This is a genomic window from Pseudomonas sp. ok272 (genome assembly GCF_900109995.1).
Taxonomy (GTDB): Bacteria; Pseudomonadota; Gammaproteobacteria; order Pseudomonadales; family Pseudomonadaceae; genus Aquipseudomonas.
Genome location: NZ_FOCB01000001.1, coordinates 167,251 through 224,921 on the forward strand (window position 1 = coordinate 167,251; position 57,671 = coordinate 224,921).

46 protein-coding genes (2 of these 46 only partly in view) are annotated in these 57,671 nt (G+C 62.6%); 25 read left to right on the plus strand and 21 right to left on the minus strand.

The features are described 5' to 3' along the window. The 4 genes from rnc to pdxJ form a co-directional block, all read left to right on the plus strand. Positions 1–505 carry the 3' portion of a ribonuclease III gene (gene rnc, locus BMW74_RS00815; RefSeq protein ID WP_093412184.1) on the plus strand. 185 nt of this gene lie to the left of the window's left edge, so only the last 505 of its 690 coding nucleotides appear in the window; its start codon lies beyond the left edge, outside the window; its stop codon occupies positions 503–505. After that, positions 498–1,400: a GTPase Era gene (gene era, locus BMW74_RS00820; protein WP_093412186.1), complete on the plus strand. Its 903-nt coding sequence runs from the start codon at positions 498–500 to the stop codon at positions 1,398–1,400. Before rnc ends, era begins: the two co-directional genes overlap by 8 nt. Positions 1,401–1,570: 170 nt before the next feature. Beyond that, the gene (gene recO, locus BMW74_RS00825) at positions 1,571–2,254 is read left to right on the plus strand and encodes a DNA repair protein RecO (protein ID WP_093412188.1); all 684 of its coding nucleotides are present in this window, start codon (positions 1,571–1,573) and stop codon (positions 2,252–2,254) included. A 50-nt stretch (positions 2,255–2,304) separates the two neighbouring features. After that, positions 2,305–3,051, plus strand: coding sequence for a pyridoxine 5'-phosphate synthase (gene pdxJ / locus BMW74_RS00830; protein WP_093412191.1), 747 nt, complete (start codon positions 2,305–2,307; stop codon positions 3,049–3,051). Between the two features lie 118 nt (positions 3,052–3,169). On the opposite strand, the gene mltF is transcribed toward pdxJ, so the two are convergent. Beyond that, a complete protein-coding gene (gene mltF / locus BMW74_RS00835; RefSeq protein ID WP_093412193.1) occupies positions 3,170–4,630 on the minus strand; it encodes a membrane-bound lytic murein transglycosylase MltF in 1,461 nt (486 codons plus the stop codon). Between the two features lie 287 nt (positions 4,631–4,917). Between mltF and purL the strand changes: the two genes are divergently transcribed. Both purL and BMW74_RS00845 read left to right on the plus strand, forming a co-directional pair. Then, entirely contained in the window at positions 4,918–8,814 is a 3,897-nt protein-coding gene (gene purL / locus BMW74_RS00840; RefSeq protein WP_093412197.1) for a phosphoribosylformylglycinamidine synthase, read from the plus strand. 5 nt (positions 8,815–8,819) lie between these two features. After that, complete coding sequence (locus BMW74_RS00845) at positions 8,820–9,131, plus strand: YqfO family protein (protein ID WP_093412199.1); 312 nt, start codon at positions 8,820–8,822, stop codon at positions 9,129–9,131. Positions 9,132–9,231: 100 nt separating this feature from the next. On the opposite strand, the gene BMW74_RS00850 is transcribed toward BMW74_RS00845, so the two are convergent. From BMW74_RS00850 to BMW74_RS00860, 3 genes are all read right to left on the minus strand, one after another. Continuing rightward, positions 9,232–14,964, minus strand: coding sequence for a membrane-targeted effector domain-containing toxin (locus tag BMW74_RS00850; RefSeq protein ID WP_256562498.1), 5,733 nt, complete (start codon positions 14,962–14,964; stop codon positions 9,232–9,234). A 113-nt stretch (positions 14,965–15,077) separates the two neighbouring features. Beyond that, on the minus strand, positions 15,078–15,581 hold the full coding sequence (locus tag BMW74_RS00855; RefSeq protein ID WP_093412204.1) for a L,D-transpeptidase family protein: 504 nt from the start codon (positions 15,579–15,581) through the stop codon (positions 15,078–15,080). A gap of 32 nt (positions 15,582–15,613) precedes the next feature. Continuing rightward, the gene (locus BMW74_RS00860) at positions 15,614–16,165 is read right to left on the minus strand and encodes an NUDIX hydrolase (RefSeq protein ID WP_093412207.1); all 552 of its coding nucleotides are present in this window, start codon (positions 16,163–16,165) and stop codon (positions 15,614–15,616) included. Between the two features lie 148 nt (positions 16,166–16,313). Here BMW74_RS00860 and BMW74_RS00865 point away from each other — a divergent pair, with 148 nt between their 5' ends. The 5 genes from BMW74_RS00865 to purT all read left to right on the plus strand — a co-directional run bounded on the left by BMW74_RS00865 (position 16,314) and on the right by purT (position 19,706). After that, positions 16,314–16,913, plus strand: a complete 600-nt coding sequence (locus BMW74_RS00865) for a CoA pyrophosphatase (RefSeq protein WP_093412210.1) — start codon at positions 16,314–16,316, stop codon at positions 16,911–16,913. Between the two features lie 59 nt (positions 16,914–16,972). Beyond that, positions 16,973–17,497 carry a gamma carbonic anhydrase family protein gene (locus BMW74_RS00870; protein ID WP_093412213.1) on the plus strand — a complete coding sequence of 175 codons (525 nt, stop codon included), beginning with the start codon at positions 16,973–16,975 and terminating at the stop codon, positions 17,495–17,497. Then, on the plus strand, positions 17,494–17,709 hold the full coding sequence (locus BMW74_RS00875; RefSeq protein WP_093412215.1) for a DUF1289 domain-containing protein: 216 nt from the start codon (positions 17,494–17,496) through the stop codon (positions 17,707–17,709). Before BMW74_RS00870 ends, BMW74_RS00875 begins: the two co-directional genes overlap by 4 nt. A gap of 247 nt (positions 17,710–17,956) precedes the next feature. Beyond that, a complete protein-coding gene (locus tag BMW74_RS00880) occupies positions 17,957–18,424 on the plus strand; it encodes a VUT family protein (RefSeq protein ID WP_093412218.1) in 468 nt (155 codons plus the stop codon). Between the two features lie 100 nt (positions 18,425–18,524). Next, positions 18,525–19,706, plus strand: coding sequence for a formate-dependent phosphoribosylglycinamide formyltransferase (purT, locus tag BMW74_RS00885; RefSeq protein ID WP_093412221.1), 1,182 nt, complete (start codon positions 18,525–18,527; stop codon positions 19,704–19,706). A 107-nt stretch (positions 19,707–19,813) separates the two neighbouring features. Here purT and BMW74_RS00890 read toward each other — a convergent pair whose 3' ends face one another. The 3 genes from BMW74_RS00890 to BMW74_RS00900 all read right to left on the minus strand — a co-directional run bounded on the left by BMW74_RS00890 (position 19,814) and on the right by BMW74_RS00900 (position 23,417). Beyond that, positions 19,814–21,130, minus strand: coding sequence for an MFS transporter (locus tag BMW74_RS00890; RefSeq protein ID WP_093412224.1), 1,317 nt, complete (start codon positions 21,128–21,130; stop codon positions 19,814–19,816). Between the two features lie 229 nt (positions 21,131–21,359). After that, positions 21,360–22,592 (minus strand): transporter associated domain-containing protein, encoded by a 1,233-nt coding sequence (locus BMW74_RS00895; RefSeq protein WP_093412227.1) that lies wholly within the window; start codon positions 22,590–22,592, stop codon positions 21,360–21,362. Positions 22,593–22,604: 12 nt separating this feature from the next. Next, on the minus strand, positions 22,605–23,417 hold the full coding sequence (locus BMW74_RS00900) for a cytochrome C assembly family protein (protein ID WP_093412229.1): 813 nt from the start codon (positions 23,415–23,417) through the stop codon (positions 22,605–22,607). Between the two features lie 208 nt (positions 23,418–23,625). Here BMW74_RS00900 and ffh point away from each other — a divergent pair, with 208 nt between their 5' ends. From ffh to rplS, 5 genes are all read left to right on the plus strand, one after another. Beyond that, the gene (ffh, locus tag BMW74_RS00905; RefSeq protein WP_093412232.1) at positions 23,626–25,002 is read left to right on the plus strand and encodes a signal recognition particle protein; all 1,377 of its coding nucleotides are present in this window, start codon (positions 23,626–23,628) and stop codon (positions 25,000–25,002) included. A gap of 248 nt (positions 25,003–25,250) precedes the next feature. After that, positions 25,251–25,502 carry a 30S ribosomal protein S16 gene (rpsP, locus tag BMW74_RS00910; protein ID WP_007944872.1) on the plus strand — a complete coding sequence of 84 codons (252 nt, stop codon included), beginning with the start codon at positions 25,251–25,253 and terminating at the stop codon, positions 25,500–25,502. A gap of 5 nt (positions 25,503–25,507) precedes the next feature. Continuing rightward, a complete protein-coding gene (gene rimM, locus BMW74_RS00915; protein ID WP_010565276.1) occupies positions 25,508–26,044 on the plus strand; it encodes a ribosome maturation factor RimM in 537 nt (178 codons plus the stop codon). Next, positions 26,026–26,799 carry a tRNA (guanosine(37)-N1)-methyltransferase TrmD gene (gene trmD / locus BMW74_RS00920; RefSeq protein ID WP_175479133.1) on the plus strand — a complete coding sequence of 258 codons (774 nt, stop codon included), beginning with the start codon at positions 26,026–26,028 and terminating at the stop codon, positions 26,797–26,799. The genes rimM and trmD overlap by 19 nt, the downstream gene beginning before the upstream one ends. Positions 26,800–26,844: 45 nt before the next feature. Beyond that, entirely contained in the window at positions 26,845–27,195 is a 351-nt protein-coding gene (gene rplS / locus BMW74_RS00925; RefSeq protein ID WP_003175895.1) for a 50S ribosomal protein L19, read from the plus strand. 86 nt (positions 27,196–27,281) lie between these two features. Here rplS and BMW74_RS00930 read toward each other — a convergent pair whose 3' ends face one another. Continuing rightward, entirely contained in the window at positions 27,282–29,090 is a 1,809-nt protein-coding gene (locus BMW74_RS00930) for a cation:proton antiporter (protein ID WP_093412235.1), read from the minus strand. A gap of 106 nt (positions 29,091–29,196) precedes the next feature. Between BMW74_RS00930 and xerD the strand changes: the two genes are divergently transcribed. The 5 genes from xerD (at position 29,197) to BMW74_RS00955 (ending at position 35,838) form a co-directional block, all read left to right on the plus strand. Further along, the gene (xerD, locus tag BMW74_RS00935) at positions 29,197–30,093 is read left to right on the plus strand and encodes a site-specific tyrosine recombinase XerD (RefSeq protein WP_093412238.1); all 897 of its coding nucleotides are present in this window, start codon (positions 29,197–29,199) and stop codon (positions 30,091–30,093) included. A gap of 622 nt (positions 30,094–30,715) precedes the next feature. Next, on the plus strand, positions 30,716–31,447 hold the full coding sequence (locus BMW74_RS00940; RefSeq protein ID WP_093412241.1) for a DsbC family protein: 732 nt from the start codon (positions 30,716–30,718) through the stop codon (positions 31,445–31,447). A 132-nt stretch (positions 31,448–31,579) separates the two neighbouring features. After that, on the plus strand, positions 31,580–32,884 hold the full coding sequence (locus BMW74_RS00945; RefSeq protein ID WP_093412244.1) for a homoserine dehydrogenase: 1,305 nt from the start codon (positions 31,580–31,582) through the stop codon (positions 32,882–32,884). Positions 32,885–32,947: 63 nt separating this feature from the next. Next, positions 32,948–34,357 (plus strand): threonine synthase, encoded by a 1,410-nt coding sequence (gene thrC, locus BMW74_RS00950; RefSeq protein ID WP_093412246.1) that lies wholly within the window; start codon positions 32,948–32,950, stop codon positions 34,355–34,357. A 119-nt stretch (positions 34,358–34,476) separates the two neighbouring features. Next, entirely contained in the window at positions 34,477–35,838 is a 1,362-nt protein-coding gene (locus BMW74_RS00955) for a transporter substrate-binding domain-containing protein (RefSeq protein ID WP_093412249.1), read from the plus strand. 216 nt (positions 35,839–36,054) lie between these two features. Here BMW74_RS00955 and BMW74_RS00960 read toward each other — a convergent pair whose 3' ends face one another. Next, a complete protein-coding gene (locus tag BMW74_RS00960) occupies positions 36,055–37,005 on the minus strand; it encodes a TIGR02285 family protein (protein WP_093412253.1) in 951 nt (316 codons plus the stop codon). Further along, the gene (locus BMW74_RS00965) at positions 36,959–38,158 is read right to left on the minus strand and encodes a CaiB/BaiF CoA transferase family protein (RefSeq protein WP_093412256.1); all 1,200 of its coding nucleotides are present in this window, start codon (positions 38,156–38,158) and stop codon (positions 36,959–36,961) included. The genes BMW74_RS00960 and BMW74_RS00965 overlap by 47 nt, the downstream gene beginning before the upstream one ends. A gap of 149 nt (positions 38,159–38,307) precedes the next feature. Between BMW74_RS00965 and BMW74_RS00970 the strand changes: the two genes are divergently transcribed. The 3 genes from BMW74_RS00970 (at position 38,308) to BMW74_RS00985 (ending at position 42,494) form a co-directional block, all read left to right on the plus strand. Beyond that, on the plus strand, positions 38,308–38,850 hold the full coding sequence (locus BMW74_RS00970) for a YaeQ family protein (protein WP_093412260.1): 543 nt from the start codon (positions 38,308–38,310) through the stop codon (positions 38,848–38,850). A gap of 54 nt (positions 38,851–38,904) precedes the next feature. Beyond that, complete coding sequence (recJ, locus tag BMW74_RS00975; RefSeq protein ID WP_093412263.1) at positions 38,905–40,614, plus strand: single-stranded-DNA-specific exonuclease RecJ; 1,710 nt, start codon at positions 38,905–38,907, stop codon at positions 40,612–40,614. 773 nt (positions 40,615–41,387) lie between these two features. Continuing rightward, the gene (locus tag BMW74_RS00985) at positions 41,388–42,494 is read left to right on the plus strand and encodes an NADH:flavin oxidoreductase/NADH oxidase (RefSeq protein WP_093412267.1); all 1,107 of its coding nucleotides are present in this window, start codon (positions 41,388–41,390) and stop codon (positions 42,492–42,494) included. A gap of 169 nt (positions 42,495–42,663) precedes the next feature. On the opposite strand, the gene BMW74_RS00990 is transcribed toward BMW74_RS00985, so the two are convergent. Further along, a complete protein-coding gene (locus tag BMW74_RS00990) occupies positions 42,664–44,298 on the minus strand; it encodes a glucan biosynthesis protein D (protein WP_093412269.1) in 1,635 nt (544 codons plus the stop codon). A 454-nt stretch (positions 44,299–44,752) separates the two neighbouring features. Between BMW74_RS00990 and BMW74_RS00995 the strand changes: the two genes are divergently transcribed. Then, positions 44,753–44,938 (plus strand): hypothetical protein, encoded by a 186-nt coding sequence (locus tag BMW74_RS00995; RefSeq protein WP_093412271.1) that lies wholly within the window; start codon positions 44,753–44,755, stop codon positions 44,936–44,938. 49 nt (positions 44,939–44,987) lie between these two features. Here BMW74_RS00995 and BMW74_RS01000 read toward each other — a convergent pair whose 3' ends face one another. The 10 genes from BMW74_RS01000 to BMW74_RS24515 all read right to left on the minus strand — a co-directional run. Beyond that, positions 44,988–46,850 carry an NAD(P)-binding protein gene (locus tag BMW74_RS01000; RefSeq protein WP_093412273.1) on the minus strand — a complete coding sequence of 621 codons (1,863 nt, stop codon included), beginning with the start codon at positions 46,848–46,850 and terminating at the stop codon, positions 44,988–44,990. A gap of 62 nt (positions 46,851–46,912) precedes the next feature. Next, positions 46,913–48,397, minus strand: a complete 1,485-nt coding sequence (locus BMW74_RS01005) for an APC family permease (RefSeq protein WP_093412275.1) — start codon at positions 48,395–48,397, stop codon at positions 46,913–46,915. A gap of 672 nt (positions 48,398–49,069) precedes the next feature. Continuing rightward, positions 49,070–50,494 (minus strand): gamma-aminobutyraldehyde dehydrogenase, encoded by a 1,425-nt coding sequence (locus BMW74_RS01010; protein ID WP_093412277.1) that lies wholly within the window; start codon positions 50,492–50,494, stop codon positions 49,070–49,072. Positions 50,495–50,655: 161 nt separating this feature from the next. Further along, positions 50,656–51,465: an ABC transporter permease gene (locus BMW74_RS01015; RefSeq protein ID WP_093412279.1), complete on the minus strand. Its 810-nt coding sequence runs from the start codon at positions 51,463–51,465 to the stop codon at positions 50,656–50,658. Beyond that, the gene (locus BMW74_RS01020; protein ID WP_093412281.1) at positions 51,455–52,402 is read right to left on the minus strand and encodes an ABC transporter permease; all 948 of its coding nucleotides are present in this window, start codon (positions 52,400–52,402) and stop codon (positions 51,455–51,457) included. The genes BMW74_RS01015 and BMW74_RS01020 overlap by 11 nt, the downstream gene beginning before the upstream one ends. Position 52,403: 1 nt before the next feature. Then, on the minus strand, positions 52,404–53,441 hold the full coding sequence (locus tag BMW74_RS01025) for an ABC transporter ATP-binding protein (protein WP_093412283.1): 1,038 nt from the start codon (positions 53,439–53,441) through the stop codon (positions 52,404–52,406). A 216-nt stretch (positions 53,442–53,657) separates the two neighbouring features. Continuing rightward, positions 53,658–54,809, minus strand: a complete 1,152-nt coding sequence (ydcS, locus tag BMW74_RS01030) for a putative ABC transporter substrate-binding protein YdcS (RefSeq protein ID WP_093412285.1) — start codon at positions 54,807–54,809, stop codon at positions 53,658–53,660. Positions 54,810–54,906: 97 nt separating this feature from the next. After that, entirely contained in the window at positions 54,907–56,397 is a 1,491-nt protein-coding gene (locus BMW74_RS01035) for a gamma-aminobutyraldehyde dehydrogenase (protein ID WP_093412287.1), read from the minus strand. 103 nt (positions 56,398–56,500) lie between these two features. Then, positions 56,501–57,415 (minus strand): LysR family transcriptional regulator, encoded by a 915-nt coding sequence (locus BMW74_RS01040; RefSeq protein ID WP_093412289.1) that lies wholly within the window; start codon positions 57,413–57,415, stop codon positions 56,501–56,503. A 245-nt stretch (positions 57,416–57,660) separates the two neighbouring features. Next, positions 57,661–57,671, minus strand: the end of a protein-coding gene (locus BMW74_RS24515; protein ID WP_139208351.1) for a WG repeat-containing protein. The gene runs 2,143 nt beyond the window's last position; 11 of the gene's 2,154 nt are visible here — the last part of the coding sequence; its start codon lies off the right edge, out of view — the gene reads right to left on this strand; the stop codon is at positions 57,661–57,663.

Here is a 57,671-nt window from a genome sequence, read left to right on the forward strand (position 1 = left end):
CCGCGAAGGCCAACTGTCGCGTCTGCGTGCGCGCTTGGTAAAAGGTGAGACGCTGGCGGTACTGGCCCGTGGTTTTGACCTGGGTGAGTACCTGCGCCTGGGCTCTGGTGAATTGAAGAGCGGCGGCTTTCGTCGCGAGTCGATCCTGGCCGACGCCCTTGAAGCGCTGATCGGTGCGATCTACCTGGATGCAGGCATGGACATGGCGCGTGAGCGCGTATTGGCCTGGCTGGCGTCCGAGTTCGAGAGCCTGACCCTGGTCGATACCAACAAAGATCCAAAGACCCGACTGCAGGAGTTCCTGCAGTCGCGTGCCTGTGAGCTGCCGCGTTACGAAGTGGTGGATATCCAGGGTGAGCCCCATTGCCGGACGTTCTTCGTCGAATGCGAAATCACCCTACTGAACGAAAAAAGCCGAGGTCAGGGTGTGAGTCGTCGTATTGCCGAACAGGTAGCGGCCGCCGCAGCACTGATAGCCCTGGGCGTGGAGAATGGCCATGACTGATTCAACTGCAACTCGCTGTGGCTATGTCGCCATCGTCGGCCGTCCGAACGTGGGCAAGTCCACGTTGCTGAACCACATCCTCGGCCAGAAGCTGGCCATCACCTCGCGCAAGCCGCAAACCACCCGCCACAACATGCTCGGGATCAAGACCGAGGGCGCCGTGCAGGCGGTCTACGTCGACACCCCCGGCATGCACAAAGGTGGCGAGAAGGCCCTGAACCGCTACATGAACAAGACCGCTTCGGCGGCGTTGAAAGACGTCGACGTGGTGATCTTCGTGGTCGACCGCACCAAGTGGACCGACGAAGACCAGATGGTTCTCGAACGCGTCCAGTACGTCACGGGCCCCTTGATCGTCGCGTTGAACAAGACCGACCGTATCGAAGACAAGGCCGAGTTGATGCCGCACCTGAGCTGGTTGCAGGAGCAGTTGCCGAACGCGCAGATCATCCCGATCTCTGCCCAGCACGGCCACAACCTCGATGCCTTGGAGCGGGTGATCGCCGAGCACCTGCCGGAAAACGAACACTTTTTCCCGGAAGACCAGATCACCGACCGCAGCAGTCGTTTCCTGGCTGCCGAGCTGGTGCGCGAGAAAATCATGCGCCAGATGGGTGCCGAGCTGCCGTACCAGATCACCGTCGAAATCGAAGAGTTCAAGCAGCAAGGCAAGACCTTGCACATCCATGCCTTGATCCTCGTCGAGCGTGACGGCCAGAAGAAAATCATCATTGGCGACAAGGGCGAGCGCATCAAGCGCATCGGCACCGAAGCGCGCAAGGACATGGAGCTGTTGTTCGACTCCAAGGTCATGCTCAACCTGTGGGTCAAGGTGAAGGGCGGCTGGTCCGATGACGAGCGCGCCTTGCGTTCGCTGGGTTATGGCGATTTGTAGTACCGATTTTGGCCACATTGTAGAACCTTGTGGGAGCGGGCTTGCTCGCGAAGGCAGAGTGTCAGGCGCTATCCATGCCGACTGAGACTCCCTCTTCGCGAGCAAGCCCGCTCCCACATTGGTTTGAGGTCGTTAGTAAAACTGCATTCCCACACTAAGATGCGATTTCTATGTCCCAACCCCTCGCCCAACCCGCCTACGTTCTCCACTCTCGCGCCTACCGTGAGACCAGCGCGTTGGTCGACTTCCTCACGCCGCAAGGGCGGCTGCGGGCGGTGTTGCGCAGTGCGCGGGGCAAGGCCGGGACACTGGCTCGGCCTTTTGTACCGCTGGAGGTCGAGTTCCGGGGGCGCGGCGAGTTGAAAAACGTCGGGCGCATGGAGAGTGCGGGCGTCTCTACCTGGCTCAGCGGTGAAGCGCTGTTCAGCGGCCTGTACCTCAATGAGTTGCTGATTCGCCTGCTGCCTGCCGAAGATCCCCATCCCGCGGTGTTTGAGCACTACGCCGCCACGTTGCTGGCCTTGGCGGAAGGTCGCGCGCTGGAGCCCTTGCTGCGTTCCTTCGAATGGCGCCTGCTGGATGACCTGGGTTACGGCTTTGCGTTGACCGCAGACGTGCAGGGCGAACCCATTGCCGTTGATGGCCTGTATCGCTTGCAGGTCGATGCTGGACTCGAGCGGGTCTACCTGCTGCAACCTGGCCTGTTCAACGGCGCCGAGTTGCTGGCGATGGCGAGCACCGACTGGAGCGCCCCCGGCGCGTTGTCGGCGGCCAAGCGGCTGATGCGCCAGGCGCTGGCCGTTCATCTGGGTGGCCGGCCATTGGTCAGTCGCGAGTTGTTTCGCAAGCCCTGATCAATCCGTATGCTGTGCACCGAACTTTCTCTTCTTCTGGAGCGCTTGCCGTGACCACCAGCACCCGTATTCTTCTTGGCGTGAACATCGACCACGTTGCCACCCTGCGTCAGGCCCGGGGCACGCGTTATCCTGATCCGGTGAAGGCGGCGCTGGATGCGGAAGAAGCGGGCGCCGATGGCATCACCGTGCATTTGCGCGAAGATCGCCGGCACATCCAGGAGCGCGACGTGCTGTTGCTCAAGGACGTGCTGCAAACCCGCATGAACTTCGAAATGGGCGTCACCGAAGAAATGATGCTGTTCGCCGAGCGCATCCGCCCGGCACACATCTGCCTGGTGCCGGAAACCCGCCAGGAGCTGACCACCGAGGGCGGCCTGGACGTGGCGGGGCAGGAGGCGCGGATCAAGGCCGCGGTGGAGCGCCTGGCGAAGATTGGCTGCGAAGTGTCGCTGTTCATCGATGCCGACGAGCGCCAGATCGCCGCCTCCAAGCGCGTCGGCGCACCGGCGATTGAATTGCACACCGGGCGCTACGCCGATGCGCAGACACCGACGTCGGTGGCCGAGGAGTTGAAGCGCGTGGCCGATGGCGTGGCGTTTGGTCTGGCCCAGGGCTTGATCGTCAACGCCGGCCATGGCCTGCACTACCACAACGTCGAAGCCGTGGCCGCCATCAAGGGGATCAACGAGCTGAACATCGGCCACGCGCTAGTGGCGCATGCGCTGTTCGTCGGGTTCAAGTCGGCGGTGTCGGAGATGAAGGCACTGATCCTGGCGGCGGCCGCCAAGGCCTGAACCTTGCTCAATCCCCTGTGGGAGCGGGCAAGCCTCGCTCCTACAAGGGTCCTGGGTGACCACAAAACATGTGGCCAGCACAAATCCCCTGTGGGAGCGAGGCTTGCCCGCGAAGCTTTTAGAGCGGCGGGTTTTCTTCTGGCGGTTTGCTCTTGTCGATGCCCGGTACGTGCAGGTTGCCTTCGGCGATCTGGTCGCCTTCCAGTTGCGGCTGCGTGACCCACGTCAGGATGTCGTAGTAGCGGCGGATGTTCGCCACGAAGTGCACCGGCTCGCCGCCACGGGCGTAGCCGTAGCGGGTCTTGCTGTACCACTGTTTCTGCGAGAGGCGGGGCAGGATCTTCTTCACATCCAGCCATTTGTTGGGGTTCAGTCCTTCCTTGGCGGTCAGCTTGCGGGCGTCATCGAGGTGGCCGGTGCCTACGTTGTAGGCGGCCAGTGCAAACCACGTGCGGTCTGGCTCCTTGATCGAGTCGGGCAGTTGTTCCTTTATGTAAGCCAGGTACTTGGCGCCGCCCATGATGCTTTGCTTGGGGTCCAGGCGATTGGACACGCCCATGGCCTGGGCAGTGTTCTGGGTCAGCATCATCAGGCCACGCACGCCCGTCTTGGAGGTCACCGTCGGCTGCCACAGGGACTCTTGATAGCCGATGGCCGCCAACAGGCGCCAGTCGACTTTCTCTTTCTTGGCGTAGGTCTTGAAGTGTTGTTCGTACTTGGGCAAGCGCTGCTGCAAGTGCTGGGCAAAGGTGGTGGCGCCCATGTAGCCAAGGACGTCGACGTGCCCGTAGTAGCGATCCTTGAGGCGTTGCAGGGTGCCGTTCTTTTGCACCTTGTCCAGGTAGGCGTTGATCTCGTTGAGCAGGCTGTTGTCATCGCCAGCGGCCACTGCCCAGCGCTGCTCGCTGGTGTCGCCCAGGTCGAAGGCGACGCGGATGTTGGTGAAGTACACCTGGTTCATGGCCACTTCGTTGGAGTCGACCAGTGTGAGGTCAATCTGCCCCTCGTCCACCATGCGCAGTAGGTCAACCACCTCAACAGCGTCAGATTCTTCGTATTCTATTCTGGGATCTTTCTGCTTTAGCGCGGCCAACTGTTCGGCGTGGGTGCTGCCCTTGAGCACCATGATCTTCTTGCCCACCAGGCCTGCGGCACTGGTGGGCCGCGGCTGGCCGTTACGGTAGATGACCTGCGGGGTCACTTCCAGGTACGGGTGGGAGAACCTGACCTGGGCCTTGCGCAGATCGCTGCTGACCAGGCCGGCAGCAGCCAATACCGGGCCACCTGGCTTGCCGATCTGATTGAACAGGTCATCCAGGTTGTCGGCGGTTTCAATCTTGAGCGTGACCCCCAAATCGTCGGCAAAGCGCTTCACCAGCTCGTATTCGAAGCCGGTTTCACCGTTGCGATCCTGGAAGTAGGTGGCCGGGCTGTTGCGTGTCACCACGCGCAGTACGCCATCCTCCTTTATGCGCTCCAGGGTGTTGGGTTTATCAACACAGCCGCTGAGCACCAGGAAGAGTCCGGTTGCGAGGAGCCATTTGGCCCATCGGGGACGCAAAACCATTGGGAGAAACATCTGCGCAGTATACGCAAAGGACCGTGGCCGCCATATCTCGACAGCAAGGGGCTTGTCTGCTAGAGGCCGTCGATCCCGGTCCGGACCCGGTGGAATGGGCCTTGCGGGTAGATTTTGAGTACCAAAATAATCACCTTGGGGTTTCTTAATGAGCATTGGTTATAGGCTGCGGACCGCTGGCCGACGTTCGGGCAATGGCCGGTGCAGCGTTTCGGGTGCCGTCGCGGGCGGTTTAGGCTAGAATGCACGGCCTCAAAGCACACCCCCTTCCCGAGGCTGTCCCGAAGATGTTGATCCTGCGCGGCGCTCCTGCCCTTTCTGCCTTTCGCCACAGCAAACTCCTTGAGCAACTGAGCCAAAAAGTCCCGGCTGTCAGTGGCTTGTATGCTGAATTCGCTCACTTCGCCGAAGTCACGGGCGTCCTGACCGGCGACGAACAGCAGGTGCTTGCGCGCCTTCTGAAGTACGGTCCTAGTGTTCCGGTACAGGAACCTGCCGGTCGTCTGTTCCTGGTGTTGCCACGTTTTGGCACCATCTCGCCCTGGTCGAGCAAGGCCAGCGACATCGCCCGCAACTGCGGCCTGGCGAAGATCCAGCGCCTGGAGCGCGGCATCGCGTTCTACGTGGCGGGTGAGTTCACCGACGCCCAGGCCCAACTCGTGGCCGACGCGCTGCACGACCGCATGACCCAGATCGTGCTGGATAACCTGGAACAGGCCGCCGGCCTGTTCAGCCACGCCGAACCCAAGCCGCTGACCGCGATTGACGTGCTCGGTGGCGGTCGCGCCGCCCTGGAACGCGCCAACGTCGAGCTGGGCCTGGCCCTGGCGGAAGACGAGATCGACTATCTGGTCGACGCCTTCATCGGTTTGAAGCGCAACCCCCATGACATCGAACTGATGATGTTCGCCCAGGCGAACTCCGAGCACTGCCGTCACAAGATCTTCAACGCCAGTTGGGACATCGACGGCCAGAGCCAGGAAAAAAGCCTGTTCGGCATGATCAAGAACACCTACGTGATGCACAGCGAAGGCGTCCTGTCGGCCTACAAGGACAACGCCTCGGTGATCGTCGGCAACGTCGCCGGCCGCTTCTTCCCGGACCCCGAGACCCGCCAGTACGGCGCGGTGCAGGAGCCGGTGCACATCCTGATGAAGGTCGAGACCCACAACCACCCGACTGCGATTGCCCCGTTCCCGGGCGCATCCACCGGCTCCGGTGGTGAGATTCGCGACGAAGGCGCCACCGGTCGCGGTGCCAAGCCCAAGGCTGGCCTGACCGGCTTCACCGTGTCCAACCTGCAGATCCCCGGCTTCGAACAGCCGTGGGAAGTGCCCTACGGCAAGCCCGAGCGCATCGTTACCGCGCTGGACATCATGATCGAAGGCCCCTTGGGCGGCGCGGCGTTCAACAACGAATTCGGCCGTCCGGCACTGACCGGTTACTTCCGTACCTTCGAGCAGTCCATCACCACCCCGCACGGCGATGAAGTGCGCGGTTACCACAAGCCGATCATGTTGGCCGGCGGCATGGGCAACATCCGCGCCGAACACGTGCAGAAGGCCGAGATCCTCGTCGGCTCCAAGCTGATCGTCCTCGGCGGCCCGGCGATGCTGATCGGCCTGGGTGGCGGTGCGGCGTCCTCGATGGCCACCGGCACCAGCTCGGCGGACCTGGACTTCGCTTCCGTGCAGCGCGAGAACCCGGAGATGGAGCGCCGTTGCCAGGAGGTCATCGACCGTTGCTGGCAGTTGGGCGACAAGAACCCGATCAGCTTCATCCACGACGTCGGCGCCGGTGGCTTGTCCAACGCCTTCCCGGAACTGGTCAACGACGGCGACCGTGGTGGCCGTTTCGAACTGCGCAACATTCCAAACGACGAGCCGGGCATGGCCCCGCACGAAATCTGGAGCAACGAATCCCAGGAGCGTTACGTCCTGGCCGTTGGCCCGGCGGACTTCGAGATCTTCAAGGCGATCTGCGAGCGCGAGCGTTGCCCGTTCGCCGTGGTTGGCGAAGCGACTGCCGAGCCGCAGCTTACTGTCACGGATAGCCACTTCGGCAACAGCCCGGTGGACATGCCGCTGGAAGTGTTGCTGGGCAAGGCACCGCGCATGCACCGTTCGGTGGTGCGTGAAAGCGAGATGGGCGACGATTTCGATCCGTCGACCCTGAACATCGCCGACTGCGTCGAGCGCGTCCTGCATCACCCGGCCGTGGCCAGCAAAAGCTTTCTGATCACCATCGGCGACCGTACCATCACCGGCCTTGTGGCCCGTGACCAAATGGTCGGCCCATGGCAGGTGCCGGTGGCCGACGTTGCCGTCACCGCGACCAGCTTCGACGTCTACACCGGCGAAGCCATGGCCATGGGCGAGCGTACGCCGCTGGCCTTGCTGGACGCCCCGGCGTCGGGCCGCATGGCCATCGGTGAAACCCTGACCAACATCTGCGCCTCGCGTATCGGCAAGCTCTCCGACATCAAGCTGTCCGCCAACTGGATGTCCGCTGCCGGCCACCCCGGCGAAGACGCGCGTCTGTACGACACCGTCAAGGCTGTCGGCATGGAGTTGTGCCCGGAACTGGGCATCACCATTCCGGTGGGCAAGGACTCGATGTCCATGGCCACGCGCTGGAACGATGATGGCGTGGACAAGACCGTCACCTCGCCGATGTCGTTGATCGTCACCGGCTTCGCCCCAGTGACGGACATCCGCCAGACCCTGACCCCGCAACTGCGCATGGACAAGGGCACCACCGACCTGATCCTGGTCGACCTGGGCCGTGGCCAGAACCGCATGGGCGCCTCGATCCTTGCCCAGGTTCACGGCAAGCTCGGCAGCCAGGCCCCGGACGTCGATGACGCCGAAGACCTGAAAGCCTTCTTCGCCGTGATCCAGGGCCTGAACGCCGACGGTCACTTGCTGGCCTACCACGACCGTTCCGACGGTGGTTTGCTGACCAGCGCTGTGGAAATGGCCTTCGCCGGTCATTGCGGCCTGAGCCTGAACCTCGATGGCCTGGCGGAAACCTCGGCCGATATCGCCGCGATCCTGTTCAACGAAGAGTTGGGCGCCGTGATCCAGGTCCGCCAGGACGCCACCCCGGACATCCTCGCGCAGTTCAGCGCGGCGGGCCTGGGCGACTGCGTGGCGGTGATCGGCCAGCCGATCAACAACAGCGAAATCAGCATCACCTTCAACGGCGAGACCGTGTTCGAAGGTCAGCGTCGGGTGATGCAACGCCAGTGGGCCGAGACCAGCTACCAGATCCAGCGCCTGCGCGACAACGCCGACTGTGCCGATCAAGAGTTCGACGTGATCCTGGAAGAAGACAACCCGGGCCTGAGCGCCAAGCTCAGCTTCGACGTCAACCAGGACATCGCCGCGCCCTACATCAAGAAAGGCATTCGCCCACAGGTTGCCGTGCTGCGTGAGCAGGGCGTCAACGGCCAGGTGGAAATGGCAGCGGCGTTCGACCGCGCCGGCTTCAGTGCGATCGACGTGCACATGAGCGACATCCTCGCCGGTCGCGTTGACCTCAACGAGTTCAAGGGCCTGGTGGCCTGCGGTGGTTTCTCCTACGGCGACGTGCTGGGTGCCGGTGAAGGCTGGGCCAAGTCGGCCTTGTTCAACAGCCGTGCCCGCGATGCGTTCCAGGGCTTCTTCGAACGCAACGACAGCTTCACCCTGGGTGTGTGCAACGGTTGCCAGATGATGTCCAACCTGCATGAACTGATCCCGGGCAGCGAGTTCTGGCCGCACTTCGTGCGCAACCGTTCCGAGCAGTTCGAGGCCCGCGTGGCGATGGTCCAGGTCCAGGAGTCGAACTCGATCTTCCTGCAGGGCATGGCCGGTTCGCGCATGCCGATCGCCATCGCCCACGGTGAAGGCCATGCCGAGTTCGAAAGCGAAGAAGCGTTGCTCGAAGCCGACCTGTCCGGTTGCGTGGCGATGCGTTTCGTCGACAACCACGGCAAGGTCACTGAACGCTACCCGGCCAACCCGAACGGCTCGCCGCGGGGGATCACCGGGCTGACCAGCCGTGACGGTCGCGTGACCATCATGATGCCGCACCCGGAGCGGGTGTTCCGTGCCGTGCAGAACTCGTGGCGCTCGGAAGAGTGGAACGAAGACGCACCGTGGATGCGCATGTTCCGTAACGCTCGCGTGTGGGTGAACTAAGCGCCGTGTACAAGCTCGCTTTCTTCGTCCCGCCCAGCCACGTCGACGTGGTCAAGAACGCCGTATTCGCTGCCGGTGGCGGACGAGTCGGCGCCTATGACCGCTGTTCGTGGCAGGTGCTCGGGCTTGGTCAGTTTCGCCCATTGGACGGCAGTCAGCCGTTCCTTGGGCAAACCGGTCTGCTCGAGCAGGTCGAAGAGTGGCGGGTCGAGTTGGTGGTGGCCGATGAGTTGATCACGGCCGTGGTGGCTGCGCTCAAACTCAGTCACCCCTACGAAACACCGGCGTATGAGGTGTGGTTGCTGGCGGATTATTGATCCGCTTGTCCACGACATAAAAAACCCGCTGGGCCAGGTTGGCCAGCGGGTTTTTTGTGCGCGCCGGGTTATGGCGCCACCGGGGACGAACCCTCCGTGGTTACGGAGCCGGCCTCAGCCTGACTTTACTCTTGAGGGCATCGAGCAAGGTGTTCTGGTACTCGAAACGTTCTTGTTCCATGCCCCAGCGATGGATAAAGAACCTTCCGTTGTCGTCCACCTGTATGGGGGTGGAGACAATCTCCCCGCTGTTGGAGTGATGCAACAAGTTGGTCTCGGCGGCCGTAGGGCGTTCGACCAGGAAGTGGCCCGGCTGGCTCAGCCTTGAGCGGTCGACCGGCACGAAGGGGGCTGGTGCGCGCTGGCCGGCGATGGCGACCTCCAGCTTGAAGTCACTGCGGACCGCGGTCCAATAGACGCCAAGCATATCGGTTTCCCAGTAGCCAGGGTGAATGCTCCTGGCCAGTGCCGGGGCGCTGTCGCGTACGTGCAGGCCAATCGTGCCTTGCAGCTCGGCCAGCCCCGGAGTGCCCAGGTAGGTATTGGTGTGGGCGCTGCCCACGAAGGCAATCCATTTATGGGGGCCCTGCGCGGCCTGGTCGGCCTGGATGATTTGGTTGGCAAAGTAGCTGAACATCTGGGGGCGTGTAATGTGCTCGTCACCCAGGCCCTTGACGTGATAGCTGGAGGTACAGTCGAGCGCCCGCACGCGGATGCCGTGTTTGCCCGCGGCCTGGATCACCTCGGTGTAGGTGTCGGAGCCGCGGTAGAACGGCATGTGGCCGTTGTCCTGGTACTTGAGGTAGGTCTTGAGAGTGTCCGGCAGGCGCTGGGTACGATGGAACACATCCAGGTCCGCCTGGTGCAGGTCGGTGAACAGGTGTTCGACGTACAGGGTTTTGTACCCGGCGTCCTTGAGGGTTTTCATCTGGTTGCGCAGCAGTGCCTTGCTCGACTGCGCCATGTGGGCTTCGCCGATCACCAATCCCGGCAAGTCGCTTTGGCCGACCTGCTTGATGAATGACTCGGGCGTGGTGCTCGCGGTGATCGTCGGCAGCGTCGGCCTGGGCGGGGGGACGTGGTCGGCGAGGTACGCTTGGGCCTTGTCCAGGAGCTTGCGGCGCAGGTCCATAACGGTATTGAGCGCTTTGATGCTACGCGGATTGGACGAGGCGAACCGTGGGTCCAGGCCTCGGTATTCTTGCGCCAGGTGCGCGACGGTGTCCCGCATCTCGGTGGGGACATCGAACTCGGCGAAATGCTCGACCGGGGCAGCGGCTGCGGCGGCTGGTGGAACGACGGGTTCAGGGGCCTTGTACGCCGTGTGCAGGGTCATGCGGTAGTCGGCCCTGGCCAATGGATCACCGGCGATCGCGCCGGCGCGGTCCGGCCAGATACCCACGGGTTGATCCAGGCCGACATCCTCGACGCGCAGGGCAACGGCAGGTTGCAGGTCCGCCAGGCCGGGAGTGTCACCGACGGTGCGCAGGCGCGATTCATCGACCAGGGCGATCCAGCGCTCATTCGGGGTGTCGACGCTGTCGGCCGCGATGACCTTGTGTGAGTAGAAGTTTCGCACCGCGTTGCTCCGCGGTGCCGTCGGCGAAGTACCGGCCATGGCCATGACGTCTTCGAGTTGGTACGAGGTCGAGGCATCCAGCGCCCTGATGGTCATGCCCTTCTCGTGCGCCTTGCGCACCAGGGCGTAGTAGGAGTATTCCGCGTCCTTGGGGGTGCCGAAGGACTGGTCGATGGCTTTCAAGTGCTTCTCGATGTGCCGCCACGACCCGCCGTTGTTGAGCTTCACCAGCTTTGGCTGGAACACGTCACCCGGCAGGTACTCCACATACAGGTGCTTGTACCCTTGCTCGATCAGGGTATCGAGGTTGTCGATCAGTGCCTGCTTGCTGGCGATCGACCCCGGTACGGCGCCGATGATCAGGTTCTGGTCGCCGGCCGGGGCACCGCTGGCGGTCAGTTGCGTCAATGGGCTGCTGGCCTCGATGGGCGGTACGTCGGCGCGGGGCGGCAGCGGGTCGAGGTAGCGGAAAAAGTTATCCGCGTCCTTGCTCAACAACTCGACCTGTTGCAGGTAGGCGGCGCGTAGCGGGCTCAGCTCTTTGGCGGCGTTGGTCAGCGTGAGGCTGATCATATGGTTGTCGACCCACGGTGCTTGTCGGATCAGGTATTCGCGTAGCTGCGGGTCAAGGACGTGCTCAAGCTGGCTCCAGTATTTGGCGGGCATTCCATAGTCTTTCGACGGGCCAGGTGTCTGCGGCACCGTTTCGTATTTCGGCGCGCCTCCGACAACACCGGTGCGAGCCCACACGCCTTCACTGTTGGGGGCCACCAGGCGGGTGGTCGAGACCAGCTTGCCCGTGGCCGGGTCCAGGCGATACAGCAAGTAACGGCCAATCGGGTCCGGGGTCTTGGGGGCCCAAAGCGCTTGCCCGTCGAAGAACACCGGCTGCATGCCGGTGGGGGTCGGCGCCACGGGCTCCAACTGGCGGATCAGCGTCATTGCCTGAGCGTGCTCGGTGCTGGCCGTCACCAACCGCACGGGGTTACGGACCGGGGTGAGTGAGCGAAGCGCCGGGCGCAGGTCGGTAAAAATGGCGCCGGCACTGTTCAGCAGATAACCGGCGAAGTGCTCCAGGGCGGCGGCGTTATCGCCCTGGTTGTAGGCGTGCAGCGCGAGCATGCCGTCCTTGAATGCCAGGAGCATGCCAGCACTGAGGCTCAAGACGGGGAAGGGCGCGGTGGCAACGGCGGTGACCCATTCCACACAGGTCCAGAGGATGCTGGTGATCATTTGCGTACGGTTGACGGTGCTGCCTTCAACGTCGTCGATCCGCCGTTGTTGCTTGAGGTCATAGAATTCCAGGCGCAGGTCGAGCAACGGGGTTTGCCGGTGTGTCGAGTCATAGCGCGGCGGGCTGGCGCTGGTTTTATCCAGGTCATCGGGCAGTTGGCGCTTGGCGTCTTCGAGGAAGGCTTGGACCCGGACCTGGGACTGCATCGCGACCCGAGGAACGAAGTAGCCGAGCATGCCGGGGATCTTTTTCAGCGCATAGTTGAACAGCTTGGCTTCGCGAAAGCTGATCCCGTCCGGGGCATTGGGGGTGTACAGCAGGGTCGGGTGGTCTTGGTGGCTGAACAGGTAGTTGTCGATCACCCAGTCGCCGTCGATCATCAGGCGATGGATGGGGTAGGCGTTACGCGCCTGCACCGAGGTATCGCCCATGTTGGCGATGCTTTGCTCAAGCCATTGCAGGTCAACCCCGGCGATATACCCTTGCAGGCGACACTCCAGCGCCGCGTTGTGCATTTGCAACTGGGTGATGGCCAGGGTCACGTTGCGCCGCAGGTCATAGTCCGCATCGCCGGTATTGAGCAGGCGGCGCCGAACCTCGTTGATGTAGCGTTGGCCGATCCATACGCCCGTTACCGAGCGCGCGACCTTTTCTGGCGTTAACCGGCTGATGTCGAGGCCCAGGGGGCCGGTGAAGCGTGCGGAGCGGGAGAATTTTTCATCGATAATCCCAACGCTATCGGCGTAGCCGTCGCGGTAGAGCTGGGTGTAGGTCACCGGCGGCGGGGTCCATGCACCGATCAGCGACGGGGGCGAGTAGGCCCAGACGGTGTCGGGGTCGACGTCGTTTTGCGGGCGGCCCAGCAGTTGGTTCAGGGTGCTTTTCGCTTGCTCGTGCAGGTACGCGTTGAAGGGTGGGAAGCGTGCATCGGACAGGGGAAAGTCGTTGTAGGTGTGCAAGGCGCCTTCGGCGTCGTCGGCTAACTTGAGCAGCCTCTGGCGCGTGTCGACGCTGGCCGAGCGATACCAGCCCGGGGTGCAGAACTCATAGTCATCGACACGGGTGGCCAGGACATGGGCCGCCATGGCCTTGAGGCAATCGGCGTGGCTGCCGGTGTTGCCGAAGACCACCTCGTTGTACTCCTGCGCGAGTGGCTTGAAGCTCAGGCCGTTCAACACCTGTTTCATCTTGGCGCGAAAACGCAGGGCGACCCGGTTGATCAGGTAGTCCGCCAGGCTGCCTGGAGGTTCCTTGCGGCCATTGTCCAGTGCCCAGGCGAGGACGTGGCTCTGACAGGCGACTTCGTTGTCGAACGCCTGGAACTGCTGCTCTTGTGGGGCTTCAGGCGTGCACAGCAGCACGCGCTTGACCCGGCCATGGGGGTCGCGCTGGCGCAGCACCCATACGTCCTGCAGTTGGGCCTCGTGCAGCGACAGGGTCGAGGCGCTCAGGGCGGGATCGCTGCCTTGGCGCAGGCTCTGGATCAACTGCAGGTCGTCTTCGCTGAGGTGGCCTTGCAGCAGCGCGGTGTAGGCCAGTGCGCTGATCCGCTGATCGAGCAAGTGTTCGATGGCGCGGTTGAGTTCGGTCTTTTCATGCAGTTGCCGTTGCACTTCGCCAAACCCGACGCGCGTTGGCAGGGTGTTCAGCTGTTGCACCAGCCAACGGAGTGTCAGTTCCTTGTAGGGCACTGGCGCGCCTTGGTAGGTGAGGGTGGTGCTCTTCAGGAAATCCGAGCCGTCGCGTTCATCGCCGGTGTGCAGGCCGCGCAGTGCCCATTCGATCAGGCTGCGCTCCTGGGTGTATTCGCCGATGGGCGAGACATAGCGCCGGGTTTTGAGGATCAGGTGCCCGGGGTCCAGGTCATGGATATCCAAGTCCTCGCTCAGGCGTTGCAGCCAGTGATAGTGGCTCAGCGCTTCGGGGGTCGCGACCGGGCCCAACACTTCCAGCATGGCCTGACGCGCCTGGTTGTAGTCCCCCAGGTGTTGAGCCAATGCCGTGCGCCTGGGCGCGCTGGCGCTGCGATACCAATCCGGTGCGCTGAGGCGCAGGCACCGTTCGAACAGCGTCTGGGCGCGCAGTTCGAGGCGGGCGCCAAGGTCAGGCAGGGCGGCGCCGATGGCGTGCTCCAGGGCGTCGATCAACCGGGCCGGATCGTGCTCCGGGTTGTCGTCAAGGCTCAAGGCGCGCTCGACGTCTTGCATGCGTTTGTCGATGAGCGCAGCGAAGGTGTGTTCGAACACCGACGTGTCGTTGATGGGCGACAGCTCCAGGGGCCAGATTCCGCTGGCGCTGAGTGCGTGGTAGCGCACGGGCAGTTGCTGCATGAACTCGTCGCGGGCGCTGGGGTGTTCCAGGGTTTGCAGCAGGCGATCATTGAGTTGGGCCAGCGAGTCGAAGGATTCGAGCCCGCGAGCGGGGGTGAACAGCATCACGTGGCCGACATCCAGGGTGCTCGTCAGGTCGCTGGGCACCGGGCTGTTCTGTTGCGTGACGACAAAGGCCCCGGCCAGTTCGACACGCTGCGCCTGGTAGCGGAAGGTCAAGGCGTACAGCCCGGGGCGCAGGGTTGGGTACAGCGCCAGGCGCTCCAGGATCGCGCCGGCTTGCGGGTGCAGCAGGCGATCCTGGACGGCGAGCCGGGCTTCGTTGTCGAGGGCGCTGAAGCCCGCCTCAAAGGTCATGAAGGATTTGCGTGACTTGCCATCGATTTGCGCGTGCAGGTCCAGTTCCAGCAACTGATTGTTGAGTGTGACCTTGAGGCTGGCGAGCAGCTCCAGGCCCTGGGGGCTGCGCAGGTCGGCGTTTTCCAGGGCTTGAAAGTGGCTGCGGCTCAGGTGCAGGAATTGCTCGCGGTAGCGCCTGAGGATCCCATCCAGGCGTTCCAGGTAGCGCTGTTCGGCCGTGGGTGGGGTGTCAGGCAGCAGCGGGGCCTGGCTGTTGAACAGATGGTGGCCGATCTGATTGAGATAGCCTTTGATCGCGTCAAAGGACGGCGGTGTGGTGGGTGTGCTCATGGGCACAGTCTCCATGCTGATCGATAGAACTCTCAGCATGGGGAGCGGAATGTGGGCGGTGGCGGTACATATGTATCGCGCGGGGCGTGGCCCGATGTCCGCCCGCTACGGCATCACGGGCGGATTTCGATCATCGTGCCGTCCGGCACCAGGCCCCAGACTTCGCGCATGTCGACGTTGCGCATGGCGATGCAACCGTCGGTCCAGTCCAGGGTGTGGAACAGGTCTTCGGGGTTGTCCTCGGTGTCCGGGGTGCCGTGGATCATGATCATGCCACCGGGGTTTACCCCTTCACGGCGTGAGCGCGCGGCGTCACTGATGTTCGGGTAGGAGATGTGCATCGCCAGGTTGAAGCGGTCGCTGACCTTGCGCCAGTCGATCCAGTACAGGCCTTCGGGCGTGCGGCGGTCGCCTTCCATGAGCTTGTGGCCCCTGGGGCTTTTACCCAATGAGATGCGGTAGGTCTTGAGCGGCTTGCCGTCATTGATCAGTTGCAACTGATGGGCGGATTTGAGCACCAGGATTTTTTCGATGCGTTTACCGTTCAGGGTTTCCGTACTGGAAGCCTGGGAGACGGCAACGAACGACAGGCAGAAGAACACAAGCAACCAACGCATTAAAACGATATCCCTAGGTACTTTCTTGTTGTTTAAGTGATCGCTGCCTGGGCAAGCGCAGGTATGGACTCGCAGCGCACCGGGAACTCCCCGGTGCGGCGGTCGGCGAAGAAGCATTCTAGGGTACGGCCCACCGTGCGGAAAGCCAGCTCTGACCAAGGGATGTCGGCTTCGTCGAAAAGCCGTACCTCAAGGCTCTCGATACCGGCGGCAAAATCCGGGTCGGTCAGCTCTGCGCGAAAGAACACATGCACCTGGCTGATGTGCGGCACGTCGATCAGGGTGTAGAGGTGCAGGTTGCGCACCCGGGCGCAGGCTTCTTCGGCGGTTTCGCGGGCGGCGGCCTGTGCGACCGTCTCGCCGTTCTCCATGAAGCCGGCCGGCAGGGTCCAATAGCCGAGGCGCGGTTCGATCGCACGGCGGCACAACAGCACCTGGCGGCCCCACGTCGGCACGCAACCGGCAACGATATTCGGGTTCTGGTAGTGAATGGTCTGGCAGTGATTGCAGACGTAGCGCAGGCGTGAATCGCCTTCGGGAATGCGCTGGGTGACCGGGTTACCGCAGTGGCTGCAGAATTTCATGCTGGGGGTTCCGAATAGGCTGCGCCTATCTTGGCGCGCTACGATGGCTGTCGGCAAGTTGTCGTTTCGCGACATGCCGGGGTTCGGGGGTTGGGCGGCTGGTGTGATTGGTGCATGATGCCCAGTAGCCAACAGATCGAGAGCGCTTATGCTGGACGAGCTACTGCAGCGGATAAGCAACCACACGCCACGGATCCTGGAGACGGACAGCCGTTTTCCGGAGGCTGCCGTGTTGGTGCCCATTACCCGTAGCGACGCCCCGGAACTGGTGTTGACCCTGCGTGCCAGCGGGTTGTCGACCCATGGCGGGGAAGTGGCCTTCCCCGGCGGGCGGCGCGACCCCGAAGACCCGGACCTGATCTTTACCGCCCTGCGCGAAGCCGAAGAAGAAATCGGCCTGCCACCGGGGCTGGTCGAGGTGATCGGGCCGTTGAGCCCGCTGATCTCACTGCATGGCATCAGGGTTACGCCTTATGTGGCGGTGATCCCCGATTTCGTCGAGTACCGCGCCAACGATGCCGAGATTGCCGCGGTGTTCAGCGTGCCACTGGAGTTCTTTCGCAGCGACCCCCGGGAACACACGCACCGCATCGATTACCAGGGCCACAGCTGGTACGTGCCGAGCTACCGATTTGGCGAGTACAAGATCTGGGGGCTGACGGCAATCATGATCGTCGAGTTGATCAACCTGCTCTATGACGCCAAGATCAACCTGCACCAGCCGCCCAAAAGCTTTATCGCTGTTTGAAGCCATCGCTCGTATGGCGTGACGATTGAAGGCCTGTCTGAGGCTTGAGGATAACCACGATGAAATACCGCCTGGGCGACGCCCGAGTCGAGACCCACCCGCAGAGCTGGGTTGCGCCCAACGCCGTGCTGGTGGGCAAGGTCAAGCTTGAAGAAGGGGCCAGCGTCTGGTTCAACGCCGTACTGCGTGGCGACAACGAGCTGATCCTGATCGGCAAGGACAGCAACGTGCAGGACGGCGCGGTGATGCACACCGACATGGGGTACCCGCTGACCCTCGGCACTGGCGTGACCATCGGCCACAACGCCATGCTCCATGGCTGTACGGTGGGCGACTACAGCCTGATCGGCATCAACGCGGTGATCCTCAATGGCGCGAAGATCGGCAAGCACTGCATCATCGGCGCCAATGCGCTGATTGGCGAAGGCAAGGAAATCCCCGACGGCTCGCTGGTCATGGGGTCGCCGGGCAAGGTGGTGCGCGAGCTGACCGAGCAGCAGAAGAGCATGCTCCAGGCCAGCGCGGCGCACTATGTGCACAATGCCCAGCGTTATGCCCGGGACTTGGCAGAGCAGGAACAATGAATCCCGTTGAACGCCCGGTGACGTCGCCCTGCGTCAGCATTTGTGCGCTCGACGAGCAGGACCTGTGCACCGGCTGCCAGCGCACGGTGGACGAAATCACCCGCTGGAGCCGCATGGACAACGATGAGCGGCGTCGGGTGCTGGGGTTGTGCCATGAGCGGGCGCTGGCCAATGGACTGGTGTGGATGATCCCCGGGAAGTCTAGCGCCTGAGCGGATATCCCTCCAGCCCCTGTGGGCGCGAGCCTGCTCGCGAAGGGGCCGCATCAGTCGACACTTACGTAGCTTGACACTCTGCTTTCGCGAGCAGGCTCGCTCCCACGGGTTTTGCGCCGATCACGTTCTATGTGCTCGCGCAAATCCATTGTGGGAGCGAGCCTGCTCGCGAAGAGGTTCTTGGCGACGACATCACTTTAATTGTGAAGTACCCTGTCGCCCTTATTCACAGGTCCTTCGCCCCATGCTCTTCCTGATTGCCTATATCAGCAGTGTCGTGCTGATCAACTACGCCTTTTCCACCGCGCCACACCTGGACATCATTTGGTCGGCCTGGGGTGGCCTGGTATTTGTCCTGCGCGACATGGTGCAGATCCGCTTCGGTCACGGCGCGATCATTGCCATGCTGGCCGCGCTGGTGCTGTCGTACCTGACCTCCGACCCGTCCATTGCCCTGGCCAGCGCCACGGCGTTCGCGGTGTCCGAGTGCATCGACTGGCTGGTGTTCAGCATCACCAAGCGCCCGTTGCATGACCGCCTGTGGATCAGTTCGGCGCTGAGCATCCCGCTGGATACCTTTATCTTCTTCGGCATGATCGATGCGCTGACGCCGGGCGTGATCCTCACGGCCCTGGGCTCCAAGTTCGCCGGTGTCACCGCCGTGTGGCTGATCATGGCCTGGCGCTTGCGCAAGCAGGCTGTGGCCAACTGAAGCCAAACCCCGCGGTTCATGTAAAATGCCGCGCTTTCTCCCCCGGGAAGCGCTTGTTGCGCGCTGTCCCTCGATGATCCGCTCCTTTGAGGACCTTCAGATGACTCGTATCGGAACTCCATTGTCGCCAACCGCGACCCGCGTATTGCTGTGTGGCTGTGGTGAGTTGGGCAAGGAAGTGGTGATCGAACTGCAACGCCTGGGCGTTGAAGTGATTGCCGTGGACCGTTACGCCAACGCCCCGGCCATGCAAGTGGCCCACCGCAGCCATGTGATCAACATGCTCGACGGTGCCGCGCTGCGTGCGGTGATCGAAGCCGAGAAGCCGCACTTCATCGTGCCGGAAATCGAAGCCATCGCGACCGCCACCCTGGTGGAACTGGAGGCTGAAGGCTTCACCGTGATCCCGACCGCCCGTGCCGCGCAGTTGACCATGAACCGTGAAGGCATCCGTCGCCTGGCCGCTGAAGAGCTGGACCTGCCGACCTCGCCGTACCACTTTGCCGACACCTTCGAGGACTACAGCCGCGCGGTTCAAGACCTCGGCTTCCCGTGCGTGGTCAAGCCGGTCATGAGTTCCTCGGGCAAGGGCCAGAGCCTGCTGCGCAGCGCCGATGACGTGCAAAAAGCCTGGGACTACGCCCAGGAAGGCGGACGTGCGGGCAAGGGCCGGGTGATCATCGAAGGTTTTATCGACTTCGACTACGAAATCACCTTGCTCACCGTGCGTCATGTCGGCGGCACCACGTTCTGTGCGCCGGTCGGCCATCGCCAGGAGAAGGGCGATTACCAGGAGTCGTGGCAGCCGCAAGCGATGAGCCCGATTGCCCTGGCCGAGTCCGAGCGCGTGGCCAAGGCGGTGACCGAAGCCCTGGGTGGCCGTGGCCTGTTCGGCGTCGAGCTGTTCATCAAAGGTGATCAGGTGTGGTTCAGCGAAGTCTCGCCGCGTCCGCACGACACGGGCCTGGTGACCCTGATTTCCCAGGACCTGTCGCAGTTCGCCCTGCATGCGCGGGCGATCCTCGGCTTGCCGATCCCGCTGATCCGTCAGTTCGGTCCATCGGCGTCGGCGGTGATCCTGGTGGAAGGGCAGTCGACCCAGACCGCGTTCGCCAACCTGGGCGCTGCACTGAGCGAGCCAGACACCGCACTGCGCCTGTTCGGCAAGCCGGAAGTGAACGGCCAGCGCCGCATGGGCGTGGCATTGGCGCGGGATGAGTCGATTGAAGCCGCTCGTGCCAAGGCGACCCGTGCGGCCCAGGCTGTGGTGGTCGAGCTGTAAACCGAGGCGCGTCCATTCGCGAGCAGGCTCGCTCCCACAGTTGACCGCGGTGAACACCAGGTCAGTGTGGGAGCGAGACCGGCTTGCCGGCGAAGCCTTTGCTTTGCTTAGGCGACCTTGTTCAGGTCGTTGTCCCGCGTCTCTTTCAGGCACAGCACCGCAATCAAACTGAGCAACGCTGCCGCCGACACATACCCGCCGACATAACTCAGCCCACCCATCGCCACCAGTTTGGTCGCGAAAAACGGTGCGGCCGACGCCCCGACAATCCCACCCAGGTTATACGCCGCCGACGCGCCGGTATAACGCACGCGGGTCGGGAACAGTTCCGGCAACAGCGCGCCCATCGGGGCGAATGTCACGCCCATCAGGAACAACTCCAGGCACAGGAACAGGGCCACGGCCCAGGTCGAGCCGTGGGTCAGCAACGGTTCCATGGTGAAGCCCGAGAGAATCGCCAGTATCGCCCCGACAATCAGCACCGGCTTGCGGCCATAACGGTCACTGGCCAAGGCGGCCAACGGCGTCGCGGCGCCCATGAACAGTACGGCAAAGCACAGCAGCGCGAGGAAGGTTTCGCGGCTGTAGCCCAGCGTCGTGACCCCGTAGCTCAGGGAAAACGCGGTGGTGATGTAGAACAGCGCATAGCACACCACCATCGCCGCCGCGCCCAGCAGCACCTGCAACCAATGTCCGCTGAACAGCTCCACCAGCGGCACTTTCACCGGTTTCTCTTTGGCGACTGAGTTGGCGAATACGGGGGTTTCGTGCAGTTTCAGGCGCGCATACAAGCCGACCATCACCAGCGCAGCGCTGAGCAGGAACGGAATGCGCCAGCCCCAGCTGCGGAACTGTTCGTCGTTCAGGTTCAACGCCAGGATCAGGAACAGTCCGTTGGCCGCCAGGAAGCCAATGGAGGGCCCCAACTGCGGGAACATGCCGAACCAGGCACGCTTGCCCTTGGGGGCGTTCTCCGTGGCGAGCAATGCCGCGCCGCCCCATTCCCCGCCCAGGCCCAGGCCTTGGCCAAAGCGCAGCACACAGAGCAGGATCGGTGCCCAGGCGCCGATGGTGTCGTAACCGGGCAACAAGCCGATCAATGTGGTGCACACGCCCATCAACAGTAGGGAGGCAACCAGGGTCGACTTGCGACCGATACGGTCACCGAAATGGCCGAACAGGGCCGAGCCCAGTGGGCGGGCAATAAAGGCGATGCCGAAGGTCAGGAACGCCGCCAGCATCTGCGCGGTGCCGGAGCTCTGGGGGAAGAACACCGGGCCGATCACCAGTGCGGCGGCGGTGGCATAGATATAGAAGTCGTAGAACTCAATGGCGGTGCCAATGATGCTCGCGGTCGCCACCCGGCCGGTCGAGTTCGTCGGCTGGGCAGGCGTTGCGTCGCTGTAGGTCGTGCTGGTCGTCATGCGGTTATCCCTGACAGTCATGTGCTCCTTTGGAGCGAATTATTATGGTCAAGCGCCCAGGGATGTGGGTAGGAGCGCGGCACAGGCTCAAGGTAGGAGCGGTCGCCGGTGTGTTACGGATCTTGCCGATAGTCTGGCGCGCCGGGTTGAGTGCGGGTAGCACGGCCGGCGGCGGGGCTTGGGTAAGCGGCTCGATTATAGGAAGGAGGCTAACGATTGAACAAGGGGCTTAGCGCGCCGTTGGCACCGACGAGGTGTGCCAGATCAGCACGCGGCTGACACGGTTGTCTTCGGTGGCAAGGATTTCCAGGCGATAACGGCCAATTCTCAGGCACACCGGGCAGTCGGGAATGGTTTCCAGCGCTTCGGTCACCAGGCCATTGAGGGTTTTCGGGCCGTCGCTGGGCAGGTGCCAGCCCAGGCTCTTGTTCAGCTCGCGAATGGAGGCCGCGCCATCGATCACCAGCCGGCCGTCGGCCAGGGGATGCACATGGGGGTTCGTGAGGCTGTGCTGGCTTTCGAACTCGCCGACGATCTCTTCGAGGATGTCTTCCAGGGTGACGATGCCCTGCACTTCGCCGTATTCGTCCACCACCATGCCCAGGCGCCGCTGCTGCTTGTGGAAGTTCAGCAGTTGCAGTTGCAGTGGGGTGCTTTCCGGCACGAAGTACGGTTCGTGGCAGGCTGCCAGCAGGGCTTCTTTGGTCAGGCTGGCATCGGGCAGCAAGTGCAGGATCTGCCGGGTGTTGAGCACGGCTTCGACCTGGTTGATATCACTGTGGAACACCGGCAGGCGCGTGCGGCGGTTGGCGCGCAGCTGTTCGATGATGGCTGCGATCGGCTCGTCGAGGTTGATCCCGTCGACTTCGCTGCGCGGTACCAGGATGTCGTTGACGGTGATGTTGTCCAGGGCGTGGATGCCGCTCAGCACATGCGGGCGGCACACCGCGTGCTCATGCTCGGTTCGGTCCTGGGGCGCTTCGTCTTCGCTTTGCTGCACAACCTTGGGCTTGCGTGCGAAGGGCTTGAGCAGCAGGCGGCTGCCGGCGTCGAGCAGCCAAGCGAGCGGGGAGAGCAGTTTCAACGGCACGCCGAGCAGGGTGTTGCCCAGTGTCAGGATCGTTTCGGGATAGCGGTTGGCGAGTGCGCGCGGCAGGTAGTCGGCGAACATCAACAGCGCCACGGTCGCCCCCAGGCAGGCCAGCCATGGGCCGTTATGGCCCCAGCCGAATATCGCCAGCACGGTGCTGATGACCACCACCAGCGAGCGGCACAGGGTGTTGCACAGGATCAGGCTGTTGAGTGGGAAGCTCAGGCGCAAGGGCGGCTTGTCGCCCTTGCGCGAGGCTGGGCGCTGGCTCTGCAGCAACTGTTGCGCGGCTTCGATGGCAGTAAACAGGCCTGACCAGAGAGTCAGCAGGGCCAGCACGGCGAGCATGGGTCCAATGGGCAGGTTGTCCATTACGAAGGCTCGTCAGATGTGCAGGATGAATTCGCGAACCAGCTTGCTGCCGAAGTAGGCCAGCATCAGCAGGCAGAAGCCGCCGAGGGTCCAGCGAATGGCCTTGTGGCCACGCCAGCCCAGGTGATTGCGACCCCAGAGCAGCACGCTGAACACGATCCAGGCCAGGCACGCCAGCAGGGTCTTGTGCACCAGGTGCTGGGCGAACAGGTTCTCGACGAACAGCCAGCCGGAGATCAGCGACAGTGACAACAGGCTCCAGCCGGCCCACAGGAAACCGAACAGCAGGCTTTCCATGGTTTGCAGGGGCGGGAAGTTTTTGATCAGCCCCCACGGGTGCTTGTGCTTGAGTTGGTGGTCTTGCACCAGCAGCAACAGCGCCTGGAACACGGCAATGGTGAACATCCCGTAGGCCAGGATCGACAGCAGGATGTGCGCGAGTATGCCTGGTTCCTCGTCAATCACCTGCACCGTGCCCGACGGCGCGAATTGCGCCATCAACACCGTCGCGACGCCTAGGGGGAACAGCAGCAACAGCAGGTTTTCCACGGGAATGCGCGAGCAGGCCAGCAGCGTCAGGGCGATCACGGCAGCGGCGATCAGGCTGGCGGCACTGAAAAAGTCCAGTCCCAGGCCAATCGGCGTCACCAGGTGGGTGAACAGGCTGGCGCCGTGGGCGAGCACGGCGAGAATGCCGAGCCAGACCAGCAGGCGTTTGTTCGCCTTGGCACCAGTGGCCAGGCGAGAGCCTTGATAGAGGGTCGCAGCGGCGTATAGGCAGGCGGCGGCGAGGGTCGTGAGCAAACTGGGTGACAAGGGGAGCATAAATCCTGTTAGGCAAGCCCGAAAGGGAATGAGTTTGGCATACAACCGTTGTCGCATGAAAGACCACACAACCGGATGGCGGGTGTGCGCCAGACGCAGTCTTCGCTATAATCCGCGACCTGCCCACGCCGCAGGCTCGCCGAGCACATGTTTTTCACGGTCTGGGCCGCCATTACCTCGGTCTCCATAGGGCCTGAAAGGATCGCGCATGTTTGAAAACTTAACCGACCGTCTCTCGCAGACGCTGCGCCATGTCACCGGCAAGGCCAAGCTGACCGAAGACAACATCAAAGACACCTTGCGTGAAGTGCGCATGGCGTTGCTGGAAGCCGACGTCGCCCTGCCGGTGGTCAAGGACTTCGTCAACTCGGTCAAGGAGCGCGCCGTCGGCACCGAGGTGTCGCGTAGCCTCACGCCGGGCCAGGCCTTTGTGAAGATCGTCCAGGCCGAACTCGAAAGCCTGATGGGCGCGGCCAACGAAGATTTGAACCTGAGCGCCGTGCCGCCGGCCGTGATCTTGATGGCTGGCCTGCAGGGCGCGGGTAAAACCACGACCGCCGGCAAGCTGGCGCGCTTCCTTAAGGAGCGCAAGAAGAAGTCGGTGATGGTGGTATCGGCGGACGTGTACCGTCCGGCGGCTATTAAGCAGTTGGAAACCCTGGCCAACGACATCGGCGTGACGTTTTTTCCGTCCGACCTGAGCCAGAAACCGGTGGACATCGCTGAGGCGGCTATTAAAGAAGCCCGGTTGAAGTTCATCGACGTGGTGATTGTCGATACCGCCGGTCGCCTGCACATCGACGAAGAGATGATGGGCGAGATCAAGGCCCTGCACGCCGCGATCAACCCGGTCGAGACGCTGTTCGTGGTCGATGCCATGACCGGCCAGGACGCCGCCAACACCGCCAAGGCGTTTGGCGAAGCCTTGCCGCTGACCGGCGTGATCCTGACCAAGGTCGACGGCGATGCCCGTGGTGGTGCCGCGCTGTCGGTGCGTGCCATCACCGGCAAGCCGATCAAGTTCATCGGTATGGGCGAGAAGACCGAGGCGCTTGAGCCGTTCCACCCCGAGCGGATCGCTTCGCGCATCCTCGGCATGGGCGACGTGCTCAGCCTGATCGAGCAAGCCGAAGCCACCCTCGACAAGGACAAGGCCGAAAAACTGGCCAAGAAACTGAAGAAGGGCAAGGGCTTCGACCTCGAAGACTTCCGCGATCAGTTGCAACAAATGAAGAACATGGGCGGCCTTGGCGGTCTCATGGACAAGCTGCCGAACATGGGCGGTGTGAACCTGGCGCAAATGGGCAACGCCCAGGGCGCGGCAGAGAAGCAATTCAAGCAGATGGAAGCCATCATCAACTCCATGACCCCGGCCGAGCGCCGCGACCCCGAGCTGATCAGCGGTTCGCGCAAGCGTCGGATCGCCATGGGTTCGGGCACCCAGGTGCAGGACATCGGTCGCTTGATCAAGCAACACAAGCAGATGCAGAAGATGATGAAGAAATTCTCCGCCAAGGGCGGGATGGCCAAAATGATGCGCGGCATGGGCGGTATGTTGCCCGGCGGCGGCATGCCCAAGATGTAAAGAATTCGCACGGGGCTCGCCCTGTGCTGACCCACACGGACGTGGGACTTCCAGCAAACCCGCACTTGGCGGGAGCTGACTGGCCGTTTTTACCGACGGCTCTATGGCAAATCTGGATGGCACGCCGATAGGCGCCGGAAAAAGACATTTGCAAAAGTCCGGATATTCCTTAGAATATGCGGCCTTTCGGGCACCTATGCCCGCTGTGCATTTAGATTTGCAGCACCGACTACAGGAACTATGTTCACATGCTAACAATCCGTCTTGCCCTTGGCGGCTCCAAAAAGCGCCCGTTCTACCACTTGACCGTAACCGACAGCCGCAACCCGCGCGACGGTTCGCACAAGGAACAGGTTGGTTTCTTCAACCCTGTTGCTCGTGGTCAAGAAGTCCGTCTGTCCGTGAACCAAGAGCGCGTAGCCTACTGGCTGAGCGTTGGTGCACAACCTTCTGAGCGTGTTGCTCAGTTGCTGAAGGACGCTGCTAAGGCTGCGGCCTGAGCAATATGAACGCGACGCCTGCTGTTGCTGATGATTTGATCGTTATCGGCAAAATTTATTCTGTTCATGGCGTTCGCGGCGAAGTGAAGGTGTATTCCTTTACTGATCCGACAGAAAACCTCTTGCAGTACAAAACCTGGACGCTCAAGCGCGAAGGCAGCGTCAAGCAAGTTGAGCTGGTCAGCGGACGTGGGAACGACAAGTTCCTGGTCGCAAAGCTCAAGGGTCTTGATGATCGTGAAGAAGCGCGTCTTCTGGCCGGTTATGAGATCTGCGTGCCGCGCAACCTGTTCCCTGAACTGACCGACGGCGAGTACTACTGGTACCAGCTCGAAGGTCTGAAGGTCATTGACCAACTCGGGCAATTGCTCGGGAAGATCGATCATCTTCTGGAAACCGGCGCCAATGATGTAATGGTGGTCAAGCCTTGCGCTGGCAGCCTGGATGATCGCGAACGCTTGTTGCCCTATACGGAGCAATGCGTGTTGGCCGTCGACCTGGCCGCAGGCGAGATGAAGGTGGAATGGGATGCGGACTTCTAAGCGTGGCTAACTTGCGCGTAGAAGTGATCAGTTTGTTTCCCGAGATGTTCTCCGCCATCAGCGAGTACGGCATCACCAGTCGGGCGGTGAAACAGGGGCTCTTGCAGCTCACCTGTTGGAATCCGCGAGACTACACGACGGATCGACATCACACTGTGGACGACCGCCCGTTTGGCGGTGGCCCGGGCATGGTGATGAAGATCAAGCCCCTGGAAGATGCTCTGGTTCAGGCCAAGGCAGCAGCCGGGGAGGCGGCGAAGGTCATTTACCTGTCGCCCCAAGGCCGTCAACTGAATCAGTCGGCGGTACGCGAGTTGGCGAATGAGGAAGCATTAATCCTGATTGCCGGCCGCTATGAAGGCATTGACGAGCGTTTTATTGAAGCTCATGTCGATGAAGAGTGGTCGATTGGTGACTATGTATTGTCTGGCGGCGAGCTGCCGGCGATGGTCCTGATTGACGCGGTTACACGACTGCTGCCTGGAGCTTTAGGGCATGCAGACTCCGCCGAGGAAGATTCCTTTACGGATGGTCTGCTGGATTGCCCGCATTACACCCGACCGGAGGTGTATGTGGATCAGCGTGTTCCCGACGTGTTGCTTAGTGGCAATCACGCGCACATCCGGCGTTGGCGTTTACAGCAGTCCCTTGGTAGGACCTTTGAACGACGCGCCGATCTTCTGGAAAGCCGCTCGCTTTCTGGAGAAGAGAAGAAGCTGCTCGAGGAATACATCCGCGAGCGGGACGATAGTTAACAACGTATCGATGGTAAGTCCGATGACTTGCCTTAGGAGCACAGCATGACTAACAAAATCATCCTTGCACTCGAAGCAGAGCAGATGACCAAAGAGATCCCTACCTTTGCCCCGGGCGACACCATTGTCGTTCAGGTGAAAGTGAAGGAAGGCGACCGTTCGCGTCTGCAAGCGTTCGAAGGCGTTGTAATCGCCAAGCGTAACCGCGGCGTTAACAGTGCATTCACCGTTCGTAAAATCTCCAACGGTGTTGGCGTAGAGCGTACTTTCCAGACCTACAGCCCGCAAATCGACAGCATGGCTGTCAAGCGTCGCGGTGACGTACGTAAAGCCAAGCTGTACTACCTGCGTGACCTGTCGGGTAAAGCAGCTCGCATCAAGGAAAAACTGGCTTAAGTCCAGCTTCCGATGCAGAAAAAAGCAGCCTTCGGGCTGCTTTTTTGTGCCTGCGATTTGTCCTCGTCCCTTTGCCGTACGGGGCTTCAATCCGCCTGGGCTTCGGGCTGGATCAGTGCCACCAGCGTCCAGCCTGGCGAGGGCTTGAGCAGGCGTTCAGGTGTCAGCACGTGCACCCAGCCGCTGGTGTCGCGGGCAAACAGCAAGGTAGCACGCTCGCCGTGCAGCGCTTGGTAATCGTCCCAGCCAAAGCCGTCGGTCAGGTGGGTGGTGTACAACTCCGCTCCTTGGCCCAGGAGGCTGGCGAGTTTGGTGTATGTCAGCGGTTGGCTGCCCAGCAATTGCCCACGGTACTCGTCGCTGGCCCGGTGCTTGTCGGTGCGCCGGCTTTCCTGGCCGCTGGCCAGTGAAAATATCCGTTTATGGCCAAAGTCGTGACGAAAGCGCATGGACGCCAGGGTGTTCAACTCGCCCGAAGGTGACAGCGCCAACAGGTGCCCGAAGCCGACCAGGTCCAGGTGGGCGTCGGCGTGCTGCGAGGCCGGGTTGCCGAAGTAGGTCGGCAGGCCTTCCATGCGCGCCGCCCGAATGTTCTCCCAGCTTGAATCGGTCAGCAGCACGCGGCTGCCAAGTTGTTGCAGCGATTTGCCAAGGGTGCGTGCCGGGCCGTTGGCGCCGACGATCAGAAAGCCGCTGGGCGCCGGTTCTGCCACCTTCAACAAGCGCGCCAATGGGCGGGCGGTGGCGCTTTGCAGCACCACCGTGCCGATGATCACCGCAAAGGTCAGGGGCACCAGCAGCAGGGCACCGGCATGGCCGGCTTCGTGCAGGCGGATGGCAAAGATCGCCGACACCGCAGCCGCGACAATCCCTCTGGGGGCAATCCAGGACAGCAGTGCGCGCTCACGCCAGTTCAGGTTCGAGCCCAGGGTCGACAACATGACATTCAACGGCCGGGCGATGAACTGAATCACCAGCAGCAACAAGAGTACGTAGGGGCCCAGGCCAATCATGGCGTCCAGGTCCAGGCGCGCCGCCAGCAGGATGAACAGCCCGGAGATCAACAGGACGCTGAGGTTTTCCTTGAAGTGCAGGATGTGCCGCACATCCACACCTTTCATATTGGCCAGCCACATGCCCATCAGGGTGACCGCCAGCAAGCCGGACTCATGCATCGTTTGGTTGGCCGCGATAAAGATGCCCAGCACGGCGGCCAGCGAGGCCAGGTTGTGCAGGTACTCCGGCAACCATTGGCGGCGGATCAGAACACCCAGCGCCCAGCCTCCGAGGATGCCGAACAGGCTGCCGCACAGGATGACCCCGCCGAAGGTCAACAGGCTGTGCTTGAGCCCGTGACCCTCGGCGCTGGCGATGATGAAGCTGTAGACCACCACGGCGAGCAGTGCACCGATGGGGTCAATGACGATGCCTTCCCAGCGCAGGATGTTGGCGATCGAGGCGTTGGGGCGAACCACGCGCAGCATGGGGACGATCACGGTGGGGCCGGTGACCAGGGTCAGGCTGCCGAACAGGATCGCCAGCTGCCAGTCGAAGTCCAGCAGCCAATGGGTGGCCACGGCGATCACCACCCAGGTTGCCAGGGCACCAATGGTCACCAGGCGATGCACGACACTGCCGATCTCGCGCCACTCCGACAGGTGCAAGGTCAGGCTGCCCTCGAACAGGATCAGCGCCACGGCCAGTGAAACCAGGGGCATCAGCAGTGGGCCGAACATCGTTTGCGGATCGAACCAGCCCATGACCGGCCCGACCAGGATGCCGGTGATCAACAGGAACAAAATGGCCGGTAGTTTCAGGCGCCAGGCCAGCCATTGGCAGGCCAGTGCTGCGAGACCGACGCCACCGAAGGCCAGGAGGATTTGCTGCTCGTTCATTGATGCACCCTGTTCCTTGAAATGGCTGGCTATGAAAGACTAGCGGCCATTCTTGCCGTTCATCCTTTTTTTTCGCGTAGCCCCTGGGCCGCGAGTCTGAGTGCCCATGCCTGCCATCGATCACCCCTTGATAGACCAGTTTCTCGACGCCTTGTGGCTGGAAAAAGGTCTCTCCGACAACACCCGAGGTGCCTACCGCAGTGACCTGGCGCTGTTCAACGGCTGGCTTGTGGACAAGGGACTGGACTTGGCCAATGCCGGTCGCGAGCTGATCCTGGATCACCTGGCCTGGCGTCTGGAGCAAAACTACAAGCCGCGTTCCACCGCGCGGTTTCTTTCCGGTGTGCGTGGTTTCTATCGCTATCTATTGCGTGAAAAGCTGATCGCCGTGGACCCGACCCTGCGGGTTGACATGCCACAGTTGGGCAGGCCATTGCCTAAGTCGTTGTCGGAAGCGGATGTGGAGGCGCTGCTCAAAGCGCCGGACCTGAGCGAGGCCATCGGCCAGCGAGACCGCGCCATGCTCGAAGTGCTGTATGCCTGTGGCCTACGGGTGACCGAGTTGATCAGCCTGACCCTGGAGCAGGTCAACTTGCGCCAGGGCGTGCTGCGGGTGATGGGCAAGGGCAGCAAGGAGCGCCTGGTGCCGATGGGCGAGGAGGCGATTGTGTGGATCGAGCGTTATATGCGCGATGCCCGTGGCGAGCTGCTGGGCGGACGGCCCAGCGATGTGCTGTTCCCCAGTCTGCGCGGCGAGCAGATGACCCGTCAGACGTTCTGGCATCGGATCAAGCACCAGGCCAAGGTCGCCGGGATTGGCAAGTCACTGTCGCCCCACACGTTGCGTCATGCGTTTGCGACCCACTTGTTGAACCATGGCGCTGATTTGCGGGTGGTGCAGATGCTGCTGGGGCACAGCGATTTGTCTACCACTCAAATCTATACCCATGTGGCCCGGGCGCGTTTGCAGGACTTGCATGCCAAGCATCATCCGCGGGGCTGATCGATTCAAACGGTGGGCGCAAGACCGGCTTGCCGGCGAAGGCGGCCTGACAGTTGACTGAGATGCCGACTGATACAGCGCCTTCGCGAGCGGGCTCGCTCCCACGCGGGTCCTCAGCGAATGCAAATCCTGCGCTCGACACGGATCCCCGTGGGAGCGAGCCCGCTCGCGAAAGCGGTGGGTCAGTCAACGGAGATGCTGGCTGTGCCGGCCTCTTCGCGGGCGAGCCCCATCCTGGTCCACGGCGAACACACATCCGGGGAGCAGCTCAAGTCCTTGGAGCGAGGCTTGCCCGCGAAGAGGCCAGCCCATTCAGCATCGATGTCGCCAGACATACCGCCTTCGCGGGCAGGCCCACCACACAAATCCGGGCCTGGCACGGGATGTGTGTTCGCCGTGGACCAGGGAGCGAGACCGGCTTGCCGGCGAAGGTGCCCTGGCAGCGGCCTATTTTTTGTGGAGACACCTCGCTCCCACAAAGGACTGGCCCCTCGTATCACCGGGAGTCGGCCACGCAAGCCTTATGTGGTAGGCTTTGCCGGTTTGTACGGTGGGCAGTTATGACCCGGTGTTTCGGCACGGGTGTTCTAGCTGAGCCATTTGTCTGTCTTCAGGAGATCTCATGCGTCTGACCCAAATTTTCGCCGCCGCCGCTATCGCGTTGGTCAGCACCTTTGCCGTCGCCGATGATGCGGCTGATAAAGCCATTCGTAAGAGCTTGGATACGCTCCAGCTCGACACCCCGATCGAATCGATCAGCGCCAGTCCGTTGAGCGGCCTTTACGAAGTCAAGCTCAAGGGCAGTCGCGTGTTGTACGCCAGTGCCGACGGCCAGTACATCGTCCAGGGCTATCTGTTCCAGCTCAAGGATGGCCAGCCCGTCAACTTGACCGAGAAAGCCGAGCGCGTGGGGATCTCCAAGTTGATCAACGGGATTCCGGTGGCTGAAACCGTGGTCTACCCGGCCATTGGCGAGACCAAGACCCACATCACCGTATTCACCGACACCACCTGCCCGTACTGCCACAAGTTGCACGCCGAAGTGCCGGCCTTGAACAAGATGGGCATCGAAGTGCGTTATGTTGCGTTCCCGCGCCAGGGCCTTGGCTCGCCGGGTGACGAGCAGTTGCAGGCCGTGTGGTGTTCGAGCGACAAGAAAGCCGCCATGGACAAGATGGTCGATGGCAAGGAAATCAAGGCCGCCAAGTGCGTCAACCCGGTTGCCAAGCAGTTCGCCCTGGGCCAGTCCATTGGCGTGAACGGCACGCCAGCCATCGTGTTGGCCGATGGCCAAGTGATTCCTGGCTACCAGCCAGCACCACAAGTGGCCAAACTGGCCCTGGGTGCGAAATAATCCTGCGTCGTCACGGTAAGCCTTTGACGATCATGGAGCGACGACAGCCGTCGGCGCTCCATTAATAGAGAGCCGCGTGTGCGGTTGTTTTCACGGCCGACCTTGAGTCGGCCGTTTCATGGGGAGTTCACAGTGAAACCGGTCAAAGTAGGCATCTGTGGGTTAGGGACCGTCGGTGGCGGTACCTTCAACGTACTTCAGCGCAACGCCGAGGAAATTGCTCGTCGTGCCGGGCGTGGAATCGAAGTGGCACAAATTGCCACGCGCACGCCAAAGCCTCAGTTCCAGACGACCGGTATTGCGATTACCAACGATGTCTTCGATGTGGCCACGAACCCTGAGATCGACATCGTCATAGAGTTGGTGGGCGGCTACACCGTTGCCCGCGAGCTGGTACTCAAAGCGATCGAGAACGGAAAACACGTGGTCACCGCCAACAAGGCGCTGATCGCGGTACACGGTAACGAAATCTTCGCCAAGGCCCGCGAGAAGGGCGTGATCGTGGCGTTCGAAGCGGCGGTGGCGGGTGGCATCCCGGTGATCAAGGCGATTCGTGAAGGCCTGTCGGCCAACCGGATCAACTGGGTCGCGGGCATCATCAACGGCACCGGTAACTTCATCCTCACCGAGATGCGCGAGAAGGGTCGTACCTTCGAAGACGTGCTGGCCGAAGCCCAGGCCCTGGGTTACGCCGAAGCCGATCCGACCTTCGACGTCGAAGGCATCGATGCGGCCCACAAGCTGACAATCCTGGCCTCCATCGCCTTCGGTATCCCGCTGCAGTTCGACAAGGCCTACACCGAAGGCATCACCAAGCTGACCACCGCTGACGTGAACTACGCCGAAGCCCTGGGTTACCGCATCAAGCACCTGGGCGTCGCGCGCAGCACCGAAAGCGGCATCGAGTTGCGCGTGCACCCGACTTTGATTCCGGCCGATCGCCTGATCGCCAATGTCAACGGCGTGATGAACGCGGTGATGGTCAACGGTGATGCCGCGGGCTCGACCTTGTTCTACGGTGCCGGTGCCGGCATGGAGCCAACCGCTTCGTCGGTGATCGCCGACCTGGTGGACGTGGTCCGCGCGATGACCAGCGATCCGGAAAACCGGGTGCCGCACCTGGCCTTCCAGCCGGACTCGCTGTCGGCTCACCCGATCCTGCCGATCGATGCGTGCGAAAGTGCCTACTACCTGCGCATCCAGGCCAAGGATCATCCCGGCGTGTTGGCCCAGGTGGCGAGCATCCTGTCGGAGCGCGGGATCAACATCGAATCGATCATGCAAAAAGAAGTCGAAGAACATGATGGCCTGGTGCCGATGATCCTGTTGACGCACCGTGTGCTGGAACAGCGCATGAACGATGCGATCACGGCCCTCGAAGCGCTGCAAGGCGTGGACGGGCCGGTCGTGCGGATCCGCGTCGAGCACCTGAACTAAGCCGATTTGTTCACCGGGCCCGCGCGGGCCCGGGTTTGCGAACTCTGTCTATTGGAGCCAGTCATGCGTTATATCAGTACCCGCGGCCAGGCACCGGCCCTGAATTTTGAAGATGTCCTGTTGGCTGGCCTGGCCAGCGACGGCGGCCTGTATGTGCCGGAAAACCTGCCACGCTTCACCCAGGAAGAAATCGCCTCCTGGGCCGGCCTGCCGTACCACGAGCTGGCCTTCCGGGTGATGCGCCCGTTCGTCGCCGGCAGCATCCCGGACGCCGACTTCAAGAAAATCCTCGAAGCCACCTACGGTGCGTTCTCCCACAGCGCCGTGGCCCCACTGCGACAGTTGAACGGCAACGAATGGGTGCTGGAGCTGTTCCATGGCCCGACCCTGGCGTTCAAGGACTTCGCCCTGCAACTGCTCGGCCGCCTGCTCGACTACGTGCTGCAAAAGCGCGGCGAGCGCGTGGTGATTGTCGGCGCCACTTCCGGTGATACCGGCTCGGCCGCTATCGAAGGCTGCAAGCATTGCGAAAACGTCGACATCTTCATCCTGCACCCGCACAACCGGGTCTCGGAAGTGCAGCGTCGGCAGATGACCACGCTGTTTGGCGACAACATCCACAACATCGCGATCGAAGGCAACTTCGATGACTGCCAGGAAATGGTCAAGGCCAGCTTCGCTGACCAGGGTTTCCTCAAGGGCACCCGCCTGGTGGCCGTGAACTCGATCAACTGGGCGCGGATCATGGCTCAGATCGTTTACTACTTCCACGCCGCCCTGCAATTGGGCGGGCCGGCGCGTTCGGTGGCGTTCTCGGTGCCTACCGGCAACTTCGGCGACATCTTCGCCGGCTACCTGGCTCGCAACATGGGCCTGCCGATCAGCCAACTGATTGTCGCCACCAACCGCAATGACATCCTGCACCGCTTCATGAGCGGCAATCAGTACGTCAAGCAAACCCTGCACGCCACCCTGTCGCCGTCGATGGACATCATGGTCTCCTCGAACTTCGAGCGCCTGCTGTTCGACCTGCACGGTCGCAATGGCGCGGCCATCGCCGGCCTGATGGACAGCTTCAAGCAAGGCGGCGGTTTCAGCGTCGAAGCGGAGCGCTGGACCGAAGCGCGCAAGCTGTTCGATTCCTTGGCCGTGGATGATGCCCAGACCTGCGAGACCATCGCCGAGGTCTACGAGCAAACCGGCGAGTTGCTGGATCCGCACACCGCCATTGGCGTCAAGGCCGCTCGCGAGTGCCGTCGCAGCCTGGATACCCCGATGGTGATCCTGGGGACCGCCCACCCGGTCAAGTTCCCTGAGGCAGTGGAAAAGGCAGGCGTAGGAAAAGCGCTTGAACTACCCGCGCACCTTTCTGATTTGTTCGAGCGAGATGAGCGCTGCACGGTTTTGCCAAATGACCTGAAGGCCGTGCAGGCCTTTGTCAGCCAGCATGGCAACCGCGGCAAGCCTCTCTGACCGGCAAAATCCGTCACATCTTGAAGCCCGTCTCCTGACGGGCTTTCTTGTTCTTGCGTGGCACACTTGGCGTGGATTCCCCCCTCAGGGATGGGTGAGTGAACATCAAGGAAGTGGTTATGCGGTTTTTCTTACGGTTGCAGCCAGCCTTGCGCTGGGTGATTGTGCTGGGGGTCCTGGCATCGACTCGCGGCGTGTCGGCGACTCAACTGAACACGCTGAATGGGGCGGTGGAGGTGGCCTCGGCGTCTCTGGGGCTGGATGCCCAGGAGCGTGCGTGGATCGCCGAGCATCCCCGGGTCATCGTTGCGTCGGTGCAGTATCCGTTGTACCTGTTCAAGGACGAGCAGGGGCAGTGGAATGGCCTGAATAACGACATCCTGCAGCGCATCTCTAGCATGACGGGGATTGAGTTCGTGCATGAGGAGTCGTTCTCCACCGACCACCTGCTCGGGTTGCTGGAGAGCGGGCGTGCCGACATGAGCACGACCCTGGCCGCGAATGAAGAGCGCCAGACGTTCCTGGACTTCACCCATGCCTTTGGCGGGTCAGGCTGGGTGTTCGTTGGGCGCAGTGGGGCGGTAGCCGTGCATTCGCTGGCGGATCTCTCTGGCAAGGTACTGGCACTGCCCACCCGGCATGCCCTGGAAACCGGCATCCGGGCCGACTATCCACAGATCCAACTGCGTTCGGTCAAAACCTACGCCGAGGCGCGCGCGCTGGTAGAGAGCGGTGAAGCCTACGCCACCATTGAAAACGAAACCGGTGCCTACCTGTACCCGGCCGGTCGGCTGCTGATCGGTTCGCGTATCGAGGGCAAATGGGAAGCGGACAAACTCGCCCTGCGCAAGGGCCAGCCGCACCTGCTGAGCATCCTCAACAAAGCCCTTGAAGCGTTTTCCGCGGCAGAGCTGCGGGCCATGCGCTTCAAGTGGCTGGGGAGTGTGCTGCCGAGCAAGCCGCCCACGCTGTGGCAGCGCGTGTACCTATGGGGGTGTTGGGGGGCGGTCGTTGCCAGTCTGTTTACGCTGCTGTCGCTGCTGTGGGGACGGCGCTTGAAACGGCAAGTCGAACAGCAACGCAACGTCGAGCGCCAGCTCAGTGATCAACTGGCCTTTCAGGCCACCTTGATCAATGCCATGCCCGACCCGGTGTTTGTCAGGGATCTGGAGGGGCGATTGATCCAGTGCAACAAAAGCTATGAAGATCGCTTGTCCACCCGGTTCGATCAGGTGCAAGGCAAGCGTTTGACCGAAGTCGACACCTTTCCCATCGACACGGCCAGGCTGTTGCACGGGGAAATCATGGAGCAGCTCAGTCATCGCAAAGGGCGCTTTGTCGAACGTCGGTTGCTCTTCAAGTGTGGTGTCAGGGACGTCTATCAATGGACGGTGCCGTTCTACAGCGCCGACGGCTTGTTACAGGGTGTGGTCGGGGGATGGCGCGAGATCGGCGAGCGCCCGGGCGAGGCGCGCGATTGATAGCGGCGTGGCAGGGCGGAGGGGCGTATTTGCTCGCGCTCAGAAACTGATTCGTTATCTGTGGGAACCTTCTGGCGAATGCGTCAGTCATACCCATACCATCAAGATCAAGCATTGTGCTCCGGTGCTTGTCGCTTGTGGTACTGGCCTTTGTAGGCCACGTTTGACCCCGAGTCGTCTCCCCACTTCTCGGGGTTTCTTTTGTCTGGCGTTTGCTCAAGGCCTTTGCTGGTCAAAGAACGCCTTGGCGTCTTCCCGATACTCGCTGCGCATCTGCGGGTCGAGCCATTGGGCATAGAATTCGATCAGTTGAGTGTGCCGCAGCCGGCTGATGGTTTCGTTGATCGCGCTGATGGCCTGGCGTCCCTGGACCGTGTTCGAGCAGGCGACGTGGATCGACTGGTATTTGTCGGTGCCGCGAATGGCAAAGAACTCCAGCTCGGTGGGGGCGATGCCCTGTTGCAGCGCCTGGTAGCGAATTTCCGACCAATAGCCGAGCACCGCGCTCAAACGTCCCAGGCGCTGCATTTGCAGCAGGCTGCCCAGCGCGTCGTTGCCGTAGTGGGCCGCCAGGCTGCTGTTGGGGGCTTGCTGCACAATACGATCCACCACCTCGCCATAGCTGCGTTCGGCGACGACGCCCAGCCGGCTCGACTCGGCGGCCAGCATCTGGGTCAAATCAACCTGATTGTTGACGATGAACGGCGCCAGCAGGTCATGGTCTTGCTGGCGTATGACGATGCCGTTGCTGCGGATCCGGTAGGCGGGGATGGAATAGGCCAGGCGTTTGGCCCGTTGCGGGTTCCAGACCAGCGACGGGTCGCAGGTGAAACTGGGCTCCAGGAGCATCTGCATGGCGCGCGCGCGATTGACCCGCAACAGGCTGTGTTGGTACTGCGGCATGCTGGCGATCAGCAGGGGTATGAACTGGTCGATCGCCCCCAGGTTTTTCTGCGGGCCCTCGAAAATCGTCAGCGGCGGCAAATCACGCAGCAACCAGGTCAGCGCGTCCTTGTCGTCGGCTGCGGCGCCAGGCGCCAGGCACGCCAGCGCCACGCCGACAGCCAACTGCCGCAGGCGCTGCCCGATCACGCGGTCCAGGGTTGATAATCTGTTCAGCTTAAATCGCTCCACATTCGCGCAGTTGCGCAATCTGTGCCGTGTCATAGCCCAACTCGCCCAGCACCTGCGCGTTGTGCTCACCCAACTGGGCGCCGACCCACTCGCAGGTCCCGGGTGTCTCGGAAAGTTTCGGCACGATGCCCGGCATCTTGAAGTCCTTGCCGTCGGGCAGCTTGGCCTGCAGGAACATTTCCCGGGCGAGGAACTGCGGGTCGCTGAACATATCTTCGGCACTGAAGATCCGGCTGACGGGCACCTGGGCCGCGTTCAACTGCTCGATCACCGCCTCCAGCGGCAACGAGCCGACCCAACGGTCGATCACCCCGTACAGCTCGTCCCGGCGGCTGTCACGGCCATCGTTGCTGGCCAGGGCAGGGTCGTCGGCCAGGTCGTCGCGGCCCAGGGTCTGCATGAAGCGCTTGAAGATCGCGTCGCCGTTGGCGCCGATCTGCACGTGCTTGCCATCGCGGCTGGTGTGGATCGAGGAAGGTGTGATGCCGGGCATGATGTTGCCGGTGCGCTCGCGGATGAAACCGAACACGTCGAACTCCGGCACCATGCTTTCCATCATCGCGAAGATCGCTTCATACAACGCCACGTCCACCACTTGCCCCTGGCCACCGTTGACTTCACGGTGACGCAAGGCCATCAGCGCGCCGATCACCCCCCACAGCGCGGCAATCGAGTCGCCGATGGAGATCCCGGTGCGCACCGGCGGACGGTCCTCGAAGCCGGTGATGTAGCGCAACCCGCCCATGGACTCACCCACCGCGCCAAATCCCGGCTGGTCCTTCATCGGCCCGGTCTGGCCGAAGCCCGACAGGCGCACCATCACCAGTTTGGGGTTCAGCGCATGCAGCACGTCCCAGCCCAGGCCGAGCTTTTCCAGGACGCCGGGGCGAAAGTTTTCGATGAGGATGTCGGCTTCGGCGAGCAACTGCTTGAGAATCGCCAGGCCGTCCGGGTGCTTGAGGTTCAGGGTCAGGGACTTCTTGTTGCGCGCCTGCACGAACCACCACAGCGACGTGCCTTCGTAGAGTTTGCGCCACTTGCGCAACGGGTCACCGCCGTCCGGTGACTCGATCTTGGTCACATCGGCGCCGAACTCGGCACAAATGCGCGAGGCGAACGGCCCGGCGATCAAGGTGCCGAGTTCGATGACTTTCAGGCCGGCAAGGGGTTTGGCGGTGAGCGGCATGGACGATCCTGTAGGACAAAGGTGTAATCAGGAGAGCGTTTTAACATAGCCCGACGGTTCTCGGCCAAGCTTGATGGTGGTCATGATTCGTTCAATGGCCTGCGCATCGGTTAGACTTGCCGCCTTTCCTCGTATCAAGAAGCGCGTTCATGGCCCAGCCGTCCACCACCTACAAGTTTGAACTGACCCTCACCGACCTCGACCGCAGCGTGTACGAGAGCGTCAAGCAGACCATCGCCCGCCACCCTTCGGAAACCGAAGAGCGTATGACCGTGCGGCTGCTGGCTTACGCCTTCTGGTACAACGAGCAGCTGTCATTCGGTCGCGGTCTGTCGGACGTGGACGAGCCGGCCCTGTGGGAAAAGAGCCTGGACGACCGTGTCCTGCACTGGATCGAAGTCGGCCAGCCTGACGCCGATCGCCTGACCTGGTGCTCGCGCCGCACCGAACGCACCAGCCTGCTGGCCTACGGCAGCCTGCGCGTATGGGAAACCAAGGTGATCCCCGCGGTGAAGAACCTGAAGAACGTCAACATCGCCGCCGTGCCCCAGGAAGTGCTGGAGACCCTGGCCAAGGACATGCCACGCGTAATCAAGTGGGACGTGATGATCAGCGAAGGCACGATCTTCGTCACCGACGACCGTGGCCAGCATGAAGTCCAGTTGCAGTGGTTGCTGGGCGAACGCGGCTGAGACCGCGTGTGACGCCGATTGCCTAGATCCCACCCAGAGAAGCCTTATCGCCCCATGCGCATCGAACCTCGCCTGCTACCCGACACCCTGCCGTTCCTCGGTGATCTGCCACCGTTGCTGACCCGCCTGTACGCCGCGCGCGGTGTGCAGTCCGAGGTTGAGCTGGACAAGAGTCTGGCGCGTTTGATCCCGTATCAGCAGCTCAAGGGGATCGACGCTGCGGTGGATTTGCTGGTGGTGGCCCTGGAGCAGCGCCAGCGGATCCTGATCGTCGGTGACTTCGATGCCGATGGCGCGACGGCCAGCACGGTGGGCGTGCTCGGCCTGCGCCTGCTGGGCGCGGCCCATGTCGACTACCTGGTGCCGAACCGCTTTGAGTATGGCTACGGCCTGACCCCGGAAATCGTCGCGGTGGCCCTGCAGCGCCAGCCGCAGTTGCTGATCACCGTGGACAACGGCATTTCCAGCGTCGAAGGCGTGGCCGCGGCGAAACAGGCCGGGCTCAAGGTGCTGGTCACCGACCACCACTTGCCGGGCGATGAACTGCCGCTGGCCGACGCCATCGTCAACCCGAACCAGCCGGGCTGCGAGTTTCCGAGCAAGGCGCTGGCCGGTGTGGGGGTGATTTTCTACGTGCTGATGGCCTTGCGTGCGCGCTTGCGCAGCCTGGGTTGGTACGAGACCCGGCCGCAACCGAACATCGGTGAACTGCTGGACCTGGTGGCGCTGGGCAGCGTGGCCGACGTGGTGCCGCTGGATGCCAACAACCGGATCCTGGTGCACCAAGGGCTGGAGCGGATTCGCGCCGGCCGGGCGCGGCCGGGGATCAAGGCGATCCTCGAAGTGGCCAAGCGCGATCACTCGCGCATCACCTCCACCGACCTGGGGTTCATCCTCGGCCCGCGCCTGAACGCGGCCGGACGCCTGGACGACATGAGCCTGGGCATCGAATGCCTGCTCACCGACGACGCGGGCCTGGCGCAGGAGATGGCCGCGCAACTGGACGGCATGAACCAGGACCGCAAATCCATCGAGCAGGGCATGCAGCGCGAAGCGTTGGCCCAGCTCAAGGACTTGCCGCTGGACTCGATGCCCTTCGGCCTGTGCCTGTTCGACCCGCAGTGGCACCAGGGTGTCATCGGCATCCTCGCCTCGCGGATGAAAGAGCGTTACTTCCGTCCAACCATCGCCTTTGCCGATGCCGGCGACGGCATGCTCAAGGGTTCGGGTCGCTCGGTGCAGGGCTTTCATATTCGCGATGCCTTGAGCGTGGTGGCGGCGCAGCACCCGGAGCTGATCAGCAAGTACGGCGGTCACGCCATGGCGGCGGGGCTGACGTTGCCAGAAGCGCATTTTGCGCAGTTCGCCGAGGCCTTTGACGCCGAGGTGCGGCGACAGTTGTGCGAAGAGGACCTTACCGGGCGCCTGCTGTCGGACGGCACGCTGGCGGTCGAGGAGTTCCACCTGGAGCTGGCCCGCGCCTTGCGCCACGCCGGTCCCTGGGGCCAGCACTTCCCGGAGCCGCTGTTTCATGGGGTGTTTCAGTTGGTGGAGCAGCGGGTGGTCGGCGAGCGTCATCTCAAGGTGGTGCTCAAGAGTGAGTGCGGCGCGGTGAAGCTTGATGGCATCGCTTTTGGCATTGACCGCGATGTGTGGCCGAACCCGACGATCAAGTGGGTGGAGTTGGCTTACAAGCTCGATGTCAATGAGTTCCGGGGCAATGAGACGGTGCAATTGATGATTGCTCATATCGAGCCGCGTTAACTCGTCAGGCAGGTCATCACCTTTTGTGGGCGCGAGACCGGCTTGCCGGCGAAGGCGGCCTACCAGTCGACCTGTCTCTTGTGGATGTACTCAGGTCCACTGTGGGAGCGAGCCCGCTCGCGAAGGCTTGGCGGGTGGTGTGCATATCCGTTGCTGCGGGTGTGGCGGCTGGCGGTTCCGCCCTTACGGCGGGTCACTTTTTCAAACGCCAAAAAGTAACCAAAAGGCTTTGCCCCGAGCGTTCGGCCCCTCGCTAAGGCTCGGGGTTCCTTCGCTACGGTATCCCTCTGGGGGCATCGCCCCCGGTTTGCTTCGCTGCACCTCCACGCGATGAGTTCGACTGCGTCGAACGGCGCTGCGCGCCAGTCCCCAGAGGGACACCTCCGCTCAGCCTGCCGATGGGGCGGGCAGGTCAAAAGCCAGATCAAGATCAAGAGCGGCAGGCGAGCTAACGCTCGGCCTGTTGAGTGGTGAAGAGCGTATCGGGGTGGCTGGGAGTTTAGTGGTGGTGGTGGTGGTGGTGGTGGTGGTGGTGGTGGTGGTGGTGGTGATTTATTTCTGCTGGGAACGCCTCTGCTTCTGGCAGATATATCTCGCTCCACCGGAATCTCACCCCCATCCTCGGTTGTGGACTAGGCTCTAGGCACTGCTTGATTGGCCTGGTGACGTCTTGTTCATTTCCACCCGCGGGGGCGGTGTTGCGTTTTTTCCTGTCACTCGTCGACTTTTCAAACAGAACCCTGGAGCCTGCCCACTGATTCGAGAGGTGCGCCATGAGTCTGCTGCTTGAACCCTATACCCTTCGTCAATTGACTTTGCTCAACCGCATTGCGGTGTCGCCGATGTGCCAGTACTCCAGTGTCGATGGCCTGGCCAATGACTGGCACCTGGTCCACCTCGGCAGCCGTGCCGTGGGCGGGGCCGGGTTGGTGTTTACCGAAGCCACCGCCGTGACCGCCGATGGCCGTATCACCGCCCAGGACCTGGGCCTGTGGAACGATGAACAGATCGAACCGCTGCAACGCATCACGCGTTTCATCACCGCGCAAGGCGCGGTGGCCGGGATTCAACTGGCTCACGCCGGGCGCAAGGCCAGCACCCATCGGCCCTGGCTGGGCAAGCACGGCAGCGTCAAGCCGGGCGATGGCGGTTGGGTGCCGGTCGGGCCGTCGCCGATTGCTTTCGACCCCGAACACACGGCCCCCACACAGTTGAGCGAAGCGCAGATCGGCGAGGTGATCCAGGCCTTTGTCGAGGCCGCCCGGCGTGCGCTGGTGGCCGGTTTCAAAGTGGTGGAGGTGCACGCGGCCCACGGTTACTTGCTGCATCAGTTTCTCTCGCCATTGAGCAATCAGCGCCGCGACCAATACGGCGGTTCGTTCGAGAACCGTATCCGCCTGGTGCTACAAGTCACGGAGGCCGTGCGCGAAGTATGGCCTGAAGAATTGCCGCTGTTCGTGCGGGTCTCGGCCACCGATTGGGTCGAAGACGGCTGGAACCCGGATGAAACCGTGGAGTTGGCGCGACGCCTGAAAGCGCTGGGGGTGGATCTGATTGATGTGTCGTCGGGTGGCACGGCAGCGAATGCCGAGATCCCCATCGGTCCGGGCTACCAGACGCGGTTCGCCGAGCGGGTGCGCAAGGAGGCGGGGATTGCCACCGGCACCGTCGGCCTGATTACCGAGCCGGCGCAGGCCGAGCACATCCTGCGCACCTGCCAGGCCGACATCATCCTGTTGGCCCGTGAGCTGTTGCGCGATCCTTACTGGCCACTGCATGCCGACGATGACCTGGGCGGACGCCGGGCCACTTGGCCGTCGCAGTACCAGCGGGCGACGCATCGGGACCAGCCGGTGCATGAGTCGGACCTGCGCGATTGAGGTGACGCGCTAAAAACAAAGCCCCGGTTGCTTAGGCCGGGGCTTTGTTTTGTTGGATGGCCTTGTAGCGCCTGTACCTCCGTCATCGTCGTTCACACATGCAATGAACAACCGAGATCAATGTGGGAGCGAGCCCGCTCGCGAAGAGGCCGGCACAGGCGCCGCGAGGTTAAACCCCCGGCCACTCCGGGTACTGGCGCTTGTCCGGTGCCGGCGGGAAGTACTGGTACAGCCAGGTCTCGCTCAGGGTGCGGTCGTGGCTGCGGATGAACAGGCGCAGTTCCACCGGTTCGACGCTGTCGTTGGTCGGGAACCAGTCGAAGGTGATCCGATAGCCCTTGATGTCATCGAGCACCAGCACATTGAAGTCCTTGACCTCGCCATTCGACGCGGTGACCACCGGTTCGATGCCCGTGCCTGGCGGCAGGCGATCCAGGCCGCCGCCGTTGAAGTCCACGGCAAAGCGCCGGGCCCAGACCTTGGGGAAGTGCTCGCCCGGTGCCCAGCCCTCGGTGAAGCCGCCCATGCCCGAGCGCGTGGCGTTGACCCGTGCCAGTGGCGTGCTGACGGGCGGCAATGCGCTCCAGTACAGCTTGTAGCCGTAGTTCAGAGAATCACCGGCGGCCACCGGTTTTTTCGGGGTCCAGAAGGCCACGATGTTGTCCAGGGTCTCGCCCGTGGTCGGGATCTCCAGCAGGTCGATGGAGCCTTCGCCCCATGGCGTGGTGGGTTCGACCCACAGGCTTGGACGCTTGCTGTACCAATCGACGGTGTCCTGGTAGCTGGCGAACTCATGGTCGCTCTGCACCAGGCCGAAACCTTTCGGGTCCTTGTCGGCGAAGGCGTTGAACTGCAACTTGGCCGGGTTGTTCAGCGGCCGGCAGATCCACTCGCCGTTGCCGCGCCACATGGCCAGGCGATCCGAATCGTGGATCTGCGGGTGAATGGTGTCGCACATGCGCCGCTCGTAGGTGCCGCAACTGAACATGCTGGTCATCGGCGCGATACCCAATTGCTCGATGGCGGTGCGGGCGTTGACGTGGGCGTCGATGTCCATCACCACGCGCTCGGCCTGGCAATCGATGTCAAAGCGGTAGGCGCCCGTGGCGCTTGGCGAGTCGAGCAGGGCGTAGACCACGAAGCGCGTGCTGTCCTTGGCCGGCGTCTCGAACCAGAACTTGGTGAAGTCGGGAAACTCCTCGCGCTGCTTGGCGTAGGTATCGATGGCCAGGCCACGGGCCGACAAGCCGTACTGGCCAGTGTTATCCACCGCGCGGAAGTAGCTGGCGCCGAGGAACGACACCACGTCGTGGCGATCCAGTTCCGGGGCCTTGAACAGCTTGAACCCGGCAAAGCCCAGGTCGCCCTTGAGCTGCGAGGTGTCGACGTTGCTCTTCTGGTAGTTGAACAGCGAAGGGCGGAAATGCACCTCGCGCGCCTGACGGGTCGTAGGGTCGACGCTGTACATGCGAACCGGCTGCTTGAAGCCCATGCCGACGTGGAAGAACTGCACGTCCAATTGCCCGTTCAGCTCGTTCCACAGCGAGTGGTCGGCGTCGTAGGCAATGGCGTTGAAGTCTTGCGGCGTCATGTTCGCCAGGGTCGGCGGCAACACCTGCTTGGTGTCCTGGTAACCCTGGCTGGCCAGTTGCTTGGCCTGGGCCTTGAGGGTTGCAAAGTCAAAGGCTTGTGCCTCGCCATCGGCCGTCCCGGCCCAGGCCCGTGCGGCCAGCAAACCGGTGGCCGAAAGGCCGGTGTAGGCCGCGATGGCCATGGAGGCCTTGAGCAAATTCCTGCGGTGCATAGGACAACCTGTGTTGGACGATCCCGTCGCATTCCTGGCGGCGTTACGGATCAAGAAGAGAGGTTCGGACAAGCCATCGGCCAAACGTGTCGGATTGTAAACAGATGCCCGGCAAGTGAAAGGCTTGGACATAACTCGCAAACTGATTGGCCGGGGCTTTGTTGTGTCTGAGGGCTTGCAGTGCCTGTGCCGGCCTTTTCGCGGGCAAGCCTCGCTCCTACGGCAATGCCATCTGTATGGGGGCTTTGCAGGCGTTTTAAGTAGGGCGTTTCCTATTTTTGACTAATTACTCTAAAAACCCTCCGCAGCTGTTTTTTTGTTTCTACGCTTAGACCATGACCCGTCTTTGCCCGTGAGGCGGGTGAGTGTTCAGGCGGGGCCTGGCCGCGACTGAAACAGGTGCAGGGCGATGAGGTAGCTGAGGGTTCAACTGACGTATAGAGGGGCATCGTCCATGGCAAAGGCACAACGCATCATCGGCTTTCTGGGGCGGTTCTCAGGCATGGGCGAGTCGCGCAGGTCGCGCAAGCTCAGCTCGGAGGAGATCAGGCTTGTCGAGCAGTACCGTGAGCTGTCGGAGAGTGACCGCATCGCCATGCGCTACCTGGTGGATGCGATGCGCAGCATTTCGCGGTTTTGAGCGTGTCACATGACCCTGCCTGCATCGCTGCAGGCAGGGCTTGGCGTGTTTAGCCCACTTCCCCCACCGCGCGATACGCCTCGTCAATCGCGGCATGGGCGTAGGCGCTCCAGGCTGCGTCCGAGTTGGCGATGCTGACGTGGCCGACCGGCTGGCGGGCCAGGTTCATCAGTTTCTCGCTCTCATCGGCGTCGTCGAACAGGCTGTTGGAGAAGTACGCGTAGCCGTGTGACCAGCGGTTGACGGTGATGTCGAGGATGTCGGTCTGGTGGTTGAAGCCACCTGGGCCGAGCATGCGTTGCAACTGGTCGCGCAACTGGGCTTCGAGGACTTCGAAGGACTGCCCGTACAGGCGACCACGGCCGGCGCGTGCCTGGTCGCGGGCGTTCATGCCGCTGTTGGGGCTGGTGGGCACGTAGACCATGTGCAGGCCGATGGGCTGGGTTGGGTCCTTCGGATGCTCGTAGCCGCCCATGCTCACGGGGTAGTCGAGTTTGATCCGGCTGTATGGTTGGGTCGCGGCGTAGATCTCGTGGACCCCCAGCTTCTGGAACGACTGCCAGTTGCGAATCACCACCTTGGTGTACACCAGCGGGAACTTGACGTTCTGGCTCAGGGCGTGGGCTTGCTCGGTCGACAGGTCACGCAACAGATAAGGAATTATCATGTTGTAGCAGGCCATGATGCAGCGCTTGCCGCGTACCTGGCTCAGTTGTCCGCCACGGCTGTAGCCGATGTGCACGCCGTCGCCGACGTTGCGCACGCTGACCGCGGTGCTGTTGAGGCGAATGCGTACCGGGGTCTTGGGCTGGTCGAGCTTGGCGTAGTTGAACGGCGCCAGGACGATGTCGTCCATGGTGTGCCCAGGGGCCACGGCCGGGATCAGGCTGCGCACCAGCAGGCGGGCCAGCGAGGCGTTGCCGTCGGGGAAGTGGTAGATGTAGGGCTCTTCCATTTCCGCCTTGGATTCTTCGTTGATCGGATCCAGGTTCATCGCGCCAAAGCCGGGGAAGCCGACGTTGTAGGCGTCATACGCCGCCGCGGCGTCGATGCTCAGGGCCATGAAGTCGTTGGTGCGGCTCTGGAAGTATTTCACCGCCTGCTCCGACAGACCGACGTCCTTGAGCAGGAAGTCGCGGTAGCTGGTGGTTTCCAGGTACGCGGTCTTTTCTTCGGTGGACTTGCCCGCCAGGTAGTCCTTGGGCGCTTTGTGCACGGCGATCAGCGCCTGGCGATCGGCGGGCGACAGCGGGAAATCGTTGATGAAGTCTTCGATGGCGCGGGCGTGCAGTTGGTCCGGGGCGATGTCGTCAGCCACCATCGGCGTCGGGTCGCCCGTTACCAGTTTGTCTTCGCCGAAGTTTTCTTTGTCGAAGAACACCGCGCGCGACAGGCCCAGGCCAGGGTAGAACTGGCGGTCGAATGCGGTTTCAAAGCGCTTGGTCTGTACCCCGAGCTTTTTCAGCAGGCCATTGACCTCGTCACTGAACAAGTGATTGGGCGACTGGAAGGCTTCGCTGCCGCCGTAGCCGAGGATCATGCGCCCGCCGGCGGAGAACTCGTTGCGCTTGGCGTGGCCGCCGAAGTCGTCGTGGTTGTCCAGGATCAGGATGCGCGCCTTGGGGTGTTTCTCACGGTAGAACCAGGCGGCCGATAGACCGCTCAAGCCCGCGCCCACCACCACCAGGTCGTACTCTTCGGTGATCGGCAGTTTGTCGGTGTCGAAGACCTTCTTTTCCCAGCCCATCTGGTGCGCCAACTCGAACGAGCCGACGTGGCTGCCGCGCAGGCCGGTGAGGGCAGGTGGGTAGTAGCGACCGTCGGGTGCGGCCTGGAGGATCTGTAGCGGGGTCATGCCAGCGGCAATGGTGATAGCGACGCCATTGAGAAAGTCGCGGCGTGTAATGTCCATGTTCAATCCTTGTTTATCGTTTAAATCGCCCTGACTCGCGGGTGCGGGCCAGGGCGCTGTCGTTACCGGCTGACTTTCCAGGCATCGCCTGCAGGCGCGGTGCCGTGGTCATACGGTTTGCCCAGCCACATGTAGAGCAGGCCCAGGCCAATGACGATGGCCGTGCTCAGCACCATCGCGTAGTTGATGTACCACGGCGCGTCCGGCGTGCGCGGCCAGGCCATGTTGATGATCGCCGCCACGCCATAGACCAGCGCGCCGATGTTCACCGGCAGGCCCCAGGCGCCCAGGGTGAACTTGCCGCTGGGTTTCCAGCCGCGAGCGCGGGCGTAGAGGGCGGCCAGCACGATCATCTGGAATGCCAGGTAAATGCCGATGGCGGCAAAGCTGACGATGGTCGCGACGGCATCTTGCAGGAAGAACCCGAGGGCGATGATCAAGCCTGGCAGGACACCGGCCACGAACAACGCCGCGACCGGCACCTGGGTGTTGGGCGAGATGCGCTTGAGCAGGCCGCTGCCGATGACCATCTCGTCACGGGCGTAGGAATACAGCAGGCGACTCGCGGCGGCTTGCAGGCTGATGACGCAGGAGATGAAGGAAATCATCACCACGCCCATCACCATTTTCGAGCCGACCGGGCCAAAGGCATTGTTGAGGATGGTGGTGACCGGGTCCTTGTCGGTGCCATCGATCACCGCTTGCATGTCCGGGACCGCCAGGATCAGCGCCAGGCAGGCAAACATCGCCGCGATCCCGCCGATGTAGATGGTCATGCGCATGGCCACCGGAATCTTCTTGCTCGGGTTCGGAGTCTCTTCGGCCACGTCGCCGCAGGCCTCGAAGCCGTAGTACAGGAACATCCCCGCCAGCGAGGCGGTCAGGAAGGCCGGCAGGTAGGAACCGTCGACGCTGATATCAAAGGTGTTGAACAGCACGCTGAGCGGCTGGTGGCGCTCGAAGACCAGCAGGTACACGCCGACGATCACCGCGCCGACCAGTTCACAGAGGAAGCCGAACATGGCGATGCGTGCCAGCACCTTGGTGCCGCTCAGGTTGACCAGGGTGGCGAACAGCGTCAGCACCAGGGCAATGATGATGTTGGTGTTGTTGCTCGGTTCAAAGCCCAGCATGGCCGCCAGGTAAGGGCCGGCACCGACCGCCACGGCGGCGATGGTCACGCACAGGGCGATGGAATAGATCCAGCCGACCATCCACGCCCAGCGCTTGCCCACCAAGCGACGGGCCCACGGGTAGACGCCGCCGGAAATCGGGAATTGGGACACCACTTCACCGAAAATCAGGCACACCAGCATCTGGCCGCAACCGACCAGCAAGTACGCCCAGAACATCGGCGGGCCACCGGCGGCCAGGCACAGGCCGAACAGGGTATACACCCCGACCACGGGCGAGAGGTAGGTGAAGCCCAGGGCGAAGTTTTCCCACAGGCTCATGCTGCGATTGAAGTTGGACGAGTAGCCCAGTTTGCGTAGTTGCTCGGCATCGCTGTCGGCGACGGTGGCAGCGAGATCAGGTGATGCACTCATGGCGTTGATACTCCGGAAAATCGGCAGATTTCGGATGTCCGAAGCCGTGGCGCAGGCGCAAAGGCCTCGCCCGGATCGGTGTTGTTTTAGGTGGTGCCTGGGTGGTGCCTGGTGACGGTGTCTGCCTTGATACCGAGGTGACGCGTTTCGCGAGCAGGCTCGCTCCCACATGTATTGCGGTGAACCCGTGGGACAAACCAGCCCCCACATGTATTACGACAATCCCGTGGGCGCGAGCCTGCTCGCGAAGAGGGCAGCACAGTCAACCTGGATGCTGTCTGACCTGACGCCTTCGCGGGCAAGCCTGCTCCCACAGGGATCGCGGTGAATCTGTGGGAGCGAGCCTGCTCGCGAAGAGGGCAGCACAGTCAACCTGGATGCTGTCTGACCTGACGTCTTCGCGGGCAAACCCGCTCCCACAGGGGTCGCGGTGAATCTGTGGGAGCGAGCCTGCTCGCGAAGAGGGCAGCACAGTCAACCTGGATGCTGTCTGACCTGACGCCTTCGCGGGCAAGCCTGCTCCCACAGGGATCGCGGTGAATCTGTGGGAGCGAGCCTGCTCGCGAAGAGGGCAGCACAGTCAACCTGGATGCTGTCTGACCTGACGCCTTCGCGGGCAAACCCGCTCCCACGGGGATCGCGGTGAATCTGTGGGAGTGAGCCGGCTGGCGCTTAGTGCTTGAACATCACATGCCGCACAAAGGTGTAGTCCTCAAGGCCATACATGGACATGTCCTTGCCATAGCCGGAGAGTTTCTGCCCGCCGTGAGGCATTTCGCTGACCAGCATGAAGTGGGTGTTGACCCAGGTGCAGCCGTACTGCAAGCGAGCCGACAGGCGATGGGCGCGGCCGACGTCGGCGGTCCACACCGAAGAGGCGAGGCCGTAGTCCGAGTCGTTGGCCCAGGCCAGTACTTGCGCTTCGTCGCTGAATTTGGTCACCGACACCACCGGCCCGAACACTTCGCGACGGACGATCTCGTCGTCCTGCAGGGCATCGGCCAGTACGGTGGGCTCGAAGAAGAAACCATTGCCTTCCACGGCCTTGCCGCCGGTGATCAGGCGAATGTGCTTCTGCGCCACGGCGCGCTCGACGAAGCCGGCTACGCGGTCGCGGTGCTGGGCGGTGATCAGCGGGCCCAGCTCGGTGGCCGGGTCATCCTGCAAGCCGTACTTGATGCTGCTCACGGCGGCACCGAGCTTCTCGACGAATTTCTCGTAGATCCCGGCCTGGGCGTAGATGCGGCAGGCAGCGGTGCAGTCCTGGCCGGCGTTGTAGAAACCGAAGGTGCGGATGCCTTCCACGGCGGCGTCGATGTCGGCGTCGTCGAAGATGATCACCGGGGCCTTGCCACCCAGCTCCATATGCATGCGCTTGACGGTGTCGGCGGTGCTGGAAATGATGTTCGAACCGGTGGCGATGGAGCCGGTCAGCGACACCATGCGCACTTTCGGATGGGTCACCAGCGGGCTACCCACGGTTGGCCCACGGCCGAACACCAGGTTGAGTACGCCAGCCGGGAGGATTTCAGCTGCAATCTCGGCCAGGCGCAGGGCGGTCAGCGGGGTTTGTTCCGACGGCTTGAGCACCACGGTGTTGCCGGCGGCCAGGGCCGGGGCGATTTTCCAGGCAACCATCATCAGCGGGTAGTTCCACGGCGCGATGGAGGCAATTACGCCCACCGGGTCGCGACGGATCATCGAGGTGTGGCCCGGCAGGTACTCGCCACCGGCCATGCCGCTCATGCAACGGCTGGCACCGGCGAAGAAGCGGAACACGTCGGCAATCGCCGGGATCTCATCGTTCAGCGCGGCGCTCAGGGGCTTGCCGCAGTTGTCCGATTCGAGCTTGGCCAGTTCCTCGGCATTGGCTTCGATGGCGTCGGCCAGCTTGAGCAGCAACTGCGAGCGGTCCTTGGGGGCGGTCTGCGACCAGCTGTCGAAGGCCGCATCGGCCGCGCGCACGGCCGCGTCGACCTGGGCTTCGCTGGCTTCGTTGATTTCCACCAGCACGCGGCCCAGGGACGGGTTGAAAACGGCTTGGGCCGGGCCTTCGCCGTCGACCAGTTGGCCATTGATCAGAAGTTTGGTTTGCATGGCATTGTCCTCGTTGAATCTTTTATTTTTCTGTCAGAACCGGATCCCTGTGGGAGCGGGCTTGCCCGCGAAGAGGCCGGCTCAGTCAACATTGATGTCGGCTGACACACCGCTTTCGCGGGCAAGCCCGCTCCCACAGGGAAATTCATCGTCAGTTAGCGTTACTTCCCACCACTGCCCGCCACACTCTCGCCGCCGCGCGTCAGGTAGTACGCACCGAGGATCGGCAGCATGGTCACCATCATCACCAGCATCGCGACCACGTTGGTCACCGGCACGTCGCGTGGACGGCTGAGCTGATTGAGCAACCACAGCGGCAGGGTGCGCTCGTGGCCGGCGGTGAAGGTGGTGACGATGATTTCGTCGAACGACAGGGCAAACGCCAGCATGCCGCCGGCCAACAGTGCCGAGCCCAGGCTTGGCAGCATGATGTAGCGGAAGGTCTGCCAGCCGTCGGCGCCAAGGTCCATCGAGGCTTCGATCAGGCTGTGGGACGTGCGCCGCAGGCGAGCGATGACGTTGTTGTAGACGATCACCACACAGAAGGTCGCGTGACCGACGATGATCGTGAACATCCCCGGCTCAATGCCGAAAGTCTTGAACGTCGCCAGCAAGGCGATACCGGTGATGATCCCCGGCAACGCAATCGGCAGGATCAACATCAACGAAATACCCTGCTTGCCGAAGAAGTCGCGGCGGTACAGCGCGGCCGAGGCCAGGGTGCCGAGGACCATGGCGATCAGGGTGGCGATGGCGGCGATCTGTGCCGACAGCTTGATCGCTTCCAGTACGTCGGGACGCGAGAACGCCACGCTGAACCACTTCAAGGTGAAGCCCTTGGGCGGAAAGCTGAACGCGGCCTCTTCGGTGTTGAAGGCGTACAGGAAGATGATCAGGATCGGGAAGTGCAAGAACACCAACCCGCCCCAGGCTGCGATGCGCAGACCCAGTGAAGCTTTCTCAGAGTGCATCGAAGGCCCCCAGGCGTTTGACGATGGTCAGGTAGATGGCGATCAGTACGATCGGCACCAGGGTGAAAGCGGCGGCCATGGGCATGTTGCCGATGGCGCCTTGTTGGGCGTAGACCATGCTGCCGACGAAGTAGCCCGGTGGGCCCACCAGTTGCGGCACGATGAAGTCGCCCAGGGTCAGGGAGAAGGTGAAGATCGAACCGGCGGCGATGCCCGGGATCGACAGCGGCAGGATCACTTGCATGAAGGTCTGGCGCGGCTTGGCGCCGAGGTCAGCCGAGGCTTGCAGCAGGGAGGGCGGCAGGCGCTCCAGCGAGGCCTGGATCGGCAGGATCATGAACGGCAGCCAGATGTAGACGAACACCATGAAGCGGCCCAGGTGCGAGGTCGACAAGGTGCTGCCGCCCACGCCCGGGATGCCGAGCACGAACTGCAACAGCGGTTCCAGGCCCAGGTGCTGGACGAACCACTGCGCCACGCCGCCCTTGGCCAGCAGCAAGGTCCAGGCGTAGGCCTTGACGATGTAGCTGGCCCACATCGGCATCATCACCGCGATGTAGAAGAACGCCTTGGTCTTGCCCGTGGTGTAGCGCGCCATGTAGTAGGCAATCGGGAACGCGACGATGGCGCTGGCGATCGACACGACGATGGCCATGCTCAGGGTGCGCAGGATGATGTCGAAGTTGGACGGCTGGAACAGCGCCGCGAAGTTCGCCAGGGTCAGGTCGGGGGTGACCGCCATGGTGAAGTCATCGAAGGTGTAGAAGCCTTGCCACAACAGGTTGAGCAACGAGCCGAGGTAGATCGCGCCGAACCAGATCAGCGGCGGCACCAGCAGCATCGACAGGTACAGGTTGGGTCGGCGATACAGCAGGTTGGAGAACCTGCGCAGCGGCGAGCCGCCCGAGGTTGCTTGAGAGAGAGCCACGGTGTTCATCTCAGACCCCGCTCGCAACGGTGTCGTGCAGCGGGGTCATCGCCTCGCGCGCCCAGCGTGCGGTGATGCGCTGCCCGGTCTGGTGCTGGGCACTGGTGTCCAGCCACTGGTTGTTGGCCTGGCTGATGTTCAGGGTCTGGCCGTTCTCAAGCTTCAACTCGTAGCGGGTGGCGCTGCCCTGGTACTGGATGTCGTGCAGCAGGCCGCTGACTTCGATCTCGTGGCTGGCCAGCGGGCCTTCGGCGAAACGCACATGCTCCGGGCGAATCGAGAATGGCTGCGCAGCGCCGCTCAGTTTCTGCGCCAGCTCGCCGCGGATCACGTTGGAGGTGCCGACGAATTCGGCGACGAAGGTGGTGGCCGGCTTCATGTACAGGTTGCGTGGCGTGTCGACCTGCTCGATCCGACCTTTGTTGAACACGGCCACGCGGTCGGACATCGACAGCGCTTCCGTCTGGTCGTGGGTGACGAAGATGAAGGTGATGCCCAGCTGGCGCTGGAGCTTCTTCAGCTCGCTCTGCATTTGTTCGCGCAGCTTCAAATCGAGGGCGCCGAGCGGCTCATCGAGCAGCAACACCCGTGGACGATTGACCAGGGCACGGGCCAGGGCCACGCGCTGACGCTGGCCACCGGACAGTTGCACCGGCTTGCGGTCGCCATAGCCGCCGAGGGCGACCATGCCCAGGGCTTCTTCGGCGCGGCTTTGGCGTTCGGCCTTGCCGACGCCCTTGACCTTCAGGCCGTAGGCGACGTTGTCGCGTACGTTCATGTGCGGGAACAGCGCGTAATCCTGGAACACGGTGTTCACGTCACGCTGATAGGGCGGCAGGCCAGCGGCCTCCTCGCCATGAATGCGGATGGACCCGGCGCTCGGTTGTTCAAAACCGGCGATCAGGCGCAAGCAGGTGGTTTTGCCCGAGCCGGAGGGGCCGAGCATGGAAAAGAACTCGCCGTCCTGGATGTCGATGGAAACCCGGTCTACGGCTTTCACTTCGCCGAATAGACGGGAAACGTTGGTGAACTGGACTGCAAGTGTCATGGTGCGGTGCTCCAAAAAGGCAAGGGTCGTCACAGCGGCCCTGCCTGGACTTCTGAGAAAACGATTAGCAACTGTCTATAAAGTCGGGCGCGATAGCGCCGGCGACGGTGATCAACCGTGGGCGCGAGCCTGCTCGCGAAGAAGGCGTGTCAGTCGAGATCAATGTTGACTGGCATGCCGCTTTCGCGAGCGGGCTCGCTCCCACAGGGGGGGTACTTAACGACCGCCCATGATCGCGATGTAGTCCTGGGTCCAGCGGCTGTACGGCACGAACTTGCCGCCTTCAGCTTGTGGAGTCTTCCAGAAGGCGATCTTCTCGAACTGGTCGAAGCCGTTGGTCTTGCAACCCTCGGCGCCCAGCAGTTCGCTTTCCTTACAGGCAGCAGGCACGGCTGGCAGCGAGCCGAACCAGGCGGCTACGTCACCCTGGACCTTGGGTTGCAGCGACCAGTCCATCCACTTGTAGGCGCAACTTGGGTGCTTGGCCTCGGCGTGCAACATGGTGGTGTCGGCCCAGCCGGTGGCGCCTTCTTTCGGGATGGTGGAAGCGATCGGCTGCTTCTCGTTCATCAGGCCGTTGACCTGATACGGCCAGGCGCTGGAGGCAACCACGCCTTCGTTCTTGAAGTCGCTCATTTGCACGGTGGTGTCGTGCCAGTAGCGGTGGATCAGCGGCTGCTGGGTGCGCAACAGGTCGAGCACGGCCTTGTACTGCTCCTCAGTCAGCTCGAATGGGCTCTGGATCCCCAGTTCCGGCTTGGCGGTCTTGAGGTACAGCGCGGCGTCGGCGATGTAGATCGGACCGTCGTAGGCCTGCACGCGGCCTTTGTTCGGCTTGCCGTCAGGCAGGTTCTGCGGGTCGAACACCACGTTCCAGCTGGTCGGCGCGGTCTTGAACACGTTGGTGTTGTACATCAGCACGTTCGGGCCCCACTGGTACGGGGTGCCGTAGGCTTGCTTGTTGACCACGTACCAAGGGGCATCCTTGAGGCGCGGGTCGAGGTTCTTCCAGTTCGGAATCAGCGACGTGTTGATCGGTTGCACACGCTTGCCGACGATCAGGCGCAACGAGGCATCGCCGGAGGCGGTGACCAGGTCGTAGCCGCCCTTGGCCATCAGGCTGACCATTTCATCGGAGGTGGCGGCGGTCTTGACGTTGACCTTGCAGCCGGTTTCTTTCTCGAAACCGGTCACCCAATCGTAGGCCTTGTCGCTTTCGCCACGTTCGATGTAGCCAGGCCAGGCCACGATGTCCAGTTGGCCCTCGCCGGGGCCAATTGCCTTGAGCGGTTCGGCGGCCTGAATACTGACACTGGCCAGCAGCGCGGTGGTGATTGCACTGAGCAGTGCGGTCTTGTGCACGAACATGGGGTTTCCCTCTTCTTTAATTATGGTCGGGGCAGTGGGTTGAATAGGTGAAGCAGGCCTTTTCGGCTTGTTATTGGCGTCTTGCAGCTTAGTTGCGTTATTCCAGGTCATTGCCGTGGCGCGCCATAATGTGTCGCACCACGCTGTAGTCCTGCAGCGAATCGCTGGACAGGTCCTTGCCATAGCCCGAGCGTTTCAAACCGCCGTGGGGCATTTCGCTGACCAGCATGAAATGGCTGTTGATCCAGGTGCAGCCGTACTGCAAGCGCGACGCCACCTGCATGGCCTTGTCCAGGTTCTGGGTCCAGACCGACGAGGCCAGGCCGTACTCCGAGTCGTTGGCCCAGTCCACGGCTTGGGACAGTTCATCGAAGCGGGTCACGGTGACCACCGGGCCAAACACTTCGCGCTGGACGATTTCATCGTTCTGCTTGCAGCCGGCCAGCAAGGTCGGCTGGTAGTAGAAGCCGGCGCCGGAATGCACGGCGGCGCCGGTGACGCGTTCGATATGCGGCTGGCCGAGGGCGCGCTCGACGAAGCTGGCCACGCGGTCGCGCTGGCGGGTGCTGATCAGCGGGCCGATCTCGTTGTCGGCGTCACGCTTGCCGGCAAAGCGCAGGCTGCTGACGGCCGCGCCGAGGTCGGCGACCAATTTGTCGTGAATTCCGGCTTGCGCGTAGATCCGGCAGGCGGCGGTGCAGTCTTGCCCGGCGTTGTAGTAACCGTAGCTGCGCACGCCTTCGATCACGGCCTTGAGGTCGGCGTCGTTGCAGACGATCACCGGCGCCTTGCCGCCCAGTTCCAGGTGGGTGCGCTTGAGGGTCTTGGACGCGGCCTGGAGAATCTTCTGCCCGGTGACGATGTCGCCGGTCAGCGACACCATGCGCACTTTCGGGTGGCTGACCAGGTGGCTGCCCACGCTTTCGCCGCCGCCGCAGATGATATTGATCACCCCGCGCGGGAGGATCTCGGCCAACAGCGGCGCCAGGGCCAGGATCGACAGCGGGGTGTGTTCGGACGGCTTGAACACCAGGGTGTTACCGGCGGCCAGGGCCGGGGCGATTTTCCAGGCGGCCATCATGATCGGGTAGTTCCACGGCGCAATCGAGGCGACGACGCCGATGGGGTCGCGCCGCACCATGCTGGTGTAGCCGGGCATGTATTCGCCGCTGAGCTGGCCAGTCTGGCAGCGCACGGCGCCGGCGAAGAAACGGAACACGTCGACCGTTGCGTTGAGGTCGTCCTGGCGTGCCAGATGCAGCGGCTTGCCACAGTTCAGCGCTTCCAGGCGGGCCAGCAGGTCGGCGTGCTTGGCGATGGCGTTGGCAATTTCCAGCAGGATGTTCGAGCGCTGCTGTGGCGTGGTGCGCGACCAGCCGGCAAAGGCGTGGTGGGCCGCGAGGATGGCCGCTTCGACTTGTTCGTTGCTGGCTTCGGCAATGTGGGTCAGCACTTCACCGGTGGCCGGATTGATGATGGGCTCGGCAATGCCTTGGCCTGTGACCAATTCACCATTGATCAGCAGTGCGGTGGACAAGGGGGTCTGTGCGCCAGCCATCTTACGGATTCTCTTTTGTTGTGTGGTCATGGTGCTCCCTGCAACTGGGGCCCCGACCGTCTTATATAGATGTGTAAAGACTAGTGGTGGGGCTTGAGGACGACAAATGCTAAATACTGAATGTAGCGTTCGATTAAATAGATGGCTTGCGTCCGCCGGGCGGTTGCTCGCGGGCAACGGTCAGGAATGGGTCCACCAATGCCGGCCGCGCGGTGCCACGGCGCCAGGCCAGGCCGACGTCGAGCGTCTGGCTGAGGTCGGCGATGGGCCGTGCCTCGATGATGTCGCCTTCCAGTGACCAGGGGCGGTACGTCATGTCCGGCTGGATCGACACCCCCAGGCCCGCCGCTACCAGGCTGCGCACCGCTTCGGTGGAGGCGGTGCGCAAGGTGATGCGCGGTTGCAGGGAGGCGGCTTGCCACATGCGCAGGGCATTGCGGTCCATTTCATCGACGTTCAACTGGATCAGCGGCTCGCGCGCGACATCTGCCAGGTTGATGCTGTCGCGCTCCAGCAGCGGGTGCTGGGCCGGCAGCCACAGGCGATGGGGCGAGTGGGTCAGGACTTCGGTTTGCAGGGCGTGGCGATCTTCGAGGTTGGAGAGGATTAGCACCCCGACATCGATTTCGCCGCTGACCAGCAAGTGCTCGATGTATGGCCGCTCGTCCTCCATCACCCGCAGTTCGACGTTGGGGTAGGCGCGCTGGAAGCGGGTGAGCAGGTCGGCGAGGTAGTAGCCGGCCACCAGGCTGGTCACGCCAATGATCAGTTGGCCGGCCACCTGGTCGGTGCTCTGCTGCAGGCTGCGCTTGGCGTTGTCGACGGTGGCCAGGATCAAGTGCGCCTGGCGCAGGAACTGGTGGCCCTGGTGGGTCAGGGTCATGCCCTTGGCGTGGCGGTTGAACAGGTTGACCCCGATCTCCTGCTCAAGCTGCTGGATCGCCAGGGTCAGGGTGGACTGGGAGATATACACCGCCTGGGCGGCGGCCGAGATCGAGCCCGTTTCGGCGACGGCGATGAAATGGCGAATCTGACGCAGGGTCATCATGGTGAAAGTACCCGGTGGGCTGTTTTTTTAGATTTGTAACAGTGTATATCGTTTAAATCGAATGGGGCGGGCGCATGTGCGTATTTTTGACTATGGGCCGAACGGGGTCGGCCCATCAGGAGGGGGTTGGGTGCGGGGCGTTTCGTCGCGTGAACAGGCCCAGGCACACCGCGGCGAAGGTGGCGGTGAACACGAGGACTGCGGGAAGTGACTGGCTCGGCGTCTCGATCAACTCAGTCAGCAGATTAGTTGGCGT

Bases quoted from the DNA above. Each gene is read 5' to 3' on its own strand.
- BMW74_RS00940 (WP_093412241.1), top strand. From the start codon at position 30,716: ATGCGTCTGACCCAAATTTTCGCCGCCGCCGCTATCGCGTTGGTCAGC.
- purL (WP_093412197.1), top strand. From the start codon at position 4,918: ATGTTGATCCTGCGCGGCGCTCCTGCCCTTTCTGCCTTTCGCCACAGC.
- recO (WP_093412188.1), top strand. From the start codon at position 1,571: ATGTCCCAACCCCTCGCCCAACCCGCCTACGTTCTCCACTCTCGCGCC.
- BMW74_RS00965 (WP_093412256.1), bottom strand. From the start codon at position 38,158: ATGCCGCTCACCGCCAAACCCCTTGCCGGCCTGAAAGTCATCGAACTC.
- BMW74_RS01010 (WP_093412277.1), bottom strand. From the start codon at position 50,494: ATGCAAACCAAACTTCTGATCAATGGCCAACTGGTCGACGGCGAAGGC.
- BMW74_RS00955 (WP_093412249.1), top strand. From the start codon at position 34,477: ATGCGGTTTTTCTTACGGTTGCAGCCAGCCTTGCGCTGGGTGATTGTG.
- BMW74_RS00880 (WP_093412218.1), top strand. From the start codon at position 17,957: ATGCTCTTCCTGATTGCCTATATCAGCAGTGTCGTGCTGATCAACTAC.
- BMW74_RS00930 (WP_093412235.1), bottom strand. From the start codon at position 29,090: ATGAACGAGCAGCAAATCCTCCTGGCCTTCGGTGGCGTCGGTCTCGCA.
- ydcS (WP_093412285.1), bottom strand. From the start codon at position 54,809: ATGTTCGTGCACAAGACCGCACTGCTCAGTGCAATCACCACCGCGCTG.
- BMW74_RS00890 (WP_093412224.1), bottom strand. From the start codon at position 21,130: ATGACGACCAGCACGACCTACAGCGACGCAACGCCTGCCCAGCCGACG.
- BMW74_RS00875 (WP_093412215.1), top strand. From the start codon at position 17,494: ATGAATCCCGTTGAACGCCCGGTGACGTCGCCCTGCGTCAGCATTTGT.
- BMW74_RS00860 (WP_093412207.1), bottom strand. From the start codon at position 16,165: ATGAAATTCTGCAGCCACTGCGGTAACCCGGTCACCCAGCGCATTCCC.
- BMW74_RS00865 (WP_093412210.1), top strand. From the start codon at position 16,314: ATGCTGGACGAGCTACTGCAGCGGATAAGCAACCACACGCCACGGATC.
- purT (WP_093412221.1), top strand. From the start codon at position 18,525: ATGACTCGTATCGGAACTCCATTGTCGCCAACCGCGACCCGCGTATTG.
- BMW74_RS00985 (WP_093412267.1), top strand. From the start codon at position 41,388: ATGAGTCTGCTGCTTGAACCCTATACCCTTCGTCAATTGACTTTGCTC.
- BMW74_RS00850 (WP_256562498.1), bottom strand. From the start codon at position 14,964: ATGAGCACACCCACCACACCGCCGTCCTTTGACGCGATCAAAGGCTAT.
- rpsP (WP_007944872.1), top strand. From the start codon at position 25,251: ATGCTAACAATCCGTCTTGCCCTTGGCGGCTCCAAAAAGCGCCCGTTC.
- rimM (WP_010565276.1), top strand. From the start codon at position 25,508: ATGAACGCGACGCCTGCTGTTGCTGATGATTTGATCGTTATCGGCAAA.
- xerD (WP_093412238.1), top strand. From the start codon at position 29,197: ATGCCTGCCATCGATCACCCCTTGATAGACCAGTTTCTCGACGCCTTG.
- BMW74_RS01020 (WP_093412281.1), bottom strand. From the start codon at position 52,402: ATGAACACCGTGGCTCTCTCTCAAGCAACCTCGGGCGGCTCGCCGCTG.
- BMW74_RS01015 (WP_093412279.1), bottom strand. From the start codon at position 51,465: ATGCACTCTGAGAAAGCTTCACTGGGTCTGCGCATCGCAGCCTGGGGC.
- BMW74_RS00995 (WP_093412271.1), top strand. From the start codon at position 44,753: ATGGCAAAGGCACAACGCATCATCGGCTTTCTGGGGCGGTTCTCAGGC.
- BMW74_RS01040 (WP_093412289.1), bottom strand. From the start codon at position 57,415: ATGATGACCCTGCGTCAGATTCGCCATTTCATCGCCGTCGCCGAAACG.
- mltF (WP_093412193.1), bottom strand. From the start codon at position 4,630: ATGTTTCTCCCAATGGTTTTGCGTCCCCGATGGGCCAAATGGCTCCTC.
- BMW74_RS00870 (WP_093412213.1), top strand. From the start codon at position 16,973: ATGAAATACCGCCTGGGCGACGCCCGAGTCGAGACCCACCCGCAGAGC.
- BMW74_RS00990 (WP_093412269.1), bottom strand. From the start codon at position 44,298: ATGCACCGCAGGAATTTGCTCAAGGCCTCCATGGCCATCGCGGCCTAC.
- rplS (WP_003175895.1), top strand. From the start codon at position 26,845: ATGACTAACAAAATCATCCTTGCACTCGAAGCAGAGCAGATGACCAAA.
- BMW74_RS00960 (WP_093412253.1), bottom strand. From the start codon at position 37,005: ATGACACGGCACAGATTGCGCAACTGCGCGAATGTGGAGCGATTTAAG.
- BMW74_RS00855 (WP_093412204.1), bottom strand. From the start codon at position 15,581: ATGCGTTGGTTGCTTGTGTTCTTCTGCCTGTCGTTCGTTGCCGTCTCC.
- era (WP_093412186.1), top strand. From the start codon at position 498: ATGACTGATTCAACTGCAACTCGCTGTGGCTATGTCGCCATCGTCGGC.
- BMW74_RS01005 (WP_093412275.1), bottom strand. From the start codon at position 48,397: ATGAGTGCATCACCTGATCTCGCTGCCACCGTCGCCGACAGCGATGCC.
- BMW74_RS00900 (WP_093412229.1), bottom strand. From the start codon at position 23,417: ATGCTCCCCTTGTCACCCAGTTTGCTCACGACCCTCGCCGCCGCCTGC.
- BMW74_RS01025 (WP_093412283.1), bottom strand. From the start codon at position 53,441: ATGACACTTGCAGTCCAGTTCACCAACGTTTCCCGTCTATTCGGCGAA.
- BMW74_RS01035 (WP_093412287.1), bottom strand. From the start codon at position 56,397: ATGACCACACAACAAAAGAGAATCCGTAAGATGGCTGGCGCACAGACC.
- ffh (WP_093412232.1), top strand. From the start codon at position 23,626: ATGTTTGAAAACTTAACCGACCGTCTCTCGCAGACGCTGCGCCATGTC.
- thrC (WP_093412246.1), top strand. From the start codon at position 32,948: ATGCGTTATATCAGTACCCGCGGCCAGGCACCGGCCCTGAATTTTGAA.
- BMW74_RS00895 (WP_093412227.1), bottom strand. From the start codon at position 22,592: ATGGACAACCTGCCCATTGGACCCATGCTCGCCGTGCTGGCCCTGCTG.
- trmD (WP_175479133.1), top strand. From the start codon at position 26,026: ATGGGATGCGGACTTCTAAGCGTGGCTAACTTGCGCGTAGAAGTGATC.
- BMW74_RS00970 (WP_093412260.1), top strand. From the start codon at position 38,308: ATGGCCCAGCCGTCCACCACCTACAAGTTTGAACTGACCCTCACCGAC.
- BMW74_RS01000 (WP_093412273.1), bottom strand. From the start codon at position 46,850: ATGGACATTACACGCCGCGACTTTCTCAATGGCGTCGCTATCACCATT.
- recJ (WP_093412263.1), top strand. From the start codon at position 38,905: ATGCGCATCGAACCTCGCCTGCTACCCGACACCCTGCCGTTCCTCGGT.